This is a genomic window from Streptococcus sp. 9.1 (assembly GCF_016648815.1).
Classification (GTDB): domain Bacteria; phylum Bacillota; class Bacilli; order Lactobacillales; family Streptococcaceae; genus Streptococcus; species Streptococcus salivarius_E.
In genome coordinates, this window is the sequence record NZ_JACLQS010000012.1 from 1 (window position 1) to 54,551 (window position 54,551).

General features: G+C 40.2%; 48 protein-coding genes. 39 read left to right on the forward strand and 9 right to left on the reverse strand.

Going from position 1 to position 54,551, the window contains the following annotated elements:
* Nucleotides 1-240: 240 nt before the first annotated feature.
* Nucleotides 241-1,791, reverse strand: a complete 1,551-nt coding sequence (locus H7T93_RS07790) for a BCCT family transporter (protein ID WP_037611795.1) — start codon at nucleotides 1,789-1,791, stop codon at nucleotides 241-243.
* 592 nt (nucleotides 1,792-2,383) lie between these two features.
* Here H7T93_RS07790 and cls (H7T93_RS07795) point away from each other — a divergent pair.
* The 8 genes from cls (H7T93_RS07795) to smc all read left to right on the forward strand — a co-directional run bounded on the left by cls (H7T93_RS07795) (nucleotide 2,384) and on the right by smc (nucleotide 13,814).
* Nucleotides 2,384-3,934 (forward strand): cardiolipin synthase, encoded by a 1,551-nt coding sequence (gene cls, locus H7T93_RS07795; protein WP_175057893.1) that lies wholly within the window; start codon nucleotides 2,384-2,386, stop codon nucleotides 3,932-3,934.
* Between the two features lie 80 nt (nucleotides 3,935-4,014).
* Nucleotides 4,015-4,527: a GNAT family N-acetyltransferase gene (locus H7T93_RS07800; RefSeq protein ID WP_037611427.1), complete on the forward strand. Its 513-nt coding sequence runs from the start codon at nucleotides 4,015-4,017 to the stop codon at nucleotides 4,525-4,527.
* A 134-nt stretch (nucleotides 4,528-4,661) separates the two neighbouring features.
* Nucleotides 4,662-6,236 (forward strand): cardiolipin synthase, encoded by a 1,575-nt coding sequence (cls, locus tag H7T93_RS07805; RefSeq protein ID WP_048790455.1) that lies wholly within the window; start codon nucleotides 4,662-4,664, stop codon nucleotides 6,234-6,236.
* A gap of 15 nt (nucleotides 6,237-6,251) precedes the next feature.
* Nucleotides 6,252-6,905 (forward strand): DNA alkylation repair protein, encoded by a 654-nt coding sequence (locus H7T93_RS07810; RefSeq protein ID WP_201041743.1) that lies wholly within the window; start codon nucleotides 6,252-6,254, stop codon nucleotides 6,903-6,905.
* Between the two features lie 294 nt (nucleotides 6,906-7,199).
* Nucleotides 7,200-8,276 (forward strand): aspartate-semialdehyde dehydrogenase, encoded by a 1,077-nt coding sequence (locus tag H7T93_RS07815; RefSeq protein WP_003093217.1) that lies wholly within the window; start codon nucleotides 7,200-7,202, stop codon nucleotides 8,274-8,276.
* A gap of 219 nt (nucleotides 8,277-8,495) precedes the next feature.
* Nucleotides 8,496-9,431 carry a 4-hydroxy-tetrahydrodipicolinate synthase gene (gene dapA, locus H7T93_RS07820; protein WP_195950890.1) on the forward strand — a complete coding sequence of 312 codons (936 nt, stop codon included), beginning with the start codon at nucleotides 8,496-8,498 and terminating at the stop codon, nucleotides 9,429-9,431.
* 157 nt (nucleotides 9,432-9,588) lie between these two features.
* Nucleotides 9,589-10,278, forward strand: a complete 690-nt coding sequence (rnc, locus tag H7T93_RS07825) for a ribonuclease III (RefSeq protein WP_002885331.1) — start codon at nucleotides 9,589-9,591, stop codon at nucleotides 10,276-10,278.
* A 2-nt stretch (nucleotides 10,279-10,280) separates the two neighbouring features.
* Nucleotides 10,281-13,814, forward strand: coding sequence for a chromosome segregation protein SMC (gene smc / locus H7T93_RS07830; protein WP_201041749.1), 3,534 nt, complete (start codon nucleotides 10,281-10,283; stop codon nucleotides 13,812-13,814).
* 389 nt (nucleotides 13,815-14,203) lie between these two features.
* On the opposite strand, the gene H7T93_RS07835 is transcribed toward smc, so the two are convergent.
* Nucleotides 14,204-14,749: a DUF3278 domain-containing protein gene (locus H7T93_RS07835; RefSeq protein WP_021145165.1), complete on the reverse strand. Its 546-nt coding sequence runs from the start codon at nucleotides 14,747-14,749 to the stop codon at nucleotides 14,204-14,206.
* A gap of 26 nt (nucleotides 14,750-14,775) precedes the next feature.
* Nucleotides 14,776-14,973, reverse strand: a complete 198-nt coding sequence (locus tag H7T93_RS07840) for a helix-turn-helix transcriptional regulator (RefSeq protein WP_021145166.1) — start codon at nucleotides 14,971-14,973, stop codon at nucleotides 14,776-14,778.
* 439 nt (nucleotides 14,974-15,412) lie between these two features.
* On the opposite strand from H7T93_RS07840, the gene pheS reads away from it, so the two are divergent.
* From pheS to H7T93_RS07865, 5 genes are all read left to right on the forward strand, one after another.
* Nucleotides 15,413-16,456, forward strand: a complete 1,044-nt coding sequence (gene pheS / locus H7T93_RS07845) for a phenylalanine--tRNA ligase subunit alpha (protein ID WP_014633009.1) — start codon at nucleotides 15,413-15,415, stop codon at nucleotides 16,454-16,456.
* 16 nt (nucleotides 16,457-16,472) lie between these two features.
* Nucleotides 16,473-16,991, forward strand: coding sequence for a GNAT family N-acetyltransferase (locus H7T93_RS07850; RefSeq protein WP_048790451.1), 519 nt, complete (start codon nucleotides 16,473-16,475; stop codon nucleotides 16,989-16,991).
* Between the two features lie 365 nt (nucleotides 16,992-17,356).
* A complete protein-coding gene (gene pheT, locus H7T93_RS07855) occupies nucleotides 17,357-19,765 on the forward strand; it encodes a phenylalanine--tRNA ligase subunit beta (RefSeq protein WP_201041751.1) in 2,409 nt (802 codons plus the stop codon).
* A 68-nt stretch (nucleotides 19,766-19,833) separates the two neighbouring features.
* Nucleotides 19,834-20,415 (forward strand): hypothetical protein, encoded by a 582-nt coding sequence (locus tag H7T93_RS07860; RefSeq protein WP_048790449.1) that lies wholly within the window; start codon nucleotides 19,834-19,836, stop codon nucleotides 20,413-20,415.
* 91 nt (nucleotides 20,416-20,506) lie between these two features.
* Nucleotides 20,507-20,845, forward strand: a complete 339-nt coding sequence (locus tag H7T93_RS07865; RefSeq protein ID WP_002891184.1) for an ATP cone domain-containing protein — start codon at nucleotides 20,507-20,509, stop codon at nucleotides 20,843-20,845.
* Between the two features lie 40 nt (nucleotides 20,846-20,885).
* On the opposite strand, the gene H7T93_RS07870 is transcribed toward H7T93_RS07865, so the two are convergent.
* The gene (locus H7T93_RS07870) at nucleotides 20,886-22,151 is read right to left on the reverse strand and encodes a PLP-dependent aminotransferase family protein (RefSeq protein WP_048790448.1); all 1,266 of its coding nucleotides are present in this window, start codon (nucleotides 22,149-22,151) and stop codon (nucleotides 20,886-20,888) included.
* Between the two features lie 159 nt (nucleotides 22,152-22,310).
* On the opposite strand from H7T93_RS07870, the gene H7T93_RS07875 reads away from it, so the two are divergent.
* The 6 genes from H7T93_RS07875 to nox all read left to right on the forward strand — a co-directional run bounded on the left by H7T93_RS07875 (nucleotide 22,311) and on the right by nox (nucleotide 28,205).
* Nucleotides 22,311-22,841 (forward strand): DUF5067 domain-containing protein, encoded by a 531-nt coding sequence (locus H7T93_RS07875; RefSeq protein WP_022496466.1) that lies wholly within the window; start codon nucleotides 22,311-22,313, stop codon nucleotides 22,839-22,841.
* Between the two features lie 137 nt (nucleotides 22,842-22,978).
* Nucleotides 22,979-23,488, forward strand: a complete 510-nt coding sequence (locus tag H7T93_RS07880) for an ECF transporter S component (RefSeq protein ID WP_004182063.1) — start codon at nucleotides 22,979-22,981, stop codon at nucleotides 23,486-23,488.
* Nucleotides 23,489-24,346 carry a pyridoxamine kinase gene (locus tag H7T93_RS07885; protein WP_070577316.1) on the forward strand — a complete coding sequence of 286 codons (858 nt, stop codon included), beginning with the start codon at nucleotides 23,489-23,491 and terminating at the stop codon, nucleotides 24,344-24,346.
* A complete protein-coding gene (locus H7T93_RS07890) occupies nucleotides 24,336-24,866 on the forward strand; it encodes an ECF transporter S component (protein ID WP_070577315.1) in 531 nt (176 codons plus the stop codon). Before H7T93_RS07885 ends, H7T93_RS07890 begins: the two co-directional genes overlap by 11 nt.
* Before the next feature lie 138 nt (nucleotides 24,867-25,004).
* A complete protein-coding gene (locus tag H7T93_RS07895) occupies nucleotides 25,005-26,543 on the forward strand; it encodes an ABC-F family ATP-binding cassette domain-containing protein (RefSeq protein WP_004182134.1) in 1,539 nt (512 codons plus the stop codon).
* A 288-nt stretch (nucleotides 26,544-26,831) separates the two neighbouring features.
* Nucleotides 26,832-28,205, forward strand: a complete 1,374-nt coding sequence (gene nox / locus H7T93_RS07900; protein WP_070577314.1) for a H2O-forming NADH oxidase — start codon at nucleotides 26,832-26,834, stop codon at nucleotides 28,203-28,205.
* A gap of 94 nt (nucleotides 28,206-28,299) precedes the next feature.
* Here nox and H7T93_RS07905 read toward each other — a convergent pair whose 3' ends face one another.
* Nucleotides 28,300-29,286 carry an L-lactate dehydrogenase gene (locus H7T93_RS07905; protein WP_022496720.1) on the reverse strand — a complete coding sequence of 329 codons (987 nt, stop codon included), beginning with the start codon at nucleotides 29,284-29,286 and terminating at the stop codon, nucleotides 28,300-28,302.
* A gap of 220 nt (nucleotides 29,287-29,506) precedes the next feature.
* Here H7T93_RS07905 and gyrA point away from each other — a divergent pair, with 220 nt between their 5' ends.
* The 5 genes from gyrA (at nucleotide 29,507) to H7T93_RS07930 (ending at nucleotide 35,659) form a co-directional block, all read left to right on the forward strand.
* The gene (gene gyrA / locus H7T93_RS07910) at nucleotides 29,507-31,975 is read left to right on the forward strand and encodes a DNA gyrase subunit A (RefSeq protein ID WP_048790444.1); all 2,469 of its coding nucleotides are present in this window, start codon (nucleotides 29,507-29,509) and stop codon (nucleotides 31,973-31,975) included.
* Nucleotides 31,975-32,736: a class A sortase gene (locus H7T93_RS07915; protein WP_037600766.1), complete on the forward strand. Its 762-nt coding sequence runs from the start codon at nucleotides 31,975-31,977 to the stop codon at nucleotides 32,734-32,736. The genes gyrA and H7T93_RS07915 overlap by 1 nt, the downstream gene beginning before the upstream one ends.
* A gap of 36 nt (nucleotides 32,737-32,772) precedes the next feature.
* Nucleotides 32,773-33,174, forward strand: a complete 402-nt coding sequence (locus H7T93_RS07920) for a VOC family protein (RefSeq protein WP_048790443.1) — start codon at nucleotides 32,773-32,775, stop codon at nucleotides 33,172-33,174.
* A gap of 114 nt (nucleotides 33,175-33,288) precedes the next feature.
* On the forward strand, nucleotides 33,289-34,257 hold the full coding sequence (locus tag H7T93_RS07925; protein WP_201041753.1) for a DUF1002 domain-containing protein: 969 nt from the start codon (nucleotides 33,289-33,291) through the stop codon (nucleotides 34,255-34,257).
* Nucleotides 34,258-34,396: 139 nt separating this feature from the next.
* Entirely contained in the window at nucleotides 34,397-35,659 is a 1,263-nt protein-coding gene (locus tag H7T93_RS07930; RefSeq protein WP_201041755.1) for an NRAMP family divalent metal transporter, read from the forward strand.
* 123 nt (nucleotides 35,660-35,782) lie between these two features.
* On the opposite strand, the gene H7T93_RS07935 is transcribed toward H7T93_RS07930, so the two are convergent.
* The 4 genes from H7T93_RS07935 to yghU all read right to left on the reverse strand — a co-directional run bounded on the left by H7T93_RS07935 (nucleotide 35,783) and on the right by yghU (nucleotide 38,862).
* Nucleotides 35,783-36,025, reverse strand: coding sequence for a type B 50S ribosomal protein L31 (locus tag H7T93_RS07935; protein ID WP_003093591.1), 243 nt, complete (start codon nucleotides 36,023-36,025; stop codon nucleotides 35,783-35,785).
* A 105-nt stretch (nucleotides 36,026-36,130) separates the two neighbouring features.
* Complete coding sequence (locus H7T93_RS07940; RefSeq protein ID WP_201041757.1) at nucleotides 36,131-37,063, reverse strand: FAD:protein FMN transferase; 933 nt, start codon at nucleotides 37,061-37,063, stop codon at nucleotides 36,131-36,133.
* Nucleotides 37,050-37,994, reverse strand: coding sequence for a DHH family phosphoesterase (locus H7T93_RS07945; protein ID WP_156685133.1), 945 nt, complete (start codon nucleotides 37,992-37,994; stop codon nucleotides 37,050-37,052). The genes H7T93_RS07940 and H7T93_RS07945 overlap by 14 nt, the downstream gene beginning before the upstream one ends.
* A gap of 79 nt (nucleotides 37,995-38,073) precedes the next feature.
* Nucleotides 38,074-38,862 carry a glutathione-dependent disulfide-bond oxidoreductase gene (gene yghU / locus H7T93_RS07950; RefSeq protein ID WP_201041758.1) on the reverse strand — a complete coding sequence of 263 codons (789 nt, stop codon included), beginning with the start codon at nucleotides 38,860-38,862 and terminating at the stop codon, nucleotides 38,074-38,076.
* A gap of 173 nt (nucleotides 38,863-39,035) precedes the next feature.
* Between yghU and add the strand changes: the two genes are divergently transcribed.
* The 15 genes from add (at nucleotide 39,036) to dltD (ending at nucleotide 54,445) form a co-directional block, all read left to right on the forward strand.
* A complete protein-coding gene (add, locus tag H7T93_RS07955) occupies nucleotides 39,036-40,046 on the forward strand; it encodes an adenosine deaminase (RefSeq protein WP_155212120.1) in 1,011 nt (336 codons plus the stop codon).
* Nucleotides 40,047-40,230: 184 nt separating this feature from the next.
* Nucleotides 40,231-40,827 carry a thymidine kinase gene (locus tag H7T93_RS07960; RefSeq protein ID WP_155212122.1) on the forward strand — a complete coding sequence of 199 codons (597 nt, stop codon included), beginning with the start codon at nucleotides 40,231-40,233 and terminating at the stop codon, nucleotides 40,825-40,827.
* A gap of 37 nt (nucleotides 40,828-40,864) precedes the next feature.
* Nucleotides 40,865-41,944: a peptide chain release factor 1 gene (gene prfA / locus H7T93_RS07965; RefSeq protein WP_155212124.1), complete on the forward strand. Its 1,080-nt coding sequence runs from the start codon at nucleotides 40,865-40,867 to the stop codon at nucleotides 41,942-41,944.
* Entirely contained in the window at nucleotides 41,941-42,774 is an 834-nt protein-coding gene (gene prmC, locus H7T93_RS07970; RefSeq protein ID WP_049545435.1) for a peptide chain release factor N(5)-glutamine methyltransferase, read from the forward strand. The genes prfA and prmC overlap by 4 nt, the downstream gene beginning before the upstream one ends.
* A complete protein-coding gene (locus H7T93_RS07975) occupies nucleotides 42,761-43,366 on the forward strand; it encodes an L-threonylcarbamoyladenylate synthase (RefSeq protein ID WP_049545436.1) in 606 nt (201 codons plus the stop codon). The genes prmC and H7T93_RS07975 overlap by 14 nt, the downstream gene beginning before the upstream one ends.
* 93 nt (nucleotides 43,367-43,459) lie before the next feature.
* Nucleotides 43,460-44,710, forward strand: a complete 1,251-nt coding sequence (glyA, locus tag H7T93_RS07980; RefSeq protein ID WP_049545437.1) for a serine hydroxymethyltransferase — start codon at nucleotides 43,460-43,462, stop codon at nucleotides 44,708-44,710.
* Nucleotides 44,711-44,716: 6 nt separating this feature from the next.
* Nucleotides 44,717-45,694, forward strand: coding sequence for a nucleoid-associated protein (locus H7T93_RS07985; RefSeq protein WP_049545438.1), 978 nt, complete (start codon nucleotides 44,717-44,719; stop codon nucleotides 45,692-45,694).
* A 1-nt stretch (nucleotide 45,695) separates the two neighbouring features.
* A complete protein-coding gene (locus H7T93_RS07990) occupies nucleotides 45,696-46,307 on the forward strand; it encodes a lysozyme family protein (protein ID WP_049545439.1) in 612 nt (203 codons plus the stop codon).
* A gap of 31 nt (nucleotides 46,308-46,338) precedes the next feature.
* Nucleotides 46,339-48,078: an ABC transporter ATP-binding protein gene (locus tag H7T93_RS07995; protein WP_155212126.1), complete on the forward strand. Its 1,740-nt coding sequence runs from the start codon at nucleotides 46,339-46,341 to the stop codon at nucleotides 48,076-48,078.
* Nucleotides 48,068-49,816: an ABC transporter ATP-binding protein gene (locus H7T93_RS08000; RefSeq protein WP_201041760.1), complete on the forward strand. Its 1,749-nt coding sequence runs from the start codon at nucleotides 48,068-48,070 to the stop codon at nucleotides 49,814-49,816. The genes H7T93_RS07995 and H7T93_RS08000 overlap by 11 nt, the downstream gene beginning before the upstream one ends.
* A gap of 176 nt (nucleotides 49,817-49,992) precedes the next feature.
* Nucleotides 49,993-50,124 carry a teichoic acid D-Ala incorporation-associated protein DltX gene (locus tag H7T93_RS08005; RefSeq protein WP_002885174.1) on the forward strand — a complete coding sequence of 44 codons (132 nt, stop codon included), beginning with the start codon at nucleotides 49,993-49,995 and terminating at the stop codon, nucleotides 50,122-50,124.
* A gap of 8 nt (nucleotides 50,125-50,132) precedes the next feature.
* Nucleotides 50,133-51,683 carry a D-alanine--poly(phosphoribitol) ligase subunit DltA gene (gene dltA / locus H7T93_RS08010; protein ID WP_004182015.1) on the forward strand — a complete coding sequence of 517 codons (1,551 nt, stop codon included), beginning with the start codon at nucleotides 50,133-50,135 and terminating at the stop codon, nucleotides 51,681-51,683.
* Nucleotides 51,680-52,927 carry a D-alanyl-lipoteichoic acid biosynthesis protein DltB gene (dltB, locus tag H7T93_RS08015; protein ID WP_201041763.1) on the forward strand — a complete coding sequence of 416 codons (1,248 nt, stop codon included), beginning with the start codon at nucleotides 51,680-51,682 and terminating at the stop codon, nucleotides 52,925-52,927. The genes dltA and dltB overlap by 4 nt, the downstream gene beginning before the upstream one ends.
* A gap of 17 nt (nucleotides 52,928-52,944) precedes the next feature.
* The gene (gene dltC, locus H7T93_RS08020) at nucleotides 52,945-53,184 is read left to right on the forward strand and encodes a D-alanine--poly(phosphoribitol) ligase subunit DltC (protein ID WP_002891149.1); all 240 of its coding nucleotides are present in this window, start codon (nucleotides 52,945-52,947) and stop codon (nucleotides 53,182-53,184) included.
* Nucleotides 53,177-54,445, forward strand: coding sequence for a D-alanyl-lipoteichoic acid biosynthesis protein DltD (gene dltD / locus H7T93_RS08025; RefSeq protein WP_045768622.1), 1,269 nt, complete (start codon nucleotides 53,177-53,179; stop codon nucleotides 54,443-54,445). Before dltC ends, dltD begins: the two co-directional genes overlap by 8 nt.
* Nucleotides 54,446-54,551: the final 106 nt, after the last annotated feature.

The following is a 54,551-nucleotide window of genomic DNA, read 5'->3' on the forward strand; positions in this document are numbered from 1 at the left end:
AGCGTCTTTAGGCGCTGGCTGGTATTATGGGCTTATAGCCCTTGATCAAACCACCCGTTAGACGGGTGGTTATGATTTTTATTATGTTTTCTTGATAGTAAGCCTCTATCGTTACAAGCTCGTTTGTGGTAAGATGAGTATAGGTCATTTATCTTAGTTCCTTTCAGACAAATGTGGTGTTTATCTGAGCCTAACATAGATGGCTTTTTCTGTCTAGCTTCGTTTTACAAATTGGGTTATTTATTCTTCATAAGATTTGAAGGGTTGATCTTTTTTAGGGTATCGTGTCGGTGTGATTGACAGTCCCATCTTGTCTTTTTCGTGTAGCAATTCAATGACTAGGGAAACCATGATCAGTACCATGATGAGTGAAAATGGAAAGGCTACGATAATCAGCGTATTTTGCAAGGCTACTAAGCCCCCTGAAAGAAGTAAGACGATGGCAATAGTCGCAAGGAGTACGCCCCAGAAGATTTTAAGGTTATTCTTTGGTTTGAGATTCCCATCATCAGAGAGCATAGCTAGCACATAGGTCGCAGAGTCTGCTGACGTGATAAAGAAGGTAATGATCAAGATGATGGCAACAACGGAGGCAATAAAACCAAATGGCAGTTGACTGAAGGTTGCAAACAAGGTCTGCTCACTTGGAAACTGTGTTAAATCTACATTTCCAAGTGATTGAACATGCGTTGAAAGTGTTCCAAAGGTAGAAAACCATAAAAAGCTTAATACAGTCGGTGCTAATAAGACGATGGATAGAAATTGTCTGATACTACGTCCTTTAGAAATTCTGGCAATAAAAACTCCCACGAATGGTGACCAAGAAATCCACCAAGCCCAATAGAAAATCGTCCAAGTATTGATCCAGTCACGATTGTATTGACCAAAGGAACCAGCACTGAAACTCATACGGAAGAAATTGGAAATATACAGTCCGATACTATCGGTCAAGGTATTAAAAATCTGGACTGTGGGACCGATGATTATGGTGATGGCGAGTAGTCCAATCGCTAAAATAAGATTGGTGTTTGATAAGATTTTTACCCCTTTTCCAAGACCAGAAAGGGCTGAAATGGTAAAGAGGATGGTTGTGATAATGATGATAATAACTTGCACAAGGGCATTGTTTGGAATACCAAAGAGGTAGTTGAGTCCCCCATTGATTTGGGCTGCCCCAAAACCAAGAGTGGTTGCCACCCCGATAACAGTAGCGACCACTGTAATCGTATCTACGATCTTACCAAGGATACCGTTTGTTTTTTTACCAAACAAGGGCTTTAAGGTAACCGATAAAAGATATTTCTCTTTTTTCCGGAAACCAAAGTAGGCGAGGGCCAGGGCGATTAAAGCATATATTGCCCAGGCATGGATGCCCCAGTGAAAGAAAGTGTAACGGAAAGCATCGGCTAAGGCTTCCTGCGACCCTGGGGTAGCTCGTACCGTTGAAATGGCATAATGGGATAAGGGCTCTGCGGCACCGTAGAAGACAAGGCCGATTCCCATTCCAGCAGAAAATATCATGGCAATCCAAGAGATAGTAGAGTGTTCAGGCACCGAATTGGGTTCCCCCAGTTTGATTTGCCCAACGGGACTAACCAGGAAAAAGCCACAAAGTAGAACGATTGACGTGACCAGTAATAAGTAAAACCAGCCAAGTTTATCTGAAATAACTTCCCTTAGTTGTTCTGACCAAACTTGGTAGCCGTCAGGCATAACAATACCAAGAAGGACGAGGATAGCCAGTAGCACAAAAGAGGTTTTTAAGACCGGCGTTAAATTTTTAGTTGACATAAAGTCTCCTTTCATTCTCTACCATTATATCAAAAATGATAAAAACTTAAAAATGAGGGGAGATTAGATAACACCCAGCTAGTTATAATTTTTAGTTGATTAACTAGAGACGTTTAAGAACCTAAATTGTCAAATTAAGTTAGACTTTTCAAGTAACTCAGAAAAACTTGGTAGGGTGATTGATAATTCAATGATTTCCTAGGAATTCTATTTCTTGAGAGTGGGACAGAAATCGGTAATTCGTTAGAATTCGATTTCGTCGTCCCACCTCCGCACAGTTGAGTAGGGCTGTAAAAGCTGATGAAATCAGTGTAGTAGAGCCCACTCAACCACTGCGTCTTTCTCGACAATCCAAAGACAAATTGAGAGGCTAGGACTTTTGTCCCAGCCTCATAATTTTGAGAAACATTCGTAAAATCCATTTGTTTCGGTAATCCATTTCGTCCTATATGTTAGTTCCTTTCAGATAAATGTGGTGTTTATCTGAGACTAGCCTAGATGGCTTTTTCTGTCTAGCTTAATTTTACAAATTTTGTTATAATAAGATTAACAAAAAAAGATAAGGAGTCATGCTATCAAAAACGAAACTAAAATTGAACGTCTTTATGATAAGAGTCGTCGCGGCTTTCTTCGTGGAATCTTTAGTCGTGCTACGATTATCTTCTTAATCATCTTACTGCAGCTTGTTGTTGTGGCCATGTCTTACTTATGGTTGCAACAATATAGGGTCCATCTTCAGGTGACAGAAGTAGTCCTTCGTATTTTGGCCATTATTTATCTCTTCCAGAGTGATATGGAATCAACAGCCGTCAATACTTGGCTCCTGCTTGTATTGCCTTTTCCTATTATCGGAACCTTGCTCTTGGCTTATACGAAACTTGATCTAGGTTACACAGGGATGAAGCGTGCTATTCAGAGCAATATTGACCGCAGTTCTGGTATTTTGAAACAAGATGATCAGGCCCTCGAAGAGCTTAAACAGCGTCACACAAGTAACTATAACTTGGTCCAATATCTCGAAAATGTGAATGGGCATTTTCCGGTATATCGTCACACGAAGACAACCTATTTCCCAAGTGGGGAAGCTAAGTTTGAGGAAATGAAGAAACAGCTCCTTAAAGCAGAGAAGTACATTTTCTTGGAATATTTCATCATTGGTGAAGGTGAAATGTGGGGTGAAATCCTAGCAATCTTGAAACAGAAGGTTCAAGAAGGGGTGGAAGTTCGAGTTCTGTATGACGGTATGAATGAATTTTCAACCTTAAGTTTCGACTATAAGAAACGTTTGCAAAATATAGGCATTCAATCTCGTGTTTTTGCCTCAGTGACGCCTTTCTTGTCTACCTATTATAATTATCGTGACCATAGAAAAATCTTGCTGATTGATGGTAAGGTTGCTTTTACAGGCGGGATTAATTTAGCTGACGAGTATATTAACAAGATTGAGCGTTTCGGTCATTGGAAAGATACTGCACTCATGCTGGAGGGGCCAGCGGTTGATACTTTCTTAGTCCTCTTTCTTCAGATGTGGACCTACTCTCATGAACTGCTAGATGTGACATCCTATATGGTTGAACATGAGGGCTTTGACACTCCTGGTTTTGTCGTACCTTACGGGGACAATCCACTTGATAAGGATAAGGTCGGTGAAAATGTCTATATTGATATTCTTAACCATGCTCGTGATTTTGTTCATATCATGACCCCTTATCTTATTTTAGATGGTGAGTTACTGCATGCTTTGAAATTTGCGGCTGAGCGTGGGGTAGACGTCAGTATCATTATGCCTGGCATTCCTGATAAAAAGTCAGTTTACTACCTAGCTAAGACCTACTACCCAACACTGCTAGCCTCTGGCGTTAAAATCTATGAGTACACACCTGGATTTATTCATGCCAAGGTCTTTGTAAGTGATAATAGTAGGGCTGTTGTAGGAACCATTAATTTAGATTACCGAAGTCTATACCATCATTTTGAGTGTGCGACCTATCTTTACAGGACGTCATCAGTGGTTGGTATTGAGGAAGATTTCCAAGCGACAATGGCCAAGTGTCATCGAGTCAGCATGACTGATGTTAAAAATCGACCATTTCACCAGAAGTGCTTGGGCTTATTGACCAGATTAGTTGCGCCATTGATGTAGTGACAAGACTTGTTATAAGAGGGTTGAGCCCTCTTTTTTTATAGTTTAAAATAAAGATAATGAAGTCGAAGGAGAAAATGATGTTAACCATTCGTCCAGCCAACTTGGCTGATGCACAAGCTATTCAGGTCATCTATGCACCCTATGTTGAGAAGACGGCCATTACCTTTGAATATGAAGTTCCCAGTGTTCAAGAATTTGAGAATCGTATCAATAAAACCCTTGAAACTTACCCTTATCTGGTCGCTGAAGAGGATGGACAAGTTCTCGGATATGCCTATGCTTCAACCTACTATGCCCGGACAGCTTATAATTGGACAACTGAATTGTCCATCTATTTGCATGAAGATGCCCGTGGTCGAGGTCTGGGAAGTCAGCTCTATGATGCTCTTGAAGAGGAACTTGAACAACGGGGCTTTTTGCGATTCTTAGCCTGTATTGCTGTTCCGAACGAGGCTAGCATTGCTATGCATGAAAAACGTGGTTATGTCCAAGTTGCTCATTTTCCAAAAGTGGGCTACAAGTTTGAGCAATGGCATGATATTGTCTGGATGCAAAAGACCTTAGATGGTCCTGTCAGGAAAATACGGTAGGAGGCTAGAAATGTCTAGTCAAAGTCGACAAATTGATTGTGTCATTTGCCCACGCCAGAATGATACTAATAATTGAAAAATCGTAGAAAAAGCTCTGAACTGTGAGCTAATTTCTTTGTACTAAAGGAGCCTATATGTCCCAAGAAATAAGTGCCCGGCTATTGCCTCAGAAGCCGTCTAAATGGGCTAAAATTCTACTTAATCGTAAGGTACCTATTTTCCTGTTTTTCTTACTAGAATTGGCCTTTCTTGTCTTTTCATATATTAGCCTACAAGAGCATTTCCCATCCATTATCTTATGGGAACACTTATTGAGTGTTTTTACCTTTTTATATTTGCTCAATCGTTCCATGGACTCCCGTTCCAAACTTTCTTGGTTGATCATCATTGCCCTCTTTCCCATTTTTGGGACCGCCTTGCTCTATTTTTCGCTAGCTGATTTTGGTGTCAGACGTTTGAAAAAGCGTCTTGTGGAAGCTACTCAGCAAACTTCCGACTATTTGGCTACCGAGCCAGAGGTTGAGGACTATCTGCCTCATAGCGATAGGCAACTGCAAAGACTGGCTTATTTTCTGGAGCATAGTCCTGCTCATTTTCCAATTTATAGAGATACTAAAGTGACTTATTTCCAACTTGGAGATGATATGCTTCCGGCCTTGTTGGAGGATCTGAAAAAGGCAGAGCGTTATATCTTTATGGAGTATTTCATCATTGATGAAGGCATCATGTGGGGAGAGATATTAGCCATCTTGGAGGAGAAGGCTAAGGCAGGACTGGACGTTCGTGTTATGTTTGATGGGATGAATGAGATGACCACCTTATCCTACGATTATATCGAGAGGTTACACAAGGTTGGTATTAAAGCTCAGACCTTCTCGCCAATTAAGCCAGTTTTATCGACCTATTACAACTATCGAGACCACCGAAAAATAACAGTGATTGATGGTCAAGTTGCTTATACTGGTGGCGTTAATATCGCTGACGAGTATGTTAATAAACGAGAACGCTTTGGCCATTGGAAGGATACGGCCCTTCGCTTAGATGGTCCAGCAGTTCAAACACTGAAAGCTCTCTTTTTGACCATGTGGACAGTGACTGGAATAGAAGATAAAACGGATATGGAGCACTATCTACAAGAAAAACCTCAACAAAGGAAGAGTTCGGGCTTTGTACTCCCTTATGGCAATTCACCGCTGACCTACCACAAGGTTGCCGAAAATGTTTATTTACATCTTCTGAATACATCAACTAATTATGTCTATATCATGACGCCTTATCTGATTTTGGATGATGAATTGGTCAGAGCCATGACCTTTGCGGCCAGACGAGGTGTTGATGTTCGGATCATTATGCCAGGGATTCCAGATAAACAGTATGCCTTTGATATTGCGACGACCTATTTTAAAGTGCTCTTGGATGCTGGCGTCCGTATTTTCCGCTATACTCCAGGTTTTGTCCATGCAAAAGTTTATGTTTCTGATGGCCAACAAGCTGTGGTAGGTACCATTAACACAGACTATCGAAGTCTCTATCAAAATTTTGAAGACGGGGTTTATCTCTACAAAAATCTGGAAGTGATTAAGATTGAACAAGATTTTGAGAAAACCCAGGCTCTCTCAGAGGAAGTCACTCTGGAAAGTTTGTTGAAAATGCCTATGGCTCATCGTCTATGTGGCTATCTCTTTTCTTTGATTGGACCTTTGATGTAAAAAAGAAGAAATCATATGGATACAAACATTCTTTTGAAATTGTTAGAAGACCAAGCTGATTCAACGAAAGTCCCAGCAATGGAAGCTTATATGAAAAATAAATTCAGCTTTCTTGGCGTTCAAAAACCAATTCTCAAAAAGATTGAAAGAGAGTTTTTTAAGCCTTTCATAAAAAATCCAATTGATTGGACTTTTGTGGAAGAGTGTTGGCAGCAACCTTACCGTGAGTTTCAATATATTGCTATGGATTATCTGGATAAAAAGAAGAAGGAGCTTAGACCTGAAGATTTTCCAAAGCTAAAGGAATTGGCTCAAACCAAATCATGGTGGGACAGTATAGATCAATTGGACCTTATCATCGGAGAGGTTACTTTTCACTATCCAGAAACCAAGAATATCATGCGCCAATGGAGTCTTGATAAGGATTTTTGGTTGAGACGTATTGCCATTGACCACCAGCTTATGCGTAAAGATTTGACAGATACTGCTCTCCTAGCAGAGGTTATCTGTAACAACTTTGGGCAGACAGAGTTTTTCATTAATAAGGCTATCGGTTGGAGTTTGCGCAATTACTCAAAGGTAAATCCTGATTGGGTTCGGGCTTTTATTGATCAACATGCTAGTCAAATGGCATCTCTTAGCATTCGTGAGGCAAGTAAGTATTTATAGAAATCAAGAGCTTGACTCTGTCGTTCAATATGCTAGAATAGAAACATGCGATGAGTCGATTGGCTCTTTGGAGCCTTTTGCGCTGAGGAGGTCTACATTAGATTGTAACGCAGGAGCGGACCTTGAGTAGTTGTGTGAACCTGCTACTCTCATCGAAAGATGCCTCCTATCCCTTACCATTTGGTAGGGGCTTTTCTTTATTCTTGGCCTTTTAACCCTTTTCAACTGGGCTTAAACGTAGTATAATAGATTCACTAAACTAAATTGATAGAAAATTCCGAAAGAGGTTTTACTATGGGATACACAGTTGCTGTTGTCGGTGCTACAGGTGCCGTCGGTGCTCAAATGATTAAAATGTTGGAAGAATCAACACTTCCAATCGATAACATTCGCTACCTTGCGTCTGCTCGTTCTGCAGGCAAAGTCTTGCAATTTAAAGGCCAAGACGTGACCATCGAAGAAACGACTGAAGACGCATTTGAAGGTGTAGATATTGCACTTTTCTCAGCTGGTGGATCTACCTCTGCTAAATATGCACCATACGCCGTTAAAGCTGGTGCAGTAGTCGTTGATAATACATCATACTTCCGTCAAAACCCAGATGTACCATTGGTTGTACCTGAGGTCAATGCACATGCGCTTGATGCTCACAACGGTATTATTGCTTGCCCTAACTGTTCAACTATTCAAATGATGGTTGCCCTTGAGCCAGTTCGTCAAAAATGGGGCCTGGACCGTATCATCGTGTCAACTTACCAAGCCGTATCAGGTGCTGGTATGGGAGCAATCCTTGAAACACAACGTGAGTTGAAAGAAGTTTTGAATGATGGCGTTAACCCACGTGATGTCAAAGCTGAAATCTTGCCATGTGGTGGTGATAAGAAACACTATCCAATCGCCTTTAACGCCTTGGCTCAAATCGACGTCTTCACTGAAAATGACTACACTTACGAAGAAATGAAGATGACAAACGAAACTAAGAAAATCATGGAAGACGATAGCATTGCTGTATCAGCAACATGTGTGCGTATTCCAGTCTTGTCAGCTCACTCAGAGTCAGTCTACATTGAAACAAAAGAAGTGGCACCAATTGACGAAGTGAAAGCTGCTATTGCAGAATTCCCAGGTGCAGTCCTTGAAGACGACGTTGCTAACCAAGTCTACCCACAAGCCGTTAATGCTGTAGGTTCACGTGATACATTCGTCGGACGTATCCGTAAAGACTTGGATGCTGAAAAAGGTATCCACATGTGGGTTGTTTCAGATAACCTCCTTAAAGGTGCCGCTTGGAACTCAGTCCAAATCGCAGAAACACTTCACGAACGTGGTTTGGTTCGCTCAACTTCAGAATTGAAATTTGAATTGAAATAGGGAGCGAAACAGAAATCAGTAAGGATTTAGTGTTGTACTTGAATACTAAAATCATGCTGAATCCTATAAAGCAGAGAGACTTCTCTCTGTTTTTTGTTTATTGGCCATCAATTGAAACAGTCAGTCCTCATGTTTTCAGAAAATTGTCAACTTATCTGTCTGTCTGGTCAAAATTATGGTAAAATGGAAAGGATTAGAAAACGGTTGAAGGAGAATATTATGTCAATTGATCAATTAAGAGATGTCAAACTGATCACAGCCCTTATTACACCTTTCCACGAAGATGGATCAATCAATTATGATGTCCTTCCAGAATTGATTGAGCATCTTTTGGCTCACCATACAGAAGCTCTTCTTTTGGCGGGAACAACGGCTGAAAGTCCAACACTTACTCACGATGAGGAGTTGGAACTCTTTGCGGCTGTTCAGAAAATTGTTAATGGACGTGTGCCATTGATTGCTGGTGTCGGTACCAACGATACACGCGACTCAATCGAGTTTGCTAAAGAAGTTGCCAAATTTGGTGGTTTCGCAGCTGGTCTTGCTATCGTGCCTTACTACAACAAGCCATCACAAGAAGGTATGTACCAACACTTCAAAGCTATTGCAGATGCTTCTGATTTGCCAATTATCATCTACAACATCCCTGGTCGTGTGGTTGTTGAAATGGCTCCTGATACCATGCTTCGTTTGGCTGAACATCCAAATATTATCGGGGTTAAAGAATGTACCAGCCTTGCTAATATGGCCTACCTTATCGAACATAAACCAGAAGATTTCTTGGTTTATACCGGTGAAGATGGGGATGCCTTCCACGCTATGAACCTTGGAGCTAACGGTGTTATCTCAGTAGCCTCTCATACAAATGGTGATGAGATGCATGCCATGCTTGAAGCTATTGAAAATAGTGACCTCAAGACAGCAGCAACTATCCAACGTAAATTTATTCCTAAAGTTAACGCTCTCTTCTCAGTACCAAGTCCTGCACCTGTCAAGGCTGTTCTTAACCATCTTGGTTTTGAAGTTGGACCACTTCGTTTGCCATTGGTTGCATGTACTTCAGAAGAAGCTAAACGTATCATTAAGGTTGTCCTTGAAGAAGATGTCGAAGCAACACGTGAGACAGTTACAGGTGTCGTTCGTCCAGATTATTAAGAAAATGAAGTTGAGCAGCTTGCTCAGCTTTTTTTAGTTGAAGAGGTTAAATCTCACAAAATAAGCTGATATAGGGTCTAAAAGCAGTTTTCTATCATGAAAATTGGCTTTTTTTGATATAATTATAGTTAGTGTGCTTAAAAAGAAAGGAAGTTTCATGAATCAACTTGAACAAAAACTTGAGCAGGATTTTGGTATTGTTTTTAGCCAAAAAGACCTCTTAGAAACAGCATTTACCCATACCTCATATGCCAATGAGCACCGCCTCCTAAACATTTCACATAATGAACGTTTGGAATTTTTAGGAGACGCGGCTCTGCAATTAGTCATTTCTGTTTATCTTTACAAACGTTACCCTAACAAGCCAGAGGGAGAAATGTCTAAGATGCGCAGTACTATCGTTCGCGAAGAGAGTTTGGCAGGATTTACGAAGGCTTGCGGTTTCGAGCAGTATATCCGTCTTGGTAAAGGGGAAGAAAAATCTGGTGGACGTGAACGTGCCACTATCCTTGGTGACCTCTGGGAGGCCTTCCTCGGTGCCCTTTATTTGGATCAAGGTTTGCCTGCTGTTGAGAAATTCTTGAATCAGGTCATGATTCCTCAGGTTGAAAAGGGGAACTTTGACCGCGTAACAGACTATAAGACAGCCTTGCAAGAGCGTCTTCAGGTCAATGGTACGGTTGATATTACTTATACTGTTATCGATGAGTCTGGACCAGCTCATGCTAAAGAATTTACTATGCAGGTAGCTGTTGATGGTAAGGAACTCAGCACAGGTCTTGGAAAATCTAAGAAATTAGCTGAACAGGCAGCGGCTAAGGCTGCCCTTGAACAACTAGGAAATTAAGCATGTATTTGAAATCAATTGAAATGCAGGGCTTTAAATCCTTTGCGGATAAGACGCAAGTCGTCTTTGACAAGGGAGTAACAGCCGTTGTAGGTCCAAATGGATCGGGAAAATCAAATATTACAGAGAGTCTACGCTGGGCTTTGGGAGAATCCTCTGCCAAGAGTTTGCGTGGGGGCAAGATGCCTGATGTTATTTTTGCAGGTACAGAGGTTCGTAAGGCACTCAACTATGCGGAAGTGGCAGTTACTCTTGATAATAGTGATGGCTTTATCGTGGGTGCTGGTGAAACCATTCGTGTGGAGCGTCACATTTATCGAAACGGTGACAATGATTACTTGATTGACGGTCGTAAGGTTCGTCTACGTGATATTCATGACCTTTTCATGGACACAGGTTTAGGGCGTGATTCTTTTTCCATTATTTCCCAAGGTCGTGTTGAGGCTATTTTTAATGCTAAACCCGAAGAGCGCCGCGCTATTTTCGAAGAAGCTGCTGGCGTTCTTAAATATAAAACACGTAAGAAGGAGACCGAAAGCAAGCTTAATCAAACTCAAGATAATCTTGATCGTTTGGAAGATATCATCTACGAGCTAGATGGTCAGGTTAAACCACTTGAAAAGCAAGCAGCTACAGCCAAACGTTATTTGGAATTAGATGAGGAACGTAGACAGACTCAGCTTAACCTTTTGGTCCACGATATTGAAGTTGGTAAGTCTGAGTTGAGCCAGACTCAAGAGGATTTGGCAGAGGTCAAGGAAAAATTAACCAGCTATTATGAGGAACGTCATCGTCTAGAGACTGAAAACCAAGAGCTCAAGCAGAAACGCCATCAAATTTCAGAACAAATTTCTTCTGACCAACAAACCTTGGTGGATGTCACACGTCTTATTAGTGACTTTGAGCGCCAAATTGATCTCTATACCATGGAGAGTCAGCAACGTTCAGAGAAAAAAGAAGAAACAGAAGCTCGTCTCAGTGAGCTAGAGAGTTTGAAAGCTGAAGCTCAGGCATCTCTAGATAAGGTTAATCATCGCCAAGTCGAATTGAATGCGGAGTTGGAAACTATTGCCCAAGAGTTAGTTGCTATTCAAAAAGAACTGGAGCAATTTTCTGATGATCCAGATACGCTTATTGAACGTTTACGTGAGGACTATGTCAGTCTGATGCAGGAGGAAGCTAAGGTTTCCAACAGTTTGACTCAGGTTACTCACGACATGGATAATCAGACTCAAGCACTAGAGGCACAGGCTGAAGAATATAAACAAGCTCAGGCAGACTTGCTTTCCGCTCAGGAAGTAGCCAGCGAAGCCCAAAAAGCTTATCAAGCAGCCCAAGCCAGTCTTCAAAGCCTCCTAGCTAGCTACAAAGAAAAGGCTCAGGCTTATCAAACTATTGATAAGGACTATCAAGAGGCTCAAAAGCAGATGTTTGACCTCATGGATCACCTTAAAAGTAAAGATGCCCGTCGTCAAAGTTTAGAGTCTATCCAAAAAAATCATTCTAACTTCTTTGCAGGGGTTAAGGCTGTCCTTCAAAATGCCCAATCTATTCAAGGAATTATTGGCGCTGTCAGTGAACACTTGACCTTTGATACGCGCTATCAGACAGCTCTTGAGATTGCTATGGGAGCCAGCGGGCAAAATATTATTGTCGAGGATGAAGCGGCTGCTAAGCGCTCGATTGACTACTTGAAGCGTAATCGTCAGGGACGTGCGACCTTCTTGCCGTTGACTACTATTAAACCACGTCAACTTAATGGACAATTTGCTCAAAGTCTTGCCAATGCACCAGGCTTTATTGGTATGGCTTCCGATTTGGTTACCTATAAGGACCGCTTATCTAATATTTTCCAAAACCTCCTAGGGGTAACAGCAATCTTTGATACCATTGACAATGCTAATAAAGCGGCTCGAGCTGTTCGTTTCCAAGTGCGTATGGTCACTCTTGACGGTTCTGAAATTCGCCCTGGTGGTGCCTTTGCTGGTGGTACCAACAAACAAAACAATAACCTCTTTATCAAGCCTGAACTGGATGCATTGACTTCTGAAATTAACCAGATTAAGGCTCAATTAAGTGATAGTGAATCCAAAGTTGAAGCCCTCAAAATCAAACGTAAGGCTCTACAGAAAGAGCTAGAAGACCTTAAGGTAGATGGTGAAAATGCTCGTCTGCAAGAGCAAAAACTAGACTTAGAACACCAACAAGCCTTGTCAGAGGTGGAGAAAAATCAAAACCTAGTGGATAGTTTCAAACAGGATTCTCAGGGAACTGATGGGGCAAATCTTCAAGATAAGGCTGAACAACTTAAAGCAGAGTTAGCACAAATTGCATCCAAGCGTGAGACCATTAACGACCGTATTGAGGCTATTAAGGAAGACAAAGACGCACTTGGCCAACAAAAACAGGTTCTCTTAGACAAGCAATCTGAACTTCAGTTGAAGGAACGTGATTTGCAAGCAGAATTGCGTTTTGCTAAGACAGAGAGCAATCGTCTTCAAGCCGACTTGTCTGAGTTAATGAAGGAATCGGATAGTCTTAAAGCCCTCCTTAATAACCAAGTCAATGATGACCAAACTGACCGCCTTCCGCATTTGCAAGCACAGCATAAAGAAGCTGTCCAACGTAAAGACGATTTGGAACAAGCTCTTGTCCGTGCTAAGATTCAGGTGCAAGATTACGAAGGTCAGTTGGAGGATTTGGAGGAGCGTTTGGCAAAAGCTGGCAATCGTAACGAGGATTTGATTCGTCAACAGACTCGCCTGGAAGAGCGTGAAAGTCAGATTAGTCAATCACTTCGTAAGTTTGCGACACAGTTGGCTGAAGATTATCAGATGACGCTCGAAGCAGCCAAAGGTCAGGCTAGCCCTCTTGACAATGTCGAACAAACCCGCCAGAATCTGCAAGGTCTTGAGCGTTCGATTAAAGCTTTGGGTCCAGTCAATGTGGATGCTATTGCCCAATTTGAAGAGGTTAAGCAACGTCTAGATTTCTTGAACGGCCAAAAGGATGATTTGCTCGAAGCCAAGAGTCTCCTTCTGAATACCATTAATGACATGGATGATGAAGTGAAATCACGCTTTAAAGCAACCTTTGAGGCTATCCGAGAAAGCTTTAAACAAACCTTTACGCAGATGTTTGGTGGAGGTTCAGCAGACTTGATTTTGACCTCAGACAATCTCCTAGTGGCTGGGGTAGAAATTTCTGTGCAGCCACCAGGTAAGAAAATTCAATCACTTAACCTTATGTCTGGTGGTGAGAAGGCCTTGTCAGCTCTTGCCCTTCTCTTTGCCATCATTCGTGTTAAAACCATTCCATTTGTTATCCTTGACGAAGTAGAAGCGGCTTTGGATGAAGCCAATGTTAAACGCTTCGGTGACTACCTTAATCGTTTTGACAAGTCCAGTCAATTTATTGTAGTTACCCACCGTAAGGGAACGATGTCTGCGGCAGATTCTATTTATGGGGTAACCATGCAGGAATCAGGTGTCTCGAAAATCGTTTCGGTCAAACTAAAAGACCTTGATTTAGACTAAAAATAGATTATATTTTCATGAAAGATAGTTGATAGCTTTATCACTATCTTTTTTCATAGTCTCAAAAAATTTGTAAGGACTTTCAGAAAAACATTAAGTTTGCGCTTTCAAAATTACGCAATCGATTGCGTAAAATGGCTTAACAAAGGCTATGATTAGGATTTTAGGGTTTATGAGAGAGAGGGCGACTTGTCATTTCCCACTGACATGTTACAATATTTAAGGAAATGTCATATGGGGATATGGTGTTTTTTGAAGTTAGTTATAGTGTATGTGTTAAGATACGATTTTCTGGACACATTTAGGCTTCGCGTATACAAGTCTAAGAAGTCTTCTTTCGAGCGAAAAATCCAGGCTGGGAAACCTGGATTTTTCTTTGTCTTTTTAGTTTATTGGTCACCTTTCTCAGCTTGAGATTTGGCTTGTTTGATACCAGCATTGACCAAGCCCTGCATGATAGCCCCAAAAAGGATAGCTTCAAAAATGCCTGATAGCATATTATGGATTGAGAATAATTCTGTCAAATAGTCTTTATTGTCAACTAAGAAGTGAACTAGGGGCATGCCTAAGAACATGCTAATCCCAAAGTATAAACCTGACTTAAGCCCCACGTGCTTAAGTTGTTTTTTCTCTTTCTCAGTCAGTTCTTCCTCGTCAAAAGCATTAACAGCACTTATCTTTAACTTATAAGTAAGGATGCTGCTAACTAACAGAATGATAATCAAGAGGAGGATAGGATAAATACGAGCTACAAGTTCGGGATACTTAAAGCCTATAAGAAAGGCAATACAATTACCACAAAGTAAGGTAAAGAAAAGAACTATGAAAGCTATGTTACCCATTCGATCAACCTGTTGGCGCTTTTGTTCATCTAAAGGACCAGTAATACCGTAAAAACGTTTGATTAGTTTGTCAGTGAAGGTTTCTTTAACCATGATTTACCTCTTTCTATCTTTTATCTTTATTCGCCATTTCCATCCCAAAAGAGACTGTTAAGATCTGTGTCTAGTGCTTTAGCTAGATTTAGACAGAGCTCCAGTGTTGGGTTATATTTGTTATTTTCAATCATATTAATGGTCTGTCGGGAAACACCAATAGATTTTGCGAGTTCTAATTGCGAAAGCCCCATATTCTTTCTAAATTCCCTGACCTGATTCATAATGGGCCTCCTTCTGAAAGACAAGCTAATGTGTTGCTGTAAGTCGCAATTTATTAATTATGTCAACTTTATCTGACATAATTGTAGCAAATTTGTATAGGTGTGTCAATTATCTTAGACATATTTTCCATTTTGGCATTAACTAAAGGATTCTTTGTCAGCTCTTGAAAGCTTTTTGTTTTTTTGGTAAAATTGATAGTAATTGAATAGAAGTCGTAGAGACTAGTAACCTTATGGAAATTGACAGGGATTGGAGGTCATGGACTGGAAGCCTCCTCAAGGGAAGTTCGGCGAATTCACTCATGAAAACGACTGACGAATCAAGGTCTGGGTAACCAGATAAAAAACGGATGGTACCGCGTGTCAACGCTCCGGGTTGGAGTTTTGGCATGTGGTTTTTTGTTTGCGATTCGAAATTGTTACATCAGAAAGGAATCTCATGGATTTACAAACACAATTGCAAGAGTTGAAAACATCAACGCAGGCTAAATTGGCTGAAATGCGTGGTGAACACTCTAAAGAATTACAAGAATTGCGTGTTGCAGTTTTGGGTAAAAAAGGCTCTTTGACGGATCTTTTGAAGGGGCTTAAAGACCTTCCTAATGAAGAACGCCCTAAAGTTGGTAAAATGGTCAACGAAGTTCGTGACGTTTTGACTGAAGCTTTTGACGAAGCCGCTAAAATTGTTGAAGCCGCTAAAATTCAAGCACAACTTGACTCTGAAAGTCTTGACGTAACCCTTCCTGGACGCCAAGTCAAACTTGGAAACCGTCATATTCTTAGCCAAACAGCTGAAGAAATCGAAGACATTTTCTTAGGGATGGGCTTCCAAATCGTTGATGGTTTTGAAGTTGAGACTGACTACTATAACTTTGAACGTATGAACTTGCCTAAGGACCACCCAGCGCGTGATATGCAAGATACCTTCTACATTACTGAAGAAATTTTGCTTCGTACTCACACAAGTCCTGTCCAAGCTCGTACACTTGATAAACACGATTTTTCTAAAGGTCCACTTAAGATGATCTCACCAGGACGTGTTTTCCGTCGTGATACAGATGATGCGACTCACAGTCACCAGTTCCACCAAATCGAAGGTTTGGTCGTTGGTAAAAACATCTCAATGGGTGATCTTAAGGGAACGCTTGAAATGATTATCCAAAAAATGTTTGGTGCAGAACGTCAAATCCGTTTGCGTCCATCTTACTTCCCATTCACTGAGCCTTCAGTTGAGGTTGACGTGTCATGCTTCAAGTGTGGTGGTAAAGGATGTAACGTATGTAAGAAGACAGGTTGGATTGAGATCCTGGGTGCTGGTATGGTTCACCCACAAGTGCTTGAGATGTCTGGTGTCGATTCTGAAGAATATTCAGGTTTCGCCTTTGGTCTTGGTCAAGAACGTATTGCCATGCTTCGTTATGGTATCAACGACATTCGTGGTTTCTACCAAGGGGATGTTCGCTTCTCAGAACAGTTTAAATAAGGTTTAGGAGGTTGTCATGTCAGTCGTTATTCGTAAGGTTCTTCCGGAAGAAGTAGCAGAATTAAAAGTTCTCTCCGAAGATACCTTTAGAGAGACTTTTGCTCATGATAATACCGAAGACCAGTTGCAAGGTTACTTTGATACCGCACTTTCTGAGGAAGTTCTCTTAGATGAAATCACTCATGAAGAATCGCGATACTTTTTCATTCTCGTTGATGGTGAAAAGGCAGGTTTTCTAAAGACCAATGTTGGTTCTGCTCAAACAGAGCAGCATTTGGACAATGCCTTTCAAATTCAACGAATTTATATCAGTCAGGCCTTCCAAGGCATGGGTTTGGGTAAGCAACTCTTTGAATTTGCGTTGCAGGAAGCCCGTGATCTAGGTTGTGATTGGGCCTGGTTGGGTGTTTGGGAAAGAAATTTCAAAGCACAGATATTTTACGATAAATATGGCTTTGAAAAATTTGCAGAACACAATTTTCCGGTCGGTGACGGTAAAGTAGACTGTGACTGGTTGCTTAAATTAAAACTATAAACCGATTATTAAGTTGATAGAGAGGAGTTTATAAGGCGATTAAACGTGTCAGTTCGTCTTTCTCTTATATCAGCTATACATATTCCTATATTACAGAAAGGATTTGAACCCGCCCTAAGTAGAGGTTTAAATTCTTCTCTCATTTATCAGTTGAACTGATAATTTTACAGAAAGGATTTGAATACGACCTCAAAGTTCGAGATTAGTTGTTTTTGAATCTGAATGTTTTGTACCTAATCATACAGAAAGGATTTGAACCCGCCCTAAGCTCTGGGCAAAAAAGATAAAGGCTCCTAGGTGCTGATGCACCAACGTTGCCTTTCCTATTTTTGCTGAGAGCTATTAACGGGCTTGGTATCATTATTATGCTAGTTAGTTATAAATGGTTAAAAGAGTTGGTTGATGTGGATGTTACCACTGCTGAACTCGCTGAAAAAATGTCGACGACAGGTATTGAAGTGGAGGGTGTTGAAACACCTGCTGAAGGCTTGTCTAAATTGGTTGTTGGTCATGTCTTGTCATGTGAAGATGTGCCTGAAACACACTTGCACTTGTGTCAAGTAGATACAGGAGATGCTGAAGGTCCACGTCAAATTGTTTGTGGAGCTCCAAATGTCACTGCTGGAATCAAGGTAATTGTTGCCATTCCTGGTGCACGCATTGCGGACAATTACAAAATTAAAAAAGGGAAGATTCGAGGCATGGAATCTCTCGGTATGATCTGTTCTTTGGCAGAACTTGGACTTCCAGATAGCATTATTCCTAAGGAATTTGCAGATGGTATCCAAATTTTGCCAGAAGATGCCGTACCTGGAGATAGCATCTTCCCATATCTTGACCTTGATGATGAAATCATCGAATTGTCAATCACACCTAACCGTGCGGATGCTCTTTCTATGCGTGGTGTGGCACATGAAGTCGCTGCATTCTATGGAAAATCTGTTCACTTCCCAGAAAAAACGGTTACTGAAGACAGTAAACCAGCTTCTGATAAGATTTCAGTAGCCATCGAAAGTGATAAAGTGGCTACTTATGCTAGTCGTGTGGTTGAGAATGTTACTGTTCAACCAAGTCCACAATGGTTGCAAAACCTTCTTATGAATGCTGGTATCCGTCCAATCAACAACGTGGTTGACGTGACAAACTATGTTCTTCTTTACTTTGGACAACCAATGCATGCCTTCGATTTGGATAAATTTGAAGATTCACGTATCGTTGCCCGTGATGCCCGTGATGGTGAAAAATTAGTCACTCTCGATGGTGAAGAACGTGAATTGACTGCTGAAGATATTGTTATTACAGTTGCTGACAAACCAGTTGCCCTCGCAGGTGTTATGGGTGGCGCTTCAACTGAAATTGACAACAATTCTAAAAATGTCGTTCTCGAAGCTGCTGTTTTTGATGGAAAATCAGTTCGTAAGACAAGTAGCCGTCTCAACCTTCGTTCAGAATCATCATCACGTTTTGAAAAAGGTATCAATAATGATACTGTCCTTGAAGCCCTTGATTTTGCTGCAGCTATGTTGCAAGAATTGGCAAATGGAACGGTTCTTGCAGGCCGTGTTCAAGCGGGGTCAGTTGATACAGAGCCAGTTCAAGTTTCTACAAGCCTTGACTACGTGAATGTTCGCCTTGGTACAGAATTGACTTTTGCGGATATTGAAGATGTGTTTGCAAAACTTGGTTTTGGATTGACTGGTGATGCTGATAAATTCACAGTATCTGTACCACGTCGTCGTTGGGATATCAGCATCCAAGCAGACTTGGTTGAGGAAATTGCACGTATCTACGGCTATGAAAAATTGCCTACGACACTTCCAGAAGCAGCAGGAACAGCCGGTGAATTGACTGAAACACAAGCACTTCGCCGTAAGGTTCGTACCATTGCTGAAGGTGCTGGATTGACTGAAATCATCTCATATGCTTTGACAACACCTGAAAAAGCTGTTGAATTTGCTGTGACACCTACTAACTTGACTGAGTTGATGTGGCCAATGACTGTCGACCGTTCAGCCCTCCGTCAGAACATGGTTTCTGGCATGCTTGATACGGTTGCTTACAATGTTAACCGTAAGAATAGTAACGTTGCTATTTATGAAATCGGTAAGGTCTTTGAACAAAATGGTAATCCAAAAGAGGAATTGCCAAATGAAATCAATACCTTTGCCTTCGCTATTTCTGGTCTTGTAGCTGAAAAAGATTTCCAAACCCAAGCAACGCCTGTTGATTTCTTCTATGCCAAAGGTATCGTTGAAGCTCTCTTTGATAAACTTGAAGTTTCAGTTGACTATGTACCGACAAAAGACCTAGCAAGTATGCACCCAGGTCGTACAGCTGCTATTGTCCTTGATGGTCAAACGATTGGATTCCTTGGTCAAGTTCACCCACAAACTGCTAAAAACTACGGTATTCCAGAAACTTATGTGGCTGAAATTAACCTTAGTGCTGTAGAAGCAGCCTTGCAACCGGCTCAACCATTTGTTGAAATCACAAAATTCCCTGCAGTATCACGTGATATCGCCCTTCTTCTCAAGGCAGAAATCACTCATCAAGAAGTTCTTGATGCTATCTACTCTGCAGGAGTGAAACGCTTGGTTGCCGTTAAACTCTTCGACGTTTACGCAGGAGAAAAACTTGGTGCTGGAATGAAATCAATGGCTTATAGCCTTACCTTCCAAAATCCAAATGACAACCTCACAGACGAAGAAGTTGCCAAATACATGGAAAAAATCACCAAAGCTCTTACTGAGAAAGTCGAAGCAGAAGTACGTTAATAGTTAAAAAATCCATCTGAGAAGATGGATTTTTAAGTGACTAGACTATGTTACAAAAAGGAGTTAATTTGTTTTTAGAGTTTTTTGACGGTGTATGGGGACACTACACTTTTGAATCTGATAAAGTCAATGTTCTGATTGATGGTTTACCCAGCTTTGCTTATCCCTTGGGGCAAGTAATATTTGTATTATTAGTCTACAGGTTACTCGTTCATCAATATTTTAAAAAATTTTTAACCATGTCACCTCAGGATATTTGGGCTTGGCATAAAGAAACGTTCCGCAAAAGTAAATTATCTTTCATTGTCATACCAATAGTTTATCTGTTCGTTTTCGGGATGACCTATGTTTTAGTTGATGATGTTTTGGCTACCGTCACTATTTACAAAGACTATAGAGGCCCTATAGCTAAAACCATTGATGGTCAAGTTGAACAAATAGATATTAGTCATGTTGGGACAAAAACGAGTAGTGCTAGGATTAATGCTCACTTTGTAAGCTCTGACGGGCAGACTTATGACATTCACCTGATAAACGGTGACAAGAGAATCGCTAATTATATGCGCCATCATGAGTCAGAGTCCTACACAGCAACCCTTTCCTTTGATAAACATGGCAAACCAGTTTACATTTCTAAATTCTGGGAATAAGCAGTCTGGATAGCTCTTTCAGGGATTTGCACTTGACAAATATGTAAATTCTCTGCATAATAAAAGAAAAAGCCATGAAAAGAGGGTAGCCATGCAAATTATTAAACGTAATGGTCAAGTTGCTGAATTTGATCCTGATAAAATTTACCAAGCCATCTTAAAAGCAGCACAGACTGTGTATGTTCTCGACGATACTTGGCGCCAAAACCTTGCTCAAGTTACGAAAAAAGTAGTGCTTGATCTTCAAGATGCTCAGGTAGAACGCCCAACCATTAATATGATTCAGTCATTGGTTGAAAATCGTCTCATGGAAGCAGGCTTTATCAATATTGCTGAGCATTATATTTCATACCGTTTGCAACGAGATTTGGAGCGTAACGGTTATGGTGACAAAGTAATTGTACACCTACGCTTTGAGCAAACTAAATAAACAAAAGCCATCAAGCGATGGCTTTTGTTGTGTCTAATTGTCACTTTGTCTTTTTTAAAATTTTTATAAAGGATTCCAGTTCCTGTCCATGACCTATCTGCAGATAAGTTTCAGAAGTTGGTCTAATAAAGGATGATTCTAAAAAACGAATCTGCTTGTGGGCTTTGAATTTTTCAAGTGAAAACTCCTTAGGAAGTTGCCAGGTCACATGTCTAGGGGAAATCTGATAAGGAATGCTAACCTTAGATTTGTCAATGATTGCTTGACTTTTAGCCATGTTTTGTTGAAAGAGGTCACCAAGTTTCTTAATGTTTTTTTGGAACATGCCATTTTCGAGATAAACGGAAAGTGCTTTTTGCATGATGAGATTGGTATCATAGTCAATAAGTCCCTTGTGGCTCAAAAAGGTAGACTTAAGATTAGGAGGTAAAACAAGGCTACCTAGGCGCAAACCTGGAAAAAGGGTCATGGAGAAGGATTTGATATAGATGGTCTGATTTTGAGTATCATAGTAGTGAATAGGGAGATTTTTACTATCACTAAAGTCTCCCATATAGTCATCCTCGACGATATAAACATTATACTGATTGGCAAGTTGGGCTAGCTTTTCTTTTTCGCTAGAATTATAGCTTAATCCGAGAGGATTGGAGTAACGACTGATAGTATAGAAGAACTTAATCTGTCCAGATTTAAAGTACTCTTCCAAGCGGTCAAAATCCAAACCATCAAAACCACGGTTTATCGTCTCGTAAACTAGATTTTGACGGTTGACAAGCTGGTTCATGCGATGATAGGTAGGTTGTTCTAAAAGAATTTTGTGGCCACCATTACCAAAATCCATCTGTGAAAGGATATAGAGGGCCTGTTGACTTCCTGAGGTTATGACAATCTGGTCCGAATTGACATAAATATCGTCAGCAATTAATCGACTCTTTAAGGCTTCAAGCAAATCTTTGAGTCCAGCTTGTTCATGATAATAGTTGAAGAGGTAGTCCTGATGACCCGCCAAACTTTCATCCAAACAAAGTTTAAAATCCTCGTAGGCCAATTGATTGTAATCGTTAAGGTTAAGAAGGACCTTATTATCGACTTCATTGCGTCCTTCGAGAACATAATAGCCACTTTTGGGTACGGCGTAAATATAGTTTTGATACTTGAGTTCCAAGAGTGCTCTTTGGGCTGTATCCTTACTACAGGCATAAGTCTGGCTAAGTTGACGAATAGAGGGGAGCTTACTCCCTTTTTTTAAAGTACCATTTTGGATATCTTTGATAATGGTCTCGACAATATCTTGATAAATACTCATAACTGACCCCTTACAGATTTTTCCTTATTTTACCTTACTTCCCTTGTCAGAGCAATAGGCCCAGAGAAATTTGACAAGATTATTAGATTTTGACATAATAAGAAGGTTGTAAGGTAAAACTAAATTCCCCTTTCAAACAAGTTTAAGGAGATTATAAGAATGACTTTAAAGAAAATCTTAGGACTTCTCGCTCTTGCTTGCTTAACAATCATCGGTTTGTCAGCTTGCACACCTGAGAAGGAACCTACTTGGACCTACGATAAAAACAAAATGCTATTTACGGGACAAGATGCTAGCGTACAAGTTCTTTCTGCAAATAAAATCGAATCACCTGAAGGTCAAAAAGCTGTACGCGTTCACTATAAACTTAGCAACTCAAGTAAAGAAACAATGAATGCCTACACTCTTTTGATGAAAGTTGTCCTTGATGTGAAACAAGAAAAGGAAGAAGTAAAGGTTGCTACAATGGTCTTTTCTCAGGATGATGACCGAGATAAGATGGCTAATAAGACCAAGATTGCACCTAAGGAAGTCAAAGAAGTCGTTGTTGACTATGCCGTTGAAGACTTTGATCATGATTTGGTTATTGATTTCTCAGACTACGGTACAGAAGCGAATGCGACTGCTAAACTTTCACTCCAAAATCTTGAGAAGGCACCTGTAAAATATTTTGATAAGAAAGCTCAATAAGATTTATCACCACATACTTGTGTGGTGTTTTTTGTTGTCTAAAATCTGTACCCGGACAGTAGCTAAAATACTATCTTGTTTAATCGTCAGAATTTTCATAAACTTAGACTATATTTATTTATCAAGGAGTTTTAGGTATGTCAGCAAAACGTTTAACCCTCTCTGCTTTTTTCATGGCACTTGTGATTATTTTGAGTTCTAGTCTCTTATCCATCCCTGTACCGGGTGGTCATTTCTATTTTAATGGGATTGTTATTTTCCTAGTTGGTTTAATTTTCCCACCTACAGAAGCAGTGATTATTGCAGGTATAGGTTCCTTCATCGGAGATTTTCTCTTTTACCCTCTTCCTATGTGGGTAACTCTAGTGACCCATAGCCTTCAAGTTCTTGCTATTGCACTTGTCGTTGGTGGTCGTTTAGGTAAATTGAGTAAATCTAGGGCTGCTCTTGGTCTCTTGCTCGGGGCTATTATTGATTTAGTTGGTTATGGTTTGGGAAGAGCCTTTATCTATGGAACACCAGCAGTTGCTATTATGAAAATTCCTTTTGATGTAATTGCTGCGATAATTGGTTTGGGCTTGGCCTATTATATTTATTTCCATACCGGATTTGTTAAACAGTTTAAAAAAGTTTGGGACGAAAAATAGATGGCTACAGTGATTGTTGCTAATGACCTTGTTGGGGTGGGTAAGGTTGCTTTGACTAGTAGCCTCCCTATCATGTCAGCCTGTCAAACTGAAGTCCTTCCTTTACCAACAGTTCTTTTATCTTCGCATACAGGGGAGTTTGAGAATATCTATATGCGGGATCTTACGGATGACCTGAAGGGATTCTATAAGCAGTGGGAGCACTTGGATTTTACAGTAGATGGCTTAGTAAGTGGTTATTTTAAGTCAAGAGAAGAACTAAAAATTGTAGGTCAATTGGCTCGTGATAAACGGATAGCTCTCTTTGTTGACCCTATTATGGGTGACAATGGTCGTCTCTATCAAGGTTTTGATATGGAATATGTAGAAGCTATGAAAGATTTTTGTCAGCAGGCAGATGCTATCATTCCCAATCTGACAGAAGCCTCTTTGTTAACGGATTCTCCCTATCTAGAAGTAGGTTCCTATGATAAGGCCACTGTTGATAAGCTTCTGCGAGATTTGACTAAGCTTGGACCTCGGAAGGTTGTCTTAACAGGTATTTCATTCGAGGAAGGCAAAATTGGTTTGGCTTATTTTGATAAAGAGACCAATAAAACGACTTATCTTATGAGGAAAAGCTATAAGTCTCACTTTTATGGCAGTGGAGATCTTGTAACAGCTGTCTTGGCATCAGGCTATTTTCATCATCTGAATTTACTAAAAGTAGCTAATCTTGCCTTAGATTTCATGGATCAGGTCTTGTCTTCAACCCTAGCTAGTGGTCGTCCTTTAAAATATGGTCTCTGCTATGAGCCCCATATCGGTTATTTATTTAGTGGTTTTAATGCCCTATTGGAGGAGAAAAATGAAAAGTGATAAAACACGTGAATTAGTTGAATTGAGTTTGTACGCAGCTCTAATTATTGTTAGTGTACAGTTCATTCGTATTCCTTTTGGACCTCAATTTGTCCATTTGGGAAATGCTCTGGTTGTGATTGCTGTGTTGATTTTCGGAGCTAGGAAAGGTGCGCTAGTCGCAACAGTGGGCCTAGGCTTATTTGATATTTTCAATGGTTATGCTGCTGAGGTTTGGATTACTATTTTAGAATCTTTGATTGTTTGTTTTGTTCTCTATCTTGTTTTTGAAAAGCTACTCAAATCAAATGACAAAATGATGAACATCATTATTGTTGGCGTGATAGCTGCAGTAACCAAAATTATTTTGAATTTTGTTAAGTATACGATTATTAATAGTGTCGTTGCGGCTATACCACTAAATGCTGCCATGGCATTGGCACTTACTAAAATTGGTGGGACCTTTGGGACATCAGTAGTGACAATCATTGCAGTTCCGCTCCTGTATCCTGTCTTCAAACGTATTTTACAGAAACATTAAGGATTTAGCAGGTTTGTCCTGCTTTTTCTTTTTAATTTTCCAGAAGCAGAGGTCCAAATTTTCACTAAAAAATGGTAAAATAGTAAAGTTAATGTCAAGAAAGGAAAGGGCTGAAAGCAGGTTTAGCCCAGATATACTATGTCTATTTTAGAAGTCAAAAATCTTAGTCACGGATTTGGTGACCGTGCTATTTTTGAAAATGTCTCATTCCGTTTGCTCAAAGGTGAGCATATCGGTCTTGTCGGTGCTAACGGTGAAGGAAAGTCAACCTTCATGTCTATCGTTACTGGAAAATTGCAACCAGATGAAGGTAAGGTAGAGTGGTCTAAGTATGTTACAGCGGGTTACTTGGATCAGCATGCAGTTCTTGAAAAGGGAATGACAGTTCGTGATGTCCTTCGTACGGCTTTTGATGAGCTTTTTAAAACTGAAGAACGCATCAACGAAATTTACATGTCTATGGCTGAAGAGGGTGCTGATGTTGATGCTCTGATGGAAGAAGTAGGAGAGCTTCAGGATCGCTTGGAAACGCGTGATTTCTATACATTAGATGCTAAGATTGATGAGGTTGCTCGTGCTCTTGGTGTCATGGATTTTGGTATGGACACAGATGTAACAGACCTTTCAGGTGGTCAACGTACCAAGATTCTCTTGGCCAAGTTGCTACTTGAAAAACCAGATATCTTGCTTCTCGACGAGCCAACCAACTATTTGGATGCAGAACACATTGCCTGGCTTAAACGTTACCTTCAGGAGTATGAAAATGCCTTTGTTCTTATTTCGCATGATATTCCGTTCCTAAACGATGTGATTAACATTGTCTATCATGTTGAAAATCAAGACTTGGTTCGCTATGCAGGTGATTATGATAATTTCCAATCTGTCTATGCTATGAAAAAGGCACAATTGGAAGCTGCCTATGAACGTCAGCAGAAAGAAATTGCAGACCTTCAGGATTTTGTTAACCGTAACAAGGCGCGTGTTGCTACGCGAAATATGGCCATGTCTCGTCAGAAGAAATTGGATAAGATGGAAATTATTGAATTGCAGGCTGAGAAGCCAAAACCTGAATTCCATTTCAAGGAAAGCCGTACACCTGGACGTTTTATTTTCCAAACCAAAGACCTCGTTATTGGTTACGACCGCCCTTTGACCAAGGCTCCTTTGAATCTAACCTTCGAACGTAATCAAAAAGTAGCTATCGTGGGTGCCAATGGTATCGGTAAGACTACTTTGCTTAAGAGCCTGCTTGGTATTATTCAACCACTAGAAGGAGAAGTTGAAACAGGTGACTTTATTGACCTAGGTTACTTCGAGCAAGAAGCAGAAGGGTCACGTCAGACGCCTCTTGAAGCGGTTTGGGATGCCTTCCCAGCCTTAAATCAAGCTGAGGTCCGTGCGGCTCTAGCCAAATGCGGATTAACCTCTAAGCATATTGAAAGCCAAATTCAAGTGCTTTCAGGTGGAGAACAGGCTAAAGTTCGCTTCTGTCTCCTTATGAATCGTGAAAATAATGTTCTTGTTCTGGATGAACCTACCAACCACTTGGATGTTGACGCCAAGGATGAATTGAAGCGTGCCCTTCAGGCCTTCAAGGGCAGTATCCTTATGGTATGTCACGAACCAGAATTTTATGAAGGTTGGACAGACGTTTGGGATTTTAATGAGTTAGTATAGAGATAAAAGAGTGTTGACATTCTCTAAAGAGAAAGTTACTCACTCTTTTTTTATATTTTAAAGCAAAGTAACTTTCTAGGATTTGGTAAGACAGTGATGGTGTTAAGAAAGGTAACCGTCATCATAAAGTGTTTTTCTACCTATTTTGACATGATCTACTTGGGTTTTGAGCATAGAAACTTAATTTGTTCAAAAAGTAACAAAGTCTGAGCATAAAAGGTGTAACCGTTTTCCGATTATGGTAGAATAAAATAGTAAACTATTATCAAAAGAAAGTTGGATAAACTTATGTCAAAAATCGTAGTTGTTGGTGCTAACCACGCTGGTACTTTTAGTATTAATACTATTCTCGATAATTACGGAGACCAAAATGAAGTAGTTGTTTTCGACCAAAACTCTAACATTTCATTCTTGGGTTGTGGTATGGCTCTTTGGATCGGTAATCAGATTTCTGGTTCAGACGGACTCTTCTATGCAACAAAAGAAGGTCTTGAAAGCAAAGGTGCTAAAGTTTACATGAACTCACCAGTTGAGTCAATTGACTTTGATGCTAAAACTGTCACAGCTCTTGTCGATGGTAAAGAGCATGTTGAATCATATGATAAATTGATTTTGGCTACTGGCTCACAACCAATCTTGCCTCCAATCGAAGGTGCTGAAATCAAAGAAGGTAGCCGTACTTTCGAAGCAACACTTGAAAACCTTCAATTTGTTAAACTTTTCCAAAACGCTCAAGAAGTTATTGATAAGTTGAACGACAAATCTCAAGATATCAAACGTGTAGCGGTTGTAGGTGCTGGTTACATTGGTGTTGAATTGGCTGAAGCTTTCCAACGTCATGGAAAAGAAGTTATCCTTATCGACGTTGTTGATACATGTTTGGCTGGTTATTATGACCATGATTTGACTGAACTTATGGCTAAAAATATGGAAAGCCACGGTATTAAATTGGCATTTGGTGAAACTGTTAAGGCAGTTGAAGGAGATACTAAAGTTGAACGTATCGTCACTGATAAAAATGCTTACGATGTCGACATGGTTGTCCTTGCAGTAGGTTTCCGTCCTAACACAGCTCTTGGTGCTGGTAAATTGGACACATTCCGTAATGGCGCTTACCTTGTTAATAAGAAACAAGAAACATCAATCAAAGACGTTTATGCAGTTGGTGACTGTGCTACCGTTTATGACAATGCTCTTGAAGATGTGAACTACATTGCCTTGGCTTCAAACGCTGTTCGTTCAGGTATTGTCGGTGGTCATAATGCCGGTGGTGGCGATGTTGAATCAAACGGTGTTCAAGGATCAAATGGTATCTCAATCTATGGTTTGAACATGGTATCTACTGGTTTGACAGAAGAAAAAGCAAAACGCTTTGGCTTCAATCCAGCAGTAGTAGAATCAACAGATCTTCAAAAAGCTGCCTTCATGGAAGATGAAAATGAAGACGTTACAATCAAGATTGTCTATGACAAAGATACACGCAAAGTTCTTGGTGCTCAAATGGTATCACGCATGGACATCTCTATGGGAATCCATATGTTCTCATTGGCTATCCAAGAAGGTGTAACTATTGACCGTCTTCAATTGCTTGATTTGTTCTTCTTGCCACACTTTAACCAACCGCTTAGCTATATTGCTAAAGCAGCTATCTCAGCTAAATAATTTTAAACAGCTAATTCAGTCGAATTAGCTGTTTTTTCTTTTTTTAATACGAAAAAAGCCTCCTACTGGAGACTTTTATTTAACTAATGTTAGATTAGTTTTTTGAAGCTTCTTGGAAATCAGGGTTTTTCCATGCTTCATCAATGATAGCTTGCAATTCGTCAGCAGAAGCTTTCATTTTTTGTTGTTCAGCATCGTTCAATGGGATGTTAACTGGACGTACGATACCGTGTGCACCTACGATAGCAGGTTGACCGATAAAGACGTTGCTTACACCATATTGACCTTCTTGGAATACAGACAATGGAAGTACTGCATTTTCATCGTCAAGAATAGCTTTAGTGATACGAGCAAGGGCAACGGCGATACCATAGTAAGTAGCACCTTTTTTGTTGATGATTGTGTAAGCGGCATCACGAACACCTTCGAACAATTCAACTAATTCAGATTCTTGAACGTTTTGAGTGTCTTTAAGGAATTCTTCAAGGTTTACACCGGCGATGTTAGCGTGTGACCAAACGGCAAATTCTGAGTCACCGTGTTCACCCATGATGTAGGCGTGAACTGAACGAGCATCAACGTCAAGTTTTTCAGCAAGTGCTTGACGGAAACGAGCTGAGTCAAGTGAAGTACCTGAACCGATAACGCGTTCTTTAGGGAATCCTGAGAATTTCCATGTTGAGTAAGTCAATACGTCAACTGGGTTAGCTGCTACAAGGAAGATTCCTTTGAAGCCTGATTCAACAACTTGAGTAACGATAGATTTGTTGATAGCAAGGTTTTTACCAACAAGATCAAGACGAGTTTCACCTGGTTTTTGTGGAGCACCAGCAGTGATAACTACAAGGTCAGCATCCGCACAGTCTTCGTATTTAGCTGCGTAGATTTTCTTAGGTGAAGTGAAAGCAAGCGCGTGGCTTAGGTCAAGCGCATCACCAACAGCTTTTTCGAACAATTGTGGAATTTCGATGATACCAAGTTCTTGAGCGATACCTTGGTTTACAAGTGCGAAAGCGTAAGATGAACCTACGGCACCGTCACCAACGAGGATGACTTTTTTGTGTTGTTTAGTTGCAGTCATGGGTCTAAACATCTCCTTATTTTTTAATTGGGTTACCCCGTACACTGCTTATTCTACCACTTTAAGTGATGGATGTCACGAAATAATAAGGAAATAATAGATGAAAGCGTTTACACAACTGAAAATTAAAGCGTTTTATGGTATAATATTATAGAAATTTTCTATACTCTTTTATTAGAGTTTGGAATGATTTGAATGAAAGAAAAGAGGCATTTTTAGAGTGCAAGATAATAATTTAATTGACGTTAATTTGACGTCTGAGATGAAGACAAGCTTTATCGATTATGCCATGAGTGTTATCGTGTCTCGTGCTCTCCCAGATGTTCGTGACGGTTTAAAACCTGTACAACGTCGTATTCTATATGGAATGAATGAGCTTGGGGTGACACCTGATAAGCCACATAAAAAATCTGCCCGTATTACCGGGGATGTCATGGGTAAATATCACCCACACGGAGACTCATCTATCTATGAAGCCATGGTTCGTATGGCGCAATGGTGGAGCTACCGTTACATGTTGGTTGACGGTCACGGGAACTTTGGTTCTATGGATGGTGATGGGGCTGCCGCTCAGCGTTATACTGAGGCGCGTATGTCTAAAATCGCCTTGGAAATGCTTCGTGATCTCAATAAGAATACCGTTGATTTTCAAGATAACTATGATGGATCAGAACGTGAGCCAATCGTTCTTCCGTCTCGTATTCCGAACCTTCTTGTCAATGGTGCGACAGGGATTGCCGTTGGTATGGCGACTAACATCCCACCACACAATTTGGCTGAAACGATTGATGCTGTCAAATTGATGATGGATAATCCTGAAGTCACAACACGTGAACTGATGGAAGTTCTTCCTGGTCCAGACTTTCCAACTGGTGGCTTGGTCATGGGGAAATCTGGTATTCACCGTGCATATGAAACTGGTAAGGGTTCTATTGTTCTTCGTTCGCGTACTGAAATTGAAACAACTAAATCAGGTCGTGAGCGTATTGTTGTCACTGAGTTTCCTTACATGGTCAATAAGACCAAGGTTCATGAACATATCGTTCGTTTAGCTCAAGAAAAACGTATTGAAGGGATTACAGCAGTCCGTGATGAGTCTTCTCGTGAAGGTGTACGCTTTGTCATCGAGGTGCGTCGTGATGCTTCTGCCAATGTTATCTTGAACAATTTGTTCAAATTAACGCAACTTCAGACTAACTTCAGCTTCAACATGTTGGCCATTGAAAAGGGTGTTCCTAAAATCCTTTCTTTGCGTCAAATCTTGGCTGACTATATTGCTCACCAACAAGAAGTTGTGGTTCGTCGTACACAGTTTGACAAGGATAAGGCTGAGGCACGTGCTCACATTTTAGAAGGTTTGTTGATTGCCCTTGATCATTTGGATGAAGTGATTACGATTATCCGTAACAGTCAAACTGATGCTGAGGCTCAAGCTGAGTTGATGGCTCGCTTCGAACTCACGGAACGTCAAAGTCAAGCTATTCTTGATATGCGTTTGCGTCGTTTGACAGGTTTGGAACGTGATAAGATTCAAAATGAGTACAATGATCTCTTGGCTCTGATTGCTGATTTAGCTGATATTTTGGCAAAACCAGAACGAGTCATTGCTATCATCAAGGAAGAATTGGACGAAAGCAAGCGTAAATTTGCAGATGCTCGCCGCACAGAGCTTATGGTCGGAGAAGTTATTTCTCTTGAAGATGAGGACCTCATCGAGGAAGAAGATGTTGTTGTCACTCTCTCAAATAAAGGGTATATTAAACGTTTAGCCCAAGACGAGTTCCGTTCACAAAAACGTGGTGGTCGCGGTGTCCAAGGTACTGGTGTTAACGATGATGACTTTGTTCGTGATATTGTCTCAACAAGCACTCATGATCACCTTTACTTCATGACTAATAAGGGGCGTGTATACCGTCTTAAGGGGTATGAAATCCCAGAATACGGTCGCACAGCCAAAGGCTTACCTATCGTCAATCTCTTGAAGTTGGACGAAGGTGAGACTATTCAAACAGTCATTAATGCCAAGAGTGATCAAGCTTCTGAAAATAATCACCTTGTCTTTGTAACTCGCCAAGGTCTAGTTAAACGTACAAAAGAAACGGAATTTAAGAACATTCGTCAAAATGGGTTGATTGCCTTGAAACTTAGAGAAGGTGACGAGCTAATCAATGTCTTCTTGACTACTGGTAATGAAGAAATTGTCATTGGTACTAAATTTGGTTACAGTGTACGCTTCAAAGAAGACACTATTCGAAGCATGAGTCGTATGGCTGCCGGTGTTAAAGGGGTAACTCTTCGTGATGGTGACCAAGTTGTTGGTGCAGCTGCCATTACAGAAGACCAAGAAGTCTTGATTATCACTGAAAAAGGTTACGGTAAGCGTACCTCAGCTACTGAATACCCAACGAAGGGTCGTGGTGGTAAAGGTATCAAGACTGCCAATATCACAGAGAAGAATGGTAACCTAGCAGGTATTGTAACAGTGTCTGGTGATGAGGATATCATGGTCATCACCGATACAGGTGTTATCATCCGTACTGCCGTTGCTAATATTTCACAAACTGGTCGTGCCACTCAAGGGGTTAAGGTCATGCGCTTGGATGACTCTGCTCGTATTGTAACCTTTGCTTTAGTTGAGCCAGAAGAAGTTGAACAAGCTTCCGAAGATCAAGAAAGTGGTGACAACTAATGAGCAAGGATAAGAAAAATAACGTAACAAAAAAACGCCGTAAGTGGCTTGATATTCTTCGCTGGGTGTTGATTGTTGTTCTCTTAGTTGTTGGTCTAGCCTTGATTTTCAATAAGTCTATTCGAAACACAGTGATTGCTTGGAATACAAATAAGTATCAAGTGAGCAAGGTTTCTAAAAAGACTATTGAGAAAAACAAGGAAGCTAAGACTAGCTTTGACTTTGATACCGTTAAATCAATTAGTACAGAGTCTGTCTTGCAGGCACAGATGGATGCTCAAGAGCTTCCTGTCGTTGGTGGTATTGCTATTCCAGAGGTAGGTATCAATCTCCCTATTTTCAAAGGACTAGGCAATACAGAGTTGACTTACGGTGCAGGAACGATGAAAGAGGATCAAGTCATGGGTGGTGAAAACAACTATTCACTAGCTAGCCACCACGTCTTTGGTATTGCCGGTGCATCTGATATGCTATTTTCACCGCTAGATAAGGCTAAGGAAGGTATGAAGATTTATCTTACGGATAAAAATAAAGTCTATACTTATGTTATTAGTGAGGTGAAGGTTGTTCAACCAACTGAAGTAGCAGTAGTTGATGATACACCTGGCAAGTCTGAAGTTACCCTTGTAACTTGTACGGATGCCGAAGCAACTCAGCGTACAATCGTCAAAGGTGAATTGAAATCACAGGTAGATTTTGATAAGGCAAGTTCAGATATTATTGAAGCCTTTAATAAGTCATACAATCAATTTCAAAGTTAAGAAAGGGCCTTCGGGCCTTTTTCAATGGAGGAAAATATGTTTTTAAATACAGTGCACCATGTTGCTATTATTGTTTCTGATTATGACTTGTCTCGAGATTTTTATGTCAATAAACTTGGTTTTGAGATTATTCGGGAAAATCACCGTCCGGAACGTCATGATTATAAGTTAGACCTACGCTGTGGAGGTATAGAACTTGAAATCTTCGGCAATAAGACCAGTGATCCGAACTATGTGGAGCCCCCAAAACGTCCGTCTTATCCTGAGGCATGTGGCTTACGTCATTTAGCTTTCAGAGTGACTAATATTGAAGAGGTCGTCCAAGAGTTAGAACAAAAGGGTATCTCCTGCCAACCTATTCGCAAGGACACTTTTACCGGTGAAAAGATGACTTTCTTTGCTGATCCAGATGGTCTTCCCTTGGAGTTGCACGAGTAGTTTTTTTAACCTTAATTTTTTAAGTCATGGTATAATAGGTGAACGGCTGAGCCTAGAGTCAGTCGTCCTTTAGGAGATTATGGAATACTATTCTATTTTCGAAAGGAAACACATATGAAATTGAAAAAACTTCTTGTTACTGGGATGGCTATATTGGCTTCAGTAACAGCCTTTACTTCGGTTGCTCAAGCAGCAACATCATCACAAGTCCAAAAGGTTATTGATGAATCTTATGTTCAACCAGACTATGTGATGGGGTATTCATTGTCGGAAGAGCAACGAAATGAAACCTTGAATTTATTAGGGTATGATAGTAGTAAGGATACTAATGTCAAGACCTTGACGACATCTGCTTACGCCAATATCATGAATGTCGCTGACGATTCTAGTCTTCAGCTATATTCTTCGGTTAAGCTTGCTAAGCTGGGTGCTAAGGAAACCTTGAGTGTAGAGATTGTGACACCGCAAAATATCACGAAAATCACTCCAGATATGTACCGTAATGCTGCCACGACACTTGGTATTGAACATGCTAAGATTACGGTAGCAGCACCAATTGCAGTTACAGGAGAAAGTGCCTTGGCTGGTATTTACTATTCCCTTGAGCAAAATGGGGCTAAAGTTTCAGATGAAAGCAAAGAGCTTGCGCAAGAGGAACTTAAAACCCTTTCTCAAATCAATGAGGAAAATTCTGGTAAGACTGACTATGATGCAGACAAGCTTAATGTAGCTATGACTGATATTAAGTCAGCTGTTGCTGATAAAGGGGATAAGTTGACTGAAGACCAAGCTAAAACGATTGTTCAGCAAACAATTAATAATTACAACTTGAATCTTTCTGATACGCAAATTAACCTTCTGGTGAATTTTGCTATGAATTTATCTAAGTCTTCAATCATTGATAGTGCTAGCTTTAAGTCAACCTTGAGTTCACTTAAAGATTCTATCGTTTCGAAAGCTGGTAATACTTTCTCTGGAATCAACCTAAACTTTAATGCCAACAAAGCGGTTGAGAACAGCAAAAATATTTTTGCACAAATCTGGCAAGCTATCGTAGATTTCTTTACAGGACTTTCTAAATAGTAAAAGAGCTATCCATTTGGATGGCTTTTTTCTATTTTTCAGAAAATATGTGAAATTCTATTGAAATTATTCCAACAATTGTGTAAAAGGTAAACATCAATTCAGATTATTCTGAAAATTTATTTTAGGAGATTCTCTTATGTCAGAAACAAATATATCTAGTCAGTCTACCTGGCGTAGTAAAATAAAAGCAATGGGACCTGGTATCCTAATGGCTTCAGCGGCCGTAGGTGGTTCCCACATCGTTTCATCAACTCAAGCGGGTGGTTCTTATGGATGGGCCTTGCTAGGCTTGGTTATTCTAGCTAACCTCTTTAAATACCCATTCTTCCGTTTTGGTGCTGAGTATACCGCAGATACGGGTAAAACCCTTGTTGAAGGTTATGCTGAGAAAGGTAAGTTCTATCTTTGGGTATTCTTCATTTTGAATGTCTTTTCAGCCTTGGTTAATACTGCAGGTGTTTCTATTCTTTGTTCAGCTATCATTGCTAGTGCCTTTCCAATGCTTGGTTTGAGTATTACAACATGGTCAATCATTTTGGTTGCAATCATTTGGGGTATGTTACTCTTTGGTGGTTACAAACTTCTTGATGGCATGGCTAAATGGATCATGTCAGCCTTGACTATCGCAACAGTAGCAGCAGTTATTATTGCAGCAATCAAACACCCAGAGTACAGTGCTGACTTCGTTGAAAACAAACCGTGGAAATTAGCAGCCCTTCCATTTATTGTTTCACTTCTTGGATGGATGCCAGCTCCAATTGAAATTTCAGCCATTAACTCACTTTGGTCAGCAGAGAAAAAGAAAACGGTTGATTTTAACACTGATGATGCCCTCTTTGACTTTAACGTTGGTTTCATCGGAACAGCTATTCTTGCAGTATTCTTTGTAGCACTCGGTGCGCTTATCCAGTATCCAACTGGTAAACCAGTAGAAGCAGCATCAGCTAAGTATATTGCTCAGTTTGTTGGTATGTATGCCTCAGTGCTTGGTGAGTGGTCACGCTATTTGATTACCTTTATCGCTTTCTTATGTATCTTTGGTACTGTGATTACTGTTATCGATGGTTATTCACGTGTTAACGAAATTTCTCTTCGTCTTTTGTTTAACCAAAAAGAAAAAAATCAAACACCATTGAATGTTTGGATGACATTGACAGCTATTCTTGGTCTCATCATTATTTTCTTCTTCCAAGGTCAAGTAGCAACAATGCTTCGTTTTGCCATGATTGGTTCATTCCTTACAACACCTTTCTTTGCGCTTTTGAATTATATACTTGTTACAAAAGCAAAGAGAGACCTTCCAACTTGGTTGAAAGGACTTGCTATTGCAGGTTTGATTTTCTTGTTCGGATTCGCCCTCTTCTTTATCTGGGCTTTGGCTATTGGTAAAGCAGGTTAATAGGATTAAACGGTTTCCATATGGAAGCTGTTTTTTATTTTAAAGGAGGGGGGAGGAGAGATTATACCCAAGAGAATACAAAAAAACCATTCCAATTGGAATGGCTTAACAACAAGATGTTGCTTATTTGAGACCGTATTTTTTGTTGAAACGATCCACGCGTCCGTCTGCTTGAGTGAATTTTTGACGGCCAGTGTAGAATGGGTGTGAATCTGATGAAATTTCTACACGGATAAGTGGATAAGTTTCACCTTCGAATTCAACTGTTTCATTTGAGTGTTTAGTTGAACCGCTAAGGAATTGGTAACCAGTAGTTGTGTCCATGAATACTACTTGACGGTAATCTGGATGGATATCTTTTTTCATGTTAAAATATTTCCTTTCTGCCATGGTACTTTCCGCACCATAGTTTTTTTAACTATTTTAGTTTATCAAAAGGTGGTCTTCTTGACAAGTCTTTTTTACTATTTTTTAGGAAATTCGCATTTTGTAAATGCCGCCTGTCTGAAAGCATCGATTATCTTTATCAACGATGATAGCTTCAAGATTTGGTTGTGAACTAACTTCCTGGAAAATGCGTTCTAGACTTGAGCCAAATAAACGTGTCGTCCAAATTTCACAATCGACTGAGAGGGATGAAATAATGGTAAGACTAGCTAGATTACTAGAGACAGGGTAGCCAGTTTGACTATCGAAAATATGATGATAGGTTTTGCCATTTATTTCAAAAGTGCGTTCATAGATTCCTGATGTGACAATAGACTGGTCTCTTATAGCAAGCACCATAAGATTTGTGTTTCTAGTCTCCTTGGGATTTTGAATACCAATCCGCCATTTTTTATCAGGATTATGGAGAGCTGGTCCAAAGGTTAGAACATTACCTCCAAGATTGATTAGGGCACTGGTCACTTTTTCTGCTTTAAGAAAATCTGCAATACGATCTGCAATATATCCTTTTGCCAGGGCACCAAGATCAATTTTCATCCCTTTTTCTTTGAGAAAAACGCTTTGATTTTCCTCGGATAGAACAATGGCATTGGGATTGATAATTTGCAGGAGCGGAGGAATTTCTTCAGGCAGAGGCAGTTTGGCATCCGAAAAACCAATGCGCCAAGTCTGAATGAGAGGTCCAATGGCAATGTTAAGGTGACTTTCAGGTTGGCAGCTATGCCATTTTCCAAGAGCAATAAGTTCAAAAAGCTCTGGGTGAACCGTCACCGAATGTAAGCCTGCTGCCTTGTTAATTTTCATGAGTTCGGAACTGTCGTCATTGGCTGAGAAGCGCTTATTGTAGGTATGTAGGAGTGCTTCAACCTGGTCTAGTAGGGGTTCTGGTTCTTCATGATAGATAGAGACGTCAATCACAGTTCCCATGAGACGTACACGACGATTAGTGAGTTGCATGGGCAACGGTATCCTTGATTTCTTGGTAGATTTGTTCGTTTTCGTCTAAGCTGTAGGAATTGGCACCACTAGCAAGTGGGTGGCCTCCACCGTCATGACGTTTAGCAATCTCGTTGATGACAATGCTTTTACTGCGCAGACGTACACGGTAATGCCCTTCAGGCAGCTCTACGAAAATAGCCCAAGATTCGACGCAATCAATACGACCTGGAGTGCCAACAATTGCAGAACTTTCAGCATCAGTGACATTGAATTCATCCAAAACCTTTCGTGTCAAGACAACTCGAGCTGCACCATTTTCATCGACTTCTAGATTATCGAAAACATAACCTTGTAATTTAGCAATTTTGAATGGGAAACTATCCATACGACGAGCCATTGCTGCAAAATCAAAGTCGTATTCACGAAGTTTAGCCGCAATTTGAAGTGTTTTAGGTGTCGTAGACGGAAAGAGGAAGCGACCTGTATCGCCAACAATACCATTGTAAAGAACACGAGCAGCGGCATCTGACAAGGAAAGGCCAAGAGTGAGAGCCCAGTCAGTCACAATTTCGCTGGCACTTGAAGCAGTCGTATCAACTAAGAGGAGGTCTCCGTAGGCATCGTCGTTAGGATGATGGTCAATTTTGATAAGAAAGTCCCCCTTATCAAAACGGTCGTCGTCGATACGAGGAGTGTTGGCTGTATCGGTAACAATAACAAGCGCTCCTTCATAGTCTTGGTCAGTTACCCTATCCATTTCAGCAATCCAAGACAAGGTAGGTTCATTGACACCTGTCACAAGAACCTTTTTATCTGGAAAGTTTGTTTTTAAAATTTCCTTCAGTCCTACCTGACTACCAATGGCATCAGGGTCAGGTCTTTGGTGGCGGTGAATAATAATAGTGTCATAGGCTTTTATTTTTTCTAAAATAGCTTGAAATACAGTCATGAAAATCTCCTTGTGATTTTTTTCTATTATATCACGAAACAATAGAAAAACGGTTAGCCTAGGCAAACCGTTACAAAAATTAGATATCTTTATATTCGACTTCAAGTCCGCGTTTAACTGCTGGACGGTTAGCAATTTTCTCAGTCCAAGCTTGAAGGTGCTTGTATTCTTTTACATCAAGGAAAATACCAGCCTTATCCCAAACCTTATCTTGGGCAAGACGACCATACCAGGACCAGATAGCGATATCAGCGATGGTGTATTCATCCCCAGCAATATAAGGTTTGCTTGATAATTCTTTATCCAGCAAGTCAAGTTGGCGTTTGGCTTCCATAGCAAAACGGTTGATGGCGTATTCGATTTTTTCAGGTGCATAGTGGAAGAAGTGACCAAATCCGCCGCCTAGGAAAGGTGCAGCGCCTGTTTGCCAAAAGAGCCAGTTGAGAACTTCAGTACGTTTAGCATGATCAGTTGGAATAAGTTTTCCAAACTTTTCAGCCAAGTAAAGGAGGATGTTAGCTGATTCGAAGACACGCACTGGTTGTTCTTCAGAATAATCCATCAGAGCAGGAATTTTTGAGTTAGGATTGATAGCAACAAAGTCTGAGCCAAACTGATCACCATCACCGATCTTAATACGATAAGCATCATATCCTGCTTGAGTTACACCGAGTTCTTTAAGTTCTTCAAGCATAATAGTTGCTTTAATACCATTTGGTGTTGGAAGTGTATAGAGTTGGAAAGGTTGATCGCCTTTTGGTAAGGTTTGTTCAAAACGGGCACCAGCAGTTGGTTGGTTAATACCCCCCCAGGCACCTCCCATAGAGGTTGGATTTTGCCAAACTTCTGGTATAATATAATCAGACATAATGTTTCTCCTTGTATTCTTGATAGTTACATCCTAACAAAATGATAGTGGCATTTCAAGAATCTGCTACGTCTCATTAGATCTAGCATCTTGACTTTTTTCTATGGAATGATAATATAGTAAAAATTAATTTTTATCTGATAAAAACATATTGTTTAGAGAGGAAGAAAAGAATGACTGCTATTGATTTTCATAAGTTGGCTAAAACAGAACTACACTGCCATTTGGATGGTTCTCTATCATTGGAAACTATTCGTCACCTAGCTGACTTAGCAAAGATTGAGTTACCTAAGGACGATGCGGAGCTCAGACACCATGTGACAGCCCCGGCCACCTGTGAGAGTCTCCTAGATTATCTAGAGGCTTTTGATTACATTCGTCCTTTGCTTCAAACAAAGGAAGCTTTGACCATTGCGGCTTATGATGTCGCTAAACAGGCTGCTCTTGAAAATGTTATCTATATTGAAGTGCGTTTTGCTCCCGAATTGTCAATGGATAAGGGGTTGACTGTCGCTGAAACCATTGATGCCGTTTGTCAAGGCTTACGTCAAGCTCAAGAAGAATTTGGAATTGTAGCTAAGGCCCTAGTTTGTGGCATGCGTCAATCAAATCAAGATTTAACGGCTCATATTCTTAATGAAGCAAATAAGGTTGAAGATAGTGACTTTGTTGGTTTTGATTTTGCTGGAGATGAGCATCATTATGGACCTAAAGCGATTAAACCTCTAATTGAACAAGTCCAAAGTTACAACCGTCCCATGACTTTTCATGCTGGTGAGTGTGGTTGCCCAGCCTTTTTGGCTGAGTCGATTGCCATGGGAATTAAGCGTAATGGCCATGCAACGATCTTGGCTCAAGAGCCTGAGCTTTTGGAAGAGTTTGTCAAAAATGGTGTCACAGGAGAGTTATGTTTAACAAGTAATCTGCAGACTAAAGCAGCCGTTACAGTTGCTGATTTTCCTTATCTAAAAATGAAAGCAGCAGGTGCGAATATTACCATTAATACGGACAATCGTACCGTTTCTGATACAAACTTAACCAAGGAATACGAACTCTATCACAAGCATTTTGATAGCTCAGTGCAAGACTTTTATGCTCATAATAAGACGGCAATCGAAGCTTCATTTGCTAGTGACGAGGAGAAAGAAGAACTTCTTGAAAAATTGGCTAAAGCCTATTCATAAGAAGCTATTAGACTGGTGAAACGTTATCAGGGTGATAAGATTGAACCATTTGAAACACAAGTCAAACCTATTATAAAAATAAGGGAGTGAGGCGAACTTTTTTCAAAAATTGTTCAGTCTCCCTCCCTTTTACGCTTAGAATTATGATAAAATAAGTACAATACATATTTTAGAGGAGACTGGTTTGGCACAACTTTATTTTCGCTATGGCACTATGAATTCTGGGAAATCCATTGAAATTCTTAAGGTTGCCTATAATTACGAAGAACAAGGAAAACCAGTAGTATTGTTGACCAGTCGTTTGGATAATCGAGATGGGGTCGGCTATATCTCTAGTCGTATTGGCATGAAACGGAAGGCATATCCTATTGGTGATGATACGGATATTTTTGGTTACATTGCTAATATGGATCCACGACCTTACTGTGTTTTAGTTGATGAGGCTCAGTTTTTGACCCGTGCGAATGTCTATGATTTGGCACGAATTGTTGATGAGTTAGATATCCCAGTGATGGCTTTTGGTCTCAAAAATGATTTTCAGAACAATCTCTTTGAAGGTTCTAAATACCTTTTGCTTTTGTCTGATAAGATTGATGAGATTAAGACCATTTGTCATTATTGCTCGAGAAAGGCAACCATGGTTCTTCGTATGGAAGATGGTAAGCCAGTTTATGAGGGAGCACAAGTTCAAATTGGAGGACACGAGAGTTATATCTCTGTTTGCCGAAAGCACTGGTTTAATCCACCTCACGAAAACATAATCCCTTTGAATAAGACCTAAAAATGACTATTAGTTATATAAGGAGTAAAGATAACAAATGAATATTTATGATCAGTTACAAGCGGTTGAAGACCGCTATGAGGAATTGGGTGAATTGCTTAGTGACCCTGAAGTCGTTTCAGACACTAAACGCTTCATGGAGTTGTCACGTGAAGAAGCAAATACTCGTGAAACTGTGACAGCTTACCGTGAGTACAAGCAAGTCATCCAAAGTATCTCAGATGCTGAAGAGATGATTAAGGAAGCAAGCGGTGATCCTGACTTGGAAGAAATGGCTAAGGAAGAACTCAAAGAATCCAAAGCCTCTAAAGAAGAGTATGAAGAACGTTTGAAAATTCTTCTCTTGCCAAAAGACCCTAATGATGACAAGAATATTATCCTCGAAATTCGTGGGGCTGCAGGTGGTGATGAAGCTGCCTTGTTTGCGGGTGATCTTCTAGCTATGTACCAAAAATACGCAGAAACACAAGGTTGGCGCTTTGAGGTTATGGAAGCCTCTTATAATGGTGTCGGTGGTATCAAAGAAGTGGTTGCCATGGTTTCAGGGCAATCCGTGTATTCTAAACTCAAATATGAATCAGGAGCACACCGTGTGCAACGTGTGCCTGTGACTGAAAGTCAAGGTCGTGTTCATACCTCTACAGCAACTGTTTTGGTTATGCCAGAAGTTGAAGAAGTAGAGTACGAAATTGATCCTAAGGACCTTCGTGTCGATATCTATCACGCTTCTGGTGCTGGTGGTCAGAACGTCAATAAGGTTGCGACTGCGGTTCGTATGGTTCACATTCCTACTGGAATTAAAGTAGAGATGCAAGAAGAACGTACACAACAGAAGAACCGTGATAAAGCTATGAAGATTATCCGTGCGCGTGTTGCGGACCACTTTGCACAAATCGCTCAAGATGAACAAGATGCTGAGCGTAAATCGACTGTTGGTACAGGGGATCGTTCAGAGCGTATCCGTACTTACAACTTCCCACAAAACCGTGTAACGGATCACCGTATTGGTTTGACCCTTCAAAAGCTTGATACAATTCTAGCTGGTAAATTAGATGAAGTTGTGGATGCCTTGGTTCTTTATGATCAAACGCAAAAATTGGAAGAGCTTAACAAATGATTTTAGCGGATGTCCTGGCTGACTATGAGAAGCAGCTTGATGCTGTTGGCGAAGAGCCAGAGGCCCTTTCCTTCGTTTATCGTGGTTTGAAGCAATGGGACTTGACTCATTTTGTTCTTCAATTGCGTCAAGAAGTTTCAGATGAAGATGCAGAGTTGTTAGCTTATGTATTCAGCCAACTAATGAATCACAAGCCTGCTCAGTATATTTTGGGCTATGAAGACTTTCATGGCTTGCGTTTTCAGGTTGATGAGCGTGTCTTGATTCCACGTCCTGAAACTGAGGAACTAGTGGATTTGATTTTAGCGGAAAACCCTAGCTCAGAGCTCAAGATTCTTGATATCGGAACTGGGAGTGGTGCTATTTCGGTATCTCTGAAAAAGAGTTGCCCCTTTTGGCAAGTAACAGCTAGTGACTTGTCAGCTGACGCCTTAGTACTTGCTAAAGAGAATGCTATACTAAATCAGGTAGATATTAGCTTTGTGCAATCGGATGTTTTCGAAAATCTTTCTGGTAGTTTTGATATCATTGTGTCAAATCCTCCCTATATTTCTGAAAATGATAAGAACGAAGTTGGTATCAATGTTTTGGCTAGCGAGCCCAAAATGGCTCTGTTTGCTGATGAAGAGGGACTTGCCATTTATAGACAGATTATTGAGGTCGCAGATAAGTATTTAACTCCAAAAGGAAAGCTCTACTTTGAAATTGGCTATAAGCAGGGCCGTGATTTGAAGAAACTCTTGTCTCTACATTTTCCAGATAAGCGTGTGCGTGTTCTTAAGGACCAATTTGGGCAAGATAGAATGGTCGTGATGGATGATGAAAAGTAATAAAGTGTTAAGAGAAATCTTGGCTGACGGTGGAGCAGTTGTCCTTCCCACAGAGACTGTTTATGGTCTATTTGCTAAGGCTTTAGATGAGCAAGCTGTTGAACATGTTTATGAGCTAAAAAATCGTCCCAGAGAAAAAGCCATGAATTTGAATGTCGCTTCTTATGAAGATATCCTGTCTTATTCAAAAGAGCAGCCCGACTATCTCAAAAAAATTTATGATGCTTTTTTGCCTGGACCGTTGACTATCATTTTAAAAGCTAATGATAAAGTCCCCAGATGGATTAATTCAGGATTGGCGACGGTTGGCTTCCGCTTGCCAGACCATCCTGTTACTAGAGAGCTGATCCAAGCGGAAGGGCCTTTGATTGGTCCCTCAGCCAATAAGTCTGGGAAGGCTAGTGGTCGGTATTTCGACGATATTAGAGTACAATTTGATTTTCAGGTGACTGGCTATCAAGATGACGCTGCCTTGTTGGGTGTAGATTCGACGATTTTGGATTTGTCTGTTTCACCTGCTAGGATTCTCAGACAAGGGAAAATTACAAAAGAAGACCTATTGGCGGCTCTACCAGAGTTGACCATAGAATAAATGACTAACAGAGACCTATGGAAGTGTGAGATAACTTCCGACTATATGCGGGCGAGTTGATTGAAAGCCCATTAGACCTCAAAGGAGACCTCTATGATTTTTGATAAAGAAGATTACAAAGCATTTGACCCTGAACTATGGAACGCCATCGATGCTGAGGCAGAACGTCAGCAAAACAATATTGAGTTGATTGCCTCTGAGAACGTAGTATCTAAAGCTGTTATGGCTGCTCAAGGAACTCTCTTGACTAACAAGTACGCAGAAGGCTATCCAGGTAAACGTTACTATGGTGGTACAGACGTGATTGATGTGGTTGAGTCTCTTGCTATTGAGCGTGCCAAAGAACTTTTTGGAGCAAAATTTGCCAACGTGCAACCTCACTCAGGTAGCCAAGCCAATGCTGCTGTTTACATGTCATTAATCCAACCAGGTGATACGGTTATGGGAATGGATTTGTCAGCGGGTGGTCACTTGACACACGGTGCACCAGTTAGCTTCTCTGGTAAGACCTATAACTTCGTCGCTTACAATGTAGATAAGGAAACTGAACTCCTAGATTATGATGCCATTCTTGCGCAGGCTAAAGAAGTGCAACCAAAACTCATCGTGGCTGGTGCTTCAGCTTACTCTCGTATCATTGATTTTGCTAAATTCCGTGAAATTGCCGATGCTGTAGGTGCTTACCTCATGGTAGATATGGCTCACATTGCAGGTCTTGTAGCGTCTGGTCATCACCCGAGTCCAGTTCCTCATGCACATGTGACAACTACAACAACCCACAAGACGCTTCGCGGTCCTCGTGGTGGTTTGATTTTGACTGATGATGAAGCTATCGCTAAGAAATTGAATTCTGCAGTCTTCCCTGGTTTGCAAGGTGGTCCTTTGGAACATGTTATTGCTGCCAAGGCTGTTGCTCTTAAAGAAGCACTCGACCCTGCCTTTAAGGAATACGGCGAAAATGTTATCAAAAACGCTGCTGCTATGGCGGACGTTTTCAATCAACATCCAGATTTCCGAGTAATTTCAGGTGGAACTAACAATCACCTTTTCTTGGTTGATGTCACTAAGGTTGTTGAAAATGGTAAGGTTGCGCAAAATGTTCTTGAAGAAGTTAATATTACTTTAAATAAGAATGGTATTCCATATGAGCAATTGTCTCCATTCAAGACATCTGGTATCCGTGTTGGTAGTCCAGCTATTACGAGTCGTGGTATGGGTGAAGCTGAGAGCCGTAAAATTGCTGAATTAATGGTTCAAGCTTTGGAAAATCACGATAAACCTGAAGTTTTGGAACGCATTCGTGGAGAAGTTAAAGCTCTTACAGATGCCTTCCCACTCTATTAAAAGACTATGTTAGATTTATATATTAAACGCATTATCATTCACCAGTTTTCGCCAAATGATACGGAGCTGGTTTTAGCTGAAGGACCTCTTGAAATAACGCCTCGCTTAGATGAGTATTTTCGAAAGAAACTCTCTAAAGTTTTCTCAGATGAGGCTAAACGGGGCTATTTCGATGCGGAAAATGTTTTTATCAGTCATCTAGGAGATGATTTGATGGAAAGTTCTGTTAAAATTTCCCAACTTTGGAAGGAAGAATTTGTCATTTCTGAAGATCAAAAGACCAATGATTTGGTCTTTATTCAGTTTGATAAAGAAGGGCAAGAATATTTTGCTTTCTTGCGTATTGCTCTCAAGGACAGTTTGATTCATTCTTTGGGAGATAGTCAGCATCCTATTCAATTGTCACAAAATAATTTGCCATCTGCGGCTCAGACACCTGATGAAGCTTTGGTAATCAATCGTAGTAGTAAGCAGTATTATTTGATTGAAAAGCGAATCAAGCATAATGGAAGCTTTGCCAATTATTTCTCTGAGAATCTCTTGCAGGTCCAGCCTGAACAATCTGTCAAGAAATCGATTAAGATGGTCGAAGATACTGCTCAGAAGATTGCCGAGAATTTTAATCAGGATGACTTTAATTTCCAAGGAAAAATGAAATCAGCTATTTTTAATAACCTGGAAGAAGACCAAGAGTTATCACCTGAAAAATTGGCAGATCAGCTCTTTGATAATAATTTGACAGCTCGTTTGACCTTCGTTGATGAGCTTAAAGAGGTTATTCCTGAACCCATTTCGGTTTCAGATATTGACCATTCACGTCAAATTAAGAAATTGGAGAATCAAAAATTATCGTTATCGAACGGAATTGAGTTAATCGTGCCTAATAATGTTTATCAGGATGCCGATAGTGTTGAATTTATTCAAAATCCTGATGGCACCTACTCTATTCTCATCAAAAATATCGAGGATATCATCAATAAATAATATGTTTAAATGGATAAGACGTCTGGCAGTTTTTGTCGTAGTCCTCATCTTAGGTATCCAATGTTATCGAATCCATGCCAATGTTCAACATGTCTTAACCTATGAATCCATGGTTAAGGAGGTATTGGCTGAGGACGACATTGATAATACAACCAATGTCGATTTGGTGTTGGCTATGATTTACACAGAAACCAAGGGGAAGACAGATGACGTGATGCAGTCCAGTGAAAGTTCTACAGGGGTGACTAACTCCATCACAGATCGAAAAGAAAGTATTCGTCAAGGGGTGACGGTGCTGTCAGAAAATCTGGAAGAAGCTGCCCACCATAAGGTGGATCCTTGGACAGCAGTACAAGCTTATAATTTTGGTAAGGCCTATATCGATTATGTGGCTGATAATGGTGGAGTTAACACCGTCGAATTAGCAAAAGCTTATTCAAAAAATGTCGTTGCTCCGAGTCTAGGAAATATCAGTGGAGAAACTTACACCTATTACCAACCGGTTGCCATGTACTATGGTGGCGGAAAACTTTATACAAATGGCGGAAATATTTATTACGCCAAAGAAGTGCAGTTTAACCTCTTTTTGATGCGTATGTTCTCTCGTCTCTAAGAGGATACGCCTCATTCTTAAGGAAAGACAAATGAAAGCATTATTAGTTTATTTTAAAGGATATGTCAAAGACAGCATCCTGGGACCCGTTTTTAAATTAATCGAAGCCAGTTTCGAACTTTTGGTCCCACTAGTCATTGCTGGAATTGTCGACACAACTATTCCAAATAAAGACAAAAATCATCTCTTTTTGATGATTTTTGTCTTGTTTGGACTTGCCGTTATTGGTGTTGTCGTTGCTATTTCAGCACAGTATTTTTCATCAAGAGCAGCAGTTGGTTATGCACGAGTGTTGACTAATGACCTCTATGCGAAAATCATGCGTTTATCAAAGGAAAAGCGGGATGAGATTGGAACTTCAAGTTTGGTAACACGCTTGACTGGTGATACCTTTCAAATCCAAACGGGGATAAATCAATTTTTGAGGCTCTTTTTGAGGGCACCAATTATTGTGACAGGAGCCATTATTATGGCATTCCGAATCAGTCCACGCTTGACCCTCTGGTTTCTTGGTATGGTCTTGGTATTGACCCTTATTATTGTACTAGCTAGTCGCATCGTCAATCCTTTATATGCCAAGATTCGAGTGATTAATGAGTCAATTGTTACTAATACGCGTCAACAACTTGAAGGTATGAGGGTTATTCGTGCCTTTGGTCAGAGTGAGCGTGAATTAGATAACTTCACGACTGTTAATAAAGACCTGAAGAAGTGGCAACTCAAAACAGGCGTGATAGCAAGTCTCATTGGTCCTTTGACTTTCCTAGTTGTTAATATGACTTTGATTGCTGTCCTTTGGCAAGGAAATCTGCAAATTCAAGGTGGGCTCTTGTCTCAAGGGATGCTGATTGCTCTGGTCAACTATCTCTTGCAAATTTTGACGGAGCTTCTTAAATTGGCTATGATGTTGACCAATCTTAACCAGAGCTTTATTTCGGCGAAAAGGGTACAAGCTATTTTTGAACTCCAAGATGAGGACATTGAGGCACCTTTAACAATAAGAAAACCAGATCAGTCGGAAACAGGACTTGCTATTGACCACATGACCTTTACCTATCCGACAGCTAGTCAACCGTCACTACAAGAGATTGATTTAAAGATTGCTAGAGGTGAGTCACTGGGTATTATTGGTGGTACTGGTTCGGGTAAATCGACCTTGGTAAACTTAATCATGAACTTATATCAACCTCAGATTGGTTCTTTAGCTATTTTAAAAAATCAACAATCACCAAAAAATCTTAAAGAGTGGCGTTCTTGGGTTGCTTATGTCCCACAAAAAGCTGAGTTATTTAGGGGAACCATTCGTTCAAACTTATCACTAGGACTTGATCACGAACCAAGTGATAAGGAATTGTGGCATGCTCTTGACATGGCTCAGGCTGCTGATTTTGTTAAAGACAAAGATCTTGGTTTAGATGAGCCAGTTGAGTCATTTGGCCGTAATTTTTCGGGGGGTCAACGTCAACGTTTGACTATTGCGCGTGCGCTGATGAGACCAGCACCATTCTTGATTTTGGACGACTCCACTTCAGCCCTAGATTACTTGACTGAAAGTCGTCTACTAGCGGCTATCAGAGACAATCTTAAATCAACGAGTTTGATTATTATTTCGCAAAGAACAAATAGTCTAAAAGCTGTTGATCAAATTTTGGTGCTTGATAAGGGACATCAAGTTGGCTTAGGTAATCATGAAGAATTGCTTGCCACAAATAAACTCTATCAAGACATTCATTATTCTCAACATCAAAAGGAGGTCGCTGATGAAGGCTAGAAATAATAAATCAACGCTTAAACGTTTAAGTAGAGATATCTTAAGTCAGCGTTACCTCTTTGCCTTAGCAACTGTTGGGACCATTATTCAAGTTGCCTTAACGGTTTACTTACCTATCTTAATTGGTGATGCAGTGGACGCTGTTCTTAAGATGAACGCTGTTCTATTGATGTCACGTTTAATTTGGCAGATGCTTGTAGTTATCTTAGCTAATAGTGCAATCCAGTGGCTTAACCCTTTGATTTATAATCGATTAATTTATTCATATAGTGAAAGTTTACGTGAACGAGTCATGATGAAAATCCATGCTATGCCACTTAGTTACCTTGATCGTCAAGGAACTGGAGACATGGTTAGCCGTGTGACTACAGATAGCGATCAGTTAAACAACGGACTTCTCATGGTCTTTAACCAATTTTTCGTTGGGCTTTTGACTATCTTTGTCATAATCATTACCATGGCTCGCTTAGACTGGTTCATGATGCTATTAGTTCTAGTGATGACGCCTTTGTCAATGCTTGTGGCACGTTTTATCGCAAAGAAGAGCTACCAACTCTATCGCAATCAAACTAAATGGAGAGGCATGCAGACTCAGTTGATTGAGGAAAGTTTGACTCAAGAAGCTTTAATACAGAGTCTAAATGCTCAAGACCAGATGGTTAGGAGTTTTAAAGACGTCAATGGTAAGTATGCTGATTATTCACAGGGTGCTATCTTTTATTCGTCAGCGGTTAACCCAGCTACACGTTTTGTTAATAGTCTGATCTATGCTCTTATTGCAGGTGTTGGGGCCTATCGAATCATGTCGGGTGGTGCTTTCACAGTGGGACAATTGACTACCTTCCTAAATTATGTGACTCAGTATACGAAACCTTTTAATGATATCTCATCTGTTCTATCTGAACTTCAAAGTGCTTTGGCCTGTGCTGATCGCCTTTATATGATATTGGATGAAGAGGAAATAACAGAAACAGGTAAGGCGGTCTTGGAAGAAGCAGATGTGCAGGGACGTTTTCAATTTGATCATGTCCAATTTGGCTATTTGCCTAATAAACCTCTTATCAAGGATTTGAGCATTGAAATCCCTGAAGCAAGTACTGTTGCCATTGTTGGCCCTACAGGAGCGGGAAAATCTACCTTGATAAACCTACTTATGCGTTTCTATGATTTGGATAAGGGGAACATTCTACTGGACGGTAGACCTATTACCGATTATACTCGTGAGAGTCTTCGGAAACAGATTGGGATGGTCTTGCAGGAAACTTGGCTTGAGGTTGGCACTATTCATGATAATATTGCCTATGGTAATCCAGAAGCCAGTCGTGAAGAAGTTATAGCAGCGGCCAAGGCTGCCAACGCAGATTTCTTTATTCAGCAGTTGCCTCAAGGCTATGACACCTACTTGAATGACGCTGGGCAATCCCTTTCTCAGGGACAACGTCAGCTTTTGACCATTGCTCGCATATTTGTCAATGTGCCTAAAATCTTAATCTTGGATGAAGCCACTTCTAGTATCGATACCCGTACAGAGCTCCTCATTCAAGAGGCCTTCGCTAAATTAATGAAAGGTCGAACAAGTTTCATCATTGCCCATCGATTGTCTACCATCGAAAATGCGGACCTTATTTTGGTCATGAATAATGGAGATATCGTTGAACACGGAACCCATGAACAACTGATGCAAGCTAAGGGAATGTACTATCGTATGCAGACGGCCCAAAAGACACAAAATAGTTAAATCCGACAGAGCTTTTAAGCTCTGTTTTTTTATGATTTTAGCCAATCATTTATCACGGAAACTTATTAATGAAAAAGAAATGAAATTTAGTTATTTTTTCTTTTTTATTGGAAAAAATACTGATAAGATGGTAAACTAAAGAGGATATTATATAAAAAAAGGTATCGAAAATTAGAATGTTAAAACATAAAAACGTCCTGGTATTTTTAGGACAAACCTTGCTTTATTTCGCCATTTTTATGGCCCTAATTTATCTCTACAATTACCTAGGACAAGGTCAAGGTAATTTTATCTATAACGAATTTTAGGAAGAATAATGACGAATACAAAAATTAAAGATATGATCGAAACGATTGAGCAGTTTGCTCAATCACAACCTGACTTTCCTGTTTACAATATTTTAGGGGAAGTTCATACTTACGGTGACTTAAAAGCTGATTCGGATAGCCTAGCTGCCAAGATTGATAGTCTTGACATTCCAGAAAAATCACCTGTTGTGGTTTATGGCGGTCAAGAGTATGAAATGTTGGCAACTTTTGTCGCTTTGACTAAATCTGGTCACGCTTATATTCCAATTGACAGTCACTCAGCTCTTGAGCGCGTGACGGCAATTGTTGAAGTAGCAGAGCCTAGTCTGATTATTGCTATCAATGACTTCCCACTTGAGGATGTCCAAGCACCAATCTTAACATTGGATCAAGTGACAACAGCTTTTGAAAGCAAGACTAGCTACGAAGTGACTCATCCTGTTAAGGGGGATGATACTTATTACATCATCTTTACATCAGGAACTACAGGTAAGCCTAAAGGGGTACAAATTTCACACAATAATCTCCTCAGTTTCACTAACTGGATGATTACGGACAAGGAATTTGCAACTCCAAAACGTCCTCAAATGCTGGCTCAACCGCCTTATTCATTTGACCTATCGGTAATGTACTGGGCACCAACATTGGCACTTGGAGGAACACTCTATGCGCTTCCTTCAGCCATTACACAGGACTTCAAGAAGCTCTTTGAAACGATCTTCTCACTTCCAATTGCTATTTGGACATCAACACCATCTTTTGCAGATATGGCAATGTTGTCTGAAGACTTCAATGCAGAGAAGATGCCAGAAATTACGCATTTCTATTTTGATGGAGAAGAGTTGACTGTCAAGACTGCTCAAAAGCTTCGCCAACGTTTCCCAGAAGCACGTATTATCAATGCTTACGGACCAACTGAAGCAACTGTAGCCTTATCAGCAGTAGCAGTAACTGATGAGATGCTGGCTAACCTTAAGCGTTTGCCGATTGGTTATACCAAGGAAGATTCACCGACTTATATTATCGATGAGGATGGCAATATCCTTCCAAATGGTCAACAAGGTGAAATCATCGTCTCAGGACCAGCAGTTTCAAAAGGATATATGAACAATCCTGAAAAGACTGCGGAAGCCTTCTTCGAGTTTAATGGCCTTCCTGCTTACCATACTGGTGATGTAGGAACGATGACTGATGAAGGTCTCCTTCTTTACGGTGGTCGTATGGACTTCCAGATTAAATTTAATGGTTTCCGTATTGAGTTAGAGGATGTTTCACAAAACCTTAATAAGTCTAAGTATATTGATTCAGCAGTAGCTGTGCCACGTTACAATAAAGACCATAAGGTTCAGAACCTCTTGGCTTATGTGATTCTTAAGGATGGTGTTCGTGAGCAGTTTGAACGTGAAATTGATATCACCAAGGCGATTAAGGCTGACTTAGAAGATATTATGATGTCTTACATGATGCCTACTAAGTTCCTCTATCGTGAGAGCTTGCCTTTAACACCAAATGGGAAAATTGATATCAAGGGTCTTATCAGTGAGGTTAACAACCGATGATTGACTTCTTGAAACAGCTCCCCCATTTAGAAGCCTACGGTAATCCCTTCTATTTTATCTATCTTGGATTAGCTCTATTGCCAATCTTTGTGGGTCTCTTCTTTAAAAAGCGTTTTGCGATTTATGAATGTTTGGTCAGTTTAGCCTTTATTGTTCTCGCTCTGACAGGAACACATGCTAGCCAATTACTAGCCTTACTTTTCTATATCGTTTGGCAAATCATCTGGGTTTATTCCTACAAACATTACCGCAGTCAAAAGGACAATAAATGGGTTTTCTATTTACACTCATTTCTTGTAGTTCTTCCTTTGATTTTTGTTAAGGTAGAGCCTGCGATAAATGGGACTCAGTCACTCTTAAACTTTCTTGGCATTTCTTACTTGACCTTCCGATCAGTTGGTATGATTATCGAGATGCGGGATGGTGTCTTAAAAGAGTTTACACTTGGAGAATTCCTCCGATTCATGCTCTTTATGCCAACCTTTACGAGTGGTCCTATTGATCGCTTCAAACGCTTTAACGAAGATTACCAAACGATTCCTGAGCGAGACGAGCTGATGAATATGTTGGAGCAAGCTGTAAAATATATCATGCTAGGTTTCCTCTATAAGTTTGTTTTGGCTCAGATTTTCGGAAGTATGCTCTTGCCTTCACTGAAAGCACAAGCTTTGGCTCAAGGTGGTATCTTTAATTTACCAACACTTGGTGTCATGTATGTTTTCGGTTTTGATCTCTTCTTTGACTTTGCGGGTTACTCGATGTTTGCCTTGGCAGCATCAAACCTTATGGGGATTAAGAGCCCAATCAACTTTGACAAACCTTTCATCTCACGAGACTTGAAAGAATTTTGGAATCGTTGGCATATGAGCTTGTCTTTCTGGTTTCGTGACTTTGTCTTTATGCGTTTGGTTATGGTTTTGATGCGAAACAAGGTTTTCAAAAATCGTAACACGACATCAAATGTGGCCTATGTCATTAATATGATGGTAATGGGATTCTGGCATGGAGTTACCTGGTACTACATTGCTTATGGTATTTTCCATGGTATTGGTCTAGGAATCAATGATGCCTGGTTACGTAAGAAGAAGACCATTAATAAAGAACGTAAGAAAGCTGGTCTTGAGCCACTTCCTGATAATAAATGGACGAAGGCTTTGGGAATCTTTATTACATTTAACACTGTTATGTTGTCATTCTTGATTTTCTCTGGATTCTTGAATGACCTCTGGTTCACTAAAAAATAAGTAAAGGAATTATAAAAATGGATGTAAAATCAGAAGTTATTGAAATTATTGATGAACTCTTCATGGAAGATGTTTCAGACATGATGGATGAAGACCTTTTCGATGCTGGTGTTCTCGATTCAATGGGAACAGTTGAGCTTATCGTTGAATTGGAATCACGTTTCGATATTCGTGTACCAGTTTCAGAATTTGGTCGTGATGACTGGAACACAGCTAATAAGATTGTTGAAGGGGTAACGGAGCTTCGCAATGCTTAAGCGTTTATGGCAAATTTTTGGCCCTATAATCTGTGCCTTAGTCTTGGTAGTAGTAGTTATTTTTTCCTACCCTCAAGGCAGAAAACATAGTTATGAGGTTGAAAAACGTAACGCAGTAACCTTGACAACTGAGAACTTTAAGAGCCGTATTAATAAGACGACAGCTCTTTCTGATAAGAATCATCGATTTGTCCCTTTCTTTGGGTCTAGTGAGTGGTTGCGTTTTGATGCCCTTCATCCAGCTGTTTTAGCTGAAAAATACGACCGTAACTATCGCCCATATTTTATTGGACAACGTGGGGCTGCCTCTCTAAACCAATATTTGGGAATGCAACAAATGCTTCCTGAATTGAAAAATGGGACAGCAGTCTATGTCTTGTCACCACAGTGGTTTACTAAAAAAGGTTACAATTCTGCGGCTTTCCAGCAGTTCTACAATAACGACCAACTTAGTAGTTTCTTAAGTCAAAATCAGACGGATGCAAATTCTCAATATGCTGCTCAGCGTATCTTAGAGATGAAACCTGAGATTACTATGAAATCTCAACTTTCTAAAGTGGCTAATGGGCAAGATTTAAATTCTCTTGATAAGACTTATATTCAATTTATGGCAGAGCTTAATAAGCGAGAAGATGCCTTGTTCAGTCCTTTTGCTGCATCAAATAATGCAAATTACGACAAGAAGGTTCTTCCTTATCTTAAAGAGTTGCCAGACAAGCTCTCTTACGAGGCACTTGACCAGGTTGCCGTAAGAGATGCAGAAGCTCATACCAAGTCAAACGACTTTGGTATCGATGACCGTTTCTATAAGAAACGTTTGGCTAAAAAGATTGGTAAACTTAAAGGTTTCCAAAAGAATCTTTCGTATGAAGTTTCACAAGAATATGGTGACCTACAGTTGGTGTTAAATCAATTTGCGAAGTCAAATACTAACGTTATCTTTGTCATCCCACCTGTTAATAGCAAGTGGATGGCTTATACGGGACTAAGTCAAGAAATGTATGACGCTACGGTTTCTAAAATCCGTTATCAATTGGAAAGTCAAGGCTTCACCAATATTGCTGACTTCTCAAAAGATGGAGATCAACCTTACTTCATGCAAGATACCATTCATATGGGATGGAAAGGTTGGGTAGCCTTTGACAAGGCTGTTGATCCATTTGTAAGTAATCCAACACCCGCACCTAACTATAACTTGAACGACCGCTTTTATAGTAAGGATTGGGCAGGTTATACAGGGGCTCCTAGTCAGTTTAAGTAGCATTACTTAATAAATCAAAAAGGCTTGTTTGTTCTGACCCCAAAAAGTTAGACAAATAATTTAAGCAAAGGATTTAGTTCTGTATTGTACAGGACTGAGTCCTTTT

What these genes read in the sequence shown, in the direction of transcription:
- H7T93_RS07790 (WP_037611795.1), bottom strand. Translation starts at nt 1,791, where the DNA reads ATGTCAACTAAAAATTTAACGCCGGTCTTAAAAACCTCTTTTGTGCTA.
- H7T93_RS07800 (WP_037611427.1), top strand. Translation starts at nt 4,015, where the DNA reads ATGTTAACCATTCGTCCAGCCAACTTGGCTGATGCACAAGCTATTCAG.
- cls (WP_048790455.1), top strand. Translation starts at nt 4,662, where the DNA reads ATGTCCCAAGAAATAAGTGCCCGGCTATTGCCTCAGAAGCCGTCTAAA.
- H7T93_RS07810 (WP_201041743.1), top strand. Translation starts at nt 6,252, where the DNA reads ATGGATACAAACATTCTTTTGAAATTGTTAGAAGACCAAGCTGATTCA.
- H7T93_RS07815 (WP_003093217.1), top strand. Translation starts at nt 7,200, where the DNA reads ATGGGATACACAGTTGCTGTTGTCGGTGCTACAGGTGCCGTCGGTGCT.
- dapA (WP_195950890.1), top strand. Translation starts at nt 8,496, where the DNA reads ATGTCAATTGATCAATTAAGAGATGTCAAACTGATCACAGCCCTTATT.
- rnc (WP_002885331.1), top strand. Translation starts at nt 9,589, where the DNA reads ATGAATCAACTTGAACAAAAACTTGAGCAGGATTTTGGTATTGTTTTT.
- smc (WP_201041749.1), top strand. Translation starts at nt 10,281, where the DNA reads ATGTATTTGAAATCAATTGAAATGCAGGGCTTTAAATCCTTTGCGGAT.
- H7T93_RS07835 (WP_021145165.1), bottom strand. Translation starts at nt 14,749, where the DNA reads ATGGTTAAAGAAACCTTCACTGACAAACTAATCAAACGTTTTTACGGT.
- H7T93_RS07840 (WP_021145166.1), bottom strand. Translation starts at nt 14,973, where the DNA reads ATGAATCAGGTCAGGGAATTTAGAAAGAATATGGGGCTTTCGCAATTA.
- pheS (WP_014633009.1), top strand. Translation starts at nt 15,413, where the DNA reads ATGGATTTACAAACACAATTGCAAGAGTTGAAAACATCAACGCAGGCT.
- H7T93_RS07850 (WP_048790451.1), top strand. Translation starts at nt 16,473, where the DNA reads ATGTCAGTCGTTATTCGTAAGGTTCTTCCGGAAGAAGTAGCAGAATTA.
- pheT (WP_201041751.1), top strand. Translation starts at nt 17,357, where the DNA reads ATGCTAGTTAGTTATAAATGGTTAAAAGAGTTGGTTGATGTGGATGTT.
- H7T93_RS07865 (WP_002891184.1), top strand. Translation starts at nt 20,507, where the DNA reads ATGCAAATTATTAAACGTAATGGTCAAGTTGCTGAATTTGATCCTGAT.
- H7T93_RS07870 (WP_048790448.1), bottom strand. Translation starts at nt 22,151, where the DNA reads ATGAGTATTTATCAAGATATTGTCGAGACCATTATCAAAGATATCCAA.
- H7T93_RS07875 (WP_022496466.1), top strand. Translation starts at nt 22,311, where the DNA reads ATGACTTTAAAGAAAATCTTAGGACTTCTCGCTCTTGCTTGCTTAACA.
- H7T93_RS07880 (WP_004182063.1), top strand. Translation starts at nt 22,979, where the DNA reads ATGTCAGCAAAACGTTTAACCCTCTCTGCTTTTTTCATGGCACTTGTG.
- H7T93_RS07885 (WP_070577316.1), top strand. Translation starts at nt 23,489, where the DNA reads ATGGCTACAGTGATTGTTGCTAATGACCTTGTTGGGGTGGGTAAGGTT.
- H7T93_RS07890 (WP_070577315.1), top strand. Translation starts at nt 24,336, where the DNA reads ATGAAAAGTGATAAAACACGTGAATTAGTTGAATTGAGTTTGTACGCA.
- H7T93_RS07895 (WP_004182134.1), top strand. Translation starts at nt 25,005, where the DNA reads ATGTCTATTTTAGAAGTCAAAAATCTTAGTCACGGATTTGGTGACCGT.
- nox (WP_070577314.1), top strand. Translation starts at nt 26,832, where the DNA reads ATGTCAAAAATCGTAGTTGTTGGTGCTAACCACGCTGGTACTTTTAGT.
- H7T93_RS07905 (WP_022496720.1), bottom strand. Translation starts at nt 29,286, where the DNA reads ATGACTGCAACTAAACAACACAAAAAAGTCATCCTCGTTGGTGACGGT.
- H7T93_RS07915 (WP_037600766.1), top strand. Translation starts at nt 31,975, where the DNA reads ATGAGCAAGGATAAGAAAAATAACGTAACAAAAAAACGCCGTAAGTGG.
- H7T93_RS07920 (WP_048790443.1), top strand. Translation starts at nt 32,773, where the DNA reads ATGTTTTTAAATACAGTGCACCATGTTGCTATTATTGTTTCTGATTAT.
- H7T93_RS07925 (WP_201041753.1), top strand. Translation starts at nt 33,289, where the DNA reads ATGAAATTGAAAAAACTTCTTGTTACTGGGATGGCTATATTGGCTTCA.
- H7T93_RS07930 (WP_201041755.1), top strand. Translation starts at nt 34,397, where the DNA reads ATGTCAGAAACAAATATATCTAGTCAGTCTACCTGGCGTAGTAAAATA.
- H7T93_RS07935 (WP_003093591.1), bottom strand. Translation starts at nt 36,025, where the DNA reads ATGAAAAAAGATATCCATCCAGATTACCGTCAAGTAGTATTCATGGAC.
- H7T93_RS07940 (WP_201041757.1), bottom strand. Translation starts at nt 37,063, where the DNA reads ATGCAACTCACTAATCGTCGTGTACGTCTCATGGGAACTGTGATTGAC.
- H7T93_RS07945 (WP_156685133.1), bottom strand. Translation starts at nt 37,994, where the DNA reads ATGACTGTATTTCAAGCTATTTTAGAAAAAATAAAAGCCTATGACACT.
- yghU (WP_201041758.1), bottom strand. Translation starts at nt 38,862, where the DNA reads ATGTCTGATTATATTATACCAGAAGTTTGGCAAAATCCAACCTCTATG.
- add (WP_155212120.1), top strand. Translation starts at nt 39,036, where the DNA reads ATGACTGCTATTGATTTTCATAAGTTGGCTAAAACAGAACTACACTGC.
- prfA (WP_155212124.1), top strand. Translation starts at nt 40,865, where the DNA reads ATGAATATTTATGATCAGTTACAAGCGGTTGAAGACCGCTATGAGGAA.
- prmC (WP_049545435.1), top strand. Translation starts at nt 41,941, where the DNA reads ATGATTTTAGCGGATGTCCTGGCTGACTATGAGAAGCAGCTTGATGCT.
- H7T93_RS07975 (WP_049545436.1), top strand. Translation starts at nt 42,761, where the DNA reads ATGATGAAAAGTAATAAAGTGTTAAGAGAAATCTTGGCTGACGGTGGA.
- glyA (WP_049545437.1), top strand. Translation starts at nt 43,460, where the DNA reads ATGATTTTTGATAAAGAAGATTACAAAGCATTTGACCCTGAACTATGG.
- H7T93_RS07985 (WP_049545438.1), top strand. Translation starts at nt 44,717, where the DNA reads ATGTTAGATTTATATATTAAACGCATTATCATTCACCAGTTTTCGCCA.
- H7T93_RS07990 (WP_049545439.1), top strand. Translation starts at nt 45,696, where the DNA reads ATGTTTAAATGGATAAGACGTCTGGCAGTTTTTGTCGTAGTCCTCATC.
- H7T93_RS07995 (WP_155212126.1), top strand. Translation starts at nt 46,339, where the DNA reads ATGAAAGCATTATTAGTTTATTTTAAAGGATATGTCAAAGACAGCATC.
- H7T93_RS08000 (WP_201041760.1), top strand. Translation starts at nt 48,068, where the DNA reads ATGAAGGCTAGAAATAATAAATCAACGCTTAAACGTTTAAGTAGAGAT.
- H7T93_RS08005 (WP_002885174.1), top strand. Translation starts at nt 49,993, where the DNA reads ATGTTAAAACATAAAAACGTCCTGGTATTTTTAGGACAAACCTTGCTT.
- dltA (WP_004182015.1), top strand. Translation starts at nt 50,133, where the DNA reads ATGACGAATACAAAAATTAAAGATATGATCGAAACGATTGAGCAGTTT.
- dltB (WP_201041763.1), top strand. Translation starts at nt 51,680, where the DNA reads ATGATTGACTTCTTGAAACAGCTCCCCCATTTAGAAGCCTACGGTAAT.
- dltC (WP_002891149.1), top strand. Translation starts at nt 52,945, where the DNA reads ATGGATGTAAAATCAGAAGTTATTGAAATTATTGATGAACTCTTCATG.
- dltD (WP_045768622.1), top strand. Translation starts at nt 53,177, where the DNA reads ATGCTTAAGCGTTTATGGCAAATTTTTGGCCCTATAATCTGTGCCTTA.